Raw genomic sequence first — 41,310 nt, 5'->3', positions numbered from 1 at the left:
GGGCCGAAATGTCAAAGCCCACCGCCAGGGCACCGCTTTGCGCCAGCGCCGCAGTCGGCGTGCCTTCCCCGCAACCGACGTCGAGCACCGTCTCGCCAGCGCCAAGCCGGCTGCCAATGGCCTCGATGAATGGCGCAAAGAAGCCCGCCTGTAGGACGCGCCGCCGGGCCTCCAGCATTGGCGTATCGTACTCCGTCGGACTCGGCTTCGCCAGAAAATTGACCGTCCCTTTTTTGGCCAAATCGTACCGGTGCCCATTCGGACACAGCAAACTGGTCCCACTCACACTCAGCGGCTCGCCGCAAACTGGACAAGCAAACACTGCCAGTTGGGCCATCACCTTGGCTTTTTCCTCAATTTTTCGCATCGCGCATCCCTTTCCCGCGAACTCTCACAGTTTTATAGTACACTTAAGAAAAAGTCTGCGGAGGTCATCATGCTTTCTGTTTACAAATTCGATGATACAAAAGGCGGCGTGAAGCCACAAGCCAAAATCGAACCCGGGGTTTGGATCAACGTGACTGCGCCCAGCAAAGACGAGCTGTCCACGCTGGAAAAAAAGACCCGCGTGCCGGAAGACTTTCTGCTCTACGGCTTGGATCCCGACGAAGGCGCCCGCTACGAATACGATGCGGACGTGAACGTGCACCTGCTTATTTTTGATATGCCCGTGGCGACGCTGGACCCGAAAAAGCGTGTCACCTACAAAACAATCCCGCTGGCCATTATTATCACCGCAACCGCCCTGATCACGATCGATACGCAGACCCAGCCGCTACTTTCGCTGTTTGCCGAAAATCGGGTGCCTGACTTTGACCCCCGACGTCAAAATCACGCCGCGTTGCAAATGATGTACCGCGCAACGGCAGCCTACCTGACGTACTTGCGGGACATCAACAAGGCGCGCGAGAGCTTGGAAGCAAAACTGCAATCTAGTCTGCGCAACGAGGAGCTTTACGGGTTAATGGGAATTCAGCGCGGCTTGGTGTACTTCATGATGAGCTTGCGCACCGATCGCAACGTGCTGCAGCAGCTCGAACGCACGGATCCCTTGCAGCTGGACGAGGAAGGCACTGACCTGCTGGATGATATCCTGATCGAAAACCAGCAAGGAATTGAAATGGCACAGATCTCGAATTCGATCATCAGCGAAACCACAGACACCTACTCCAACATCATTAACAACAACATGAATGGAGTCATGAAGTTTCTCACCTCTTACTCCATCATCTTGACCATTCCCACGCTGGTGTTCTCGTTCTACGGCATGAATATGGACTTACCCTGGGCGGGGATGCATATCTCTTGGATCATCACCATCATCATCTCTTTGATCATCTCGGTCCTCATCGGCCTGCAGTTCTGGAAAAATCGGTACTTCTAACACATGACCCTCGCCGCGGCGAGGGTTTTCTTTTCCCCGTCCGAGGCATTGTTCGGAACGTATCGAACATTAAAATATTATTTTTGAGAATAAGTTGACATTTCCGAACGCTTACCGTATATTAGCGCGTGGTGTGGCAAAGGTCACACGAGTTCTCGATGTGGTGAAAGGACGATAAGCATGGAAATTTTTGATTACGAAGATATTCAGCTGATTCCAAATAAATGCGTGGTGCGCTCACGCAAGGAAGTGGATACCAGCGTTGAGTTCGGCGGCCGCAAATTTAAATTGCCAGTCGTCCCTGCGAATATGCAAACCATTATTGACGCACCGCTGGCCAAGTGGCTCGCCGCCAACGGTTACTTCTACGTGATGCACCGGTTTAATCCGGAAACGCGAGAACAGTTTGTCCGCGACATGCACGAGGCCGGCCTGTTTGCCTCGATATCCGTGGGGGTGAAGGACGAGGAGTTCGCCTTCATCAAATCGCTTGCCGGCGCTCAGCTGGTGCCTGAATACATCACGATCGACATCGCTCACGGGCATTCCGACATTGTGATGGACATGATCCGCCACATCAAAAAAATACCTGCCAGGCAGTTTTGTGATCGCAGGCAACGTCGGCACGCCCCAAGCGGTCCGCGATTTGGAAAACGCAGGGGCTGACGCCACCAAGGTCGGCATTGGCCCAGGCAAGGTTTGCATCACCAAGCTCAAGACGGGCTTTGGGACTGGCGGCTGGCAACTGGCTGCGCTGAGATGGTGCGCCAAGCCGCGCGCAAGCCGATAATCACCGACGGCGGCATCCGCAACAATGGCGACATCGCCAAAAGTATTCGCTTTGGGGCGACGATGTGCATGATCGGCTCACTATTTGCCGGGCACAAAGAAACGCCAGGCAAGCACATTGTCAAAGACGGCAAAGAATACCAGGAATATTACGGCTCCGCCTCTGAATACCAAAAAGGCACCCACCACAACGTTGAAGGCAAGAAAATCCTGCTGCCGGTCAAGGGCTCAATCAAAGACACGTTGGTCGAAATGCAAGAAGACCTCCAGTCAGCAGTTTCCTACGCGGGTGGTCGCGACATCGGCGCGCTTAAGGCCGTCGATTACGTGATCGTGAAAAACTCGATTTTTAACGGTGATCAGTACTAACTTCGCCCTCACAACCGCCTGCCGTCCTCGGCAGGCGGTTGTGTGTTTCGAAGCTGTATCCGGTTTCTGCTATAATGGTCGGGTACGTATCTAACCAAGGAGGCAATACATTGAAAGAAACTGTTTTACTTGGTGGTTACACCAAACACGAAGGCCAAGGCGTTTACCGCGCGACCTTCGATTCGGAAACGGGCACCATGAGTGAAGCCGAGCCGTACATCACCGGCATTGGCTCGCCCACTTACCTGGCCGTCTCCAAGGCGAATGCGGCGTATGTCGTTGACGCCGCGGATGGCAAAGGCGGTTTAGCAGCCTTTGACCTGAACCAGACCCCACCGCAGCTGCTCAACACCGTGCTGGAACCGGGTACGAGTCCCGCCCATGTGTCGATTGACGAAAAGCGGCAGCTCGTCTTTGCCGCGAATTACCACGAAGGCCGCGTCAATGTCTATAAAATCAACCCCGACCGCACCCTCACGCCGACCGATGTTGCCCGGCACCATGGCCATGGCCCACTGCCTGAACAGGATGCCAGCCACGTCCACTTTGCCGGTCTGACCCCTGACAGGCGCCTCGCGGTCATCGATTTGGGGACGGACGAGGTCTACACCTACCCGCTTGACGAAGCAGGCAAACTCGGCACGCCGGCGATCCTCAAGCTGGCCCCTGGGTTCGGGCCGCGCCACCTGGTGTTCCATCACGACAAACCGATTGCCTACCTACTGGGTGAGCTTTCCAGTCAGATCACCGTCTTGCAGTACGATCAGGCCACCGGCGGGTTCACCCAAGGTCAGACCCAGAAGACCATTCCGGCCGACTGGACTAAGCACAACGGCGCCGCAGCCATTCGCATCAGCGCGGACTCCCGGTTTATCTACGTGACCAACCGCGGCTACAACAGCGTCACCGTTTACGCGGTCTCAGAAGATGGCCTAGAGCTGACCGAAGTGCAGCAGATTTCAACGGAAGGCGACTTCCCGCGCGATGCCAATCTTGATCTCACCGAAAACTACCTGCTGGCGGTCAACCAGAATACCAGCAACGCAACGCTGTATCAGCGCGACAGCGGCTCCGGCAAGCTGACGATGGTCCAAAAGGATATTGTCGCCCCAGAATCTGTCAATGTGGTCTTCCTCAAAGCGTAACGCCTAAAGTCTCACAGCGTGCCCACACGGCGCGCTGTTTTACTGTGGGAAGTCAGGCTTTACCGAAATTTTTCCTTTTCCGCCTAGCCATAATTGGTGAGTCCGGTATACTTGACCCATTGGCAACTTTGAGGAGGATAATATGTTAGATATCATTAAAGCAGCAATCATCGGGATTGTTGAAGGCCTGACCGAGTTCCTGCCGATCAGCTCCACCGGCCACATTGACCTGGTCGATCAAATCGTCAAAATCAATCAAAGCCCGGCCTTCATGGCCATGTTCGAGTACGTGATCCAGTTTGGGGCGATCCTGGCGGTGGTGCTGCTGTACTTCAACAAGCTCAACCCTTGGGCACCCAGCAAATCAAAACCGGAGCGTGCCGCGACTTGGACGCTGTGGTTTAAGGTCATTGTGGCCGTCCTGCCTTCGGTCATCATCGGCCTGCCGCTGAACGACTTCATGGACGCGCACTTACACAAGCCGATCGTGGTCGCCTCGATGCTGATCCTGTACGGGATCTTGTTCATCATCATCGAGAACTACTTCAAGGACCGCTCACCTAAAATCACTACGCTGGCGGACATCAGCTTTCAAACCGCGCTGTTCATTGGGCTGTTCCAAGCCCTCTCAATCGTTCCGGGGACCAGCCGCTCTGGGGCAACGATCCTTGGGGCCATCATCCTTGGGGCCAGCCGCTACGTCGCGACAGAATTCTCATTTTTCCTGGCGATCCCGACCATGGTCGCGTCTCGATTTTGAAAATCGGCTCCTACCTGATGAAGGGCAACGTCTTCACCGGCTTACAGTGGGGCATTTTGCTGACTGGTATGCTTGTCTCGTTCCTGGTCGCCATTGTGGCCATCAAGTGGCTGCTTAAGTTTGTGCAGACGCACGATTTCAAGCCGTTTGGCTGGTACCGCATCGCCTTGGGCTTAGTGGTACTGCTAGTCTTATTCATCTAGGAGGTTCTCATGCTGTTAAAAGAAGCTTGTGTTGAAAACTTTACTGACATTCCGGCGGCCTTGCGCGCCGGTGCCAACCGCATTGAGTTGAACGACAACCTCACCGTTGGCGGCACGACCGTTTCGCGCGGGGTCATGGCTGAAGCCATTCGCTACGTCCACGAGCACGATGCCGGGATCGTCTGCATGATTCGGCCACGCAGCGGCAACTTTGTCTACACGGACACCGAGCTGAAAATCATGGAGGCTGACCTGTTTGTCGCCCAGGAACTCGGCGCGGACGGCGTGGCCTTTGGGGCCTTGACGAAAGACCACTGGTTGGACGAAGAGGCGATGGAAAACCTGATCGGCGCCGCTGGCGGAATGAACGTCGTTATGCACATGGCGTTCGACGAGATCCCGGCAGCGCGTCAACAGGCCGCCATTGACTGGCTGGCCGCCCATGACGTGAGCCGCATCCTGACTCACGGCGGCCCGCTGAGTGTGCCCATTGCCCAAACGGTGCCTCACCTGCAGGAGCTCGTGAAAATGGCTGCGGGCAAGCTTGAGATCCTGCCCGGCGGCGGCGTGACTGCGGCTAATGTCGATGAAATCACCGCAGCCATCGGCGTCAAGCAGGCCCATGGCACCAAGGTGGTCACTTTCAAGTAACAGTCAACGCCGCGAGGATGATCCTCACGGCGTTTTGCAGGAGGCGGCAAATGGATCCCCAATTTACGACCATTCAGCTGAGCGGCGGCGGCATGACCCGGGCGGCGCTGGTCAACGCGCTGCGCGAGCGGCACGTCCAAACCGACCAGGCTGCCGAGCGGCTCCTCCAGACCATGCCCGTTTACCCAGGTGAGCGGCCCTACCCGATCCGTCTGGGGCTGATCCGCGCGCGTGACCTAGGGTTGAGCCAAGGCAGCACCCTGCCGCACATTTTTCAAACGGCCCAGCACTACGGCCTGGGCTTGGTGCCCCTTGCCGCCGCGGCCTTCCTGAGACTACAATGGGGCGATCAACCGGCCGGCAACGTTTTTTGTTGCCAGCCCTGCCCTCAGCAACCAAGGCCCGCGTGGGTTCGCGCTGACCAAGGCAGCAAAGCAGCTGCAACTGCACGGCTTTTTTTGCCAGCGATGACAAGCCGTGGCCGGCGACGACCAGCTTTGCGTTTGAGCTGAGTGTCTGACCACACAAAAGGCGACTGCCAGCCAATCTTGACTCGATTGGCTGGCAGTCGCCTTTTTGATTTCTTACTGCCGTTTGTCCGTCCCCATGACGAACGCCGCCACGCAGCCGAAACCGGTGTGGCTGGCAATCGTGAGCCCGATATCGCCCACCGTCACGTTCGCGGCTGGCGCTTTAGCCAAAATGTAATCTCGGACCTGGTTGGCCGCCTCGTAGTCCCCGGAAGTGGCAATCAGGATGGGCTGCTGCGGATCGCTTGGCAGCGCCGCCAGCATCTTGTCTCCAAGCGTGGTCAGCGACCGCTTGCGAGCCCGCACCTTACCGTCTACACGCAGCCGGCCCAGAGTATCCACGTCCATGATCGGCTTGATGTTGAGCAGCGTCCCCAGCGCTGCCGATGTGCGTGACACACGGCCGCCGTGATACAAATAATCCAACGAATCGACAGTAAACCATTCCTGAAGGCGCAGCGATTCTCTTCGAACCAAGCCACCAGCTCCGCCAGGGTCTTGCCTTCTTTTTGCAGCCGGATGGCTTCAAGCACCATGCGCCCCTCCCCCTCAGAGGCTGCCAGGGTGTCCACCAGCGCGATTTGCGCCTCAGGATACTTCTCCAGCACCATGGCCTTGGCCTCGGTCGCCGCCTCAAAGGAACTGCTCAGACCGCTCGAAAACGCAATGTAGGCGACCGGCGTTCCCGCCTTGGCGTATGGCGTGAAAAAGTCGACATACTCGCCAACATTGATGGCCGAAGTGGACGGCATCACGCCATTTTTGATTTTCGCAAAAAAGTCTTTTAGCTCGTACGAGCCCCCCATGTCATCCGTCAGATCCTGGCCTTCAACATTGAAGTGAAAGGACACGAAGTTAACATTCGCATCTGCCAGGGTCTGACGCGGCAAATCGCACGCAGAATCGGTCAATAGTTGGTACATCTTTCCCACATCCTCATTATTTTTGGGCCAGGCCCAACTCGTTCTCCAAAGATAACATATCGTTCGGCAGCGGTGCCGTCAACTCCAGCGGCTTTTTCAGGATGGGGTGCCAGAAATGGAGATGGGAGCAGTGCAGCGCCTGGCGGTTCAGCAGCGGCCGGCCCGCCATAGAGATCGTCCCCGAACAACGGATGACCAATGGCGGCAAAATGCACGCGGATCTGGTGCGTCCGGCCGGTGTGCAGCTGCACGCGCACCAGACTGCCGCGCCTGTTTTGCGCCAGCGTCTCAAACTCCGTGACCGAACGCTTTCCCGATGGCACAACGGCGCGCTTCATGTAAAACTCAGGGCCATGGCCAATCGGCAGCACCAACCAGCCGTGCCGCGGCAGTTTCCTCGCGCCGGCGACCAGCGCCAAGTATTCCTTCTGCAGGTCGTCTGTGTGCAGCTCGGCGTCCAGCAGGCTGTGGATCAGCCACTTTTGGCAAATAGCATCAGCCCGCTGGTGTCACGGTCCAGCCGCGTCACCACGTGAATCGCCGTGCTTTCCGCATGCGTCTTTAGCAGGTAAGCTTTCACCCGGTTGGCCATCGTGTCCGGACTTTTGCCGACATCTGGAATAGAGGGGACCCCGGCGGGTTTGTTGACCACCATTAGGTATTCATCCTCGTAAACGATCGCAAGCGGCGCGGCGAATGGCACCACCGCGTCCGCGGCTACTTCCGGCGCGGTTTGTAAAAAGATCACATCACCCGGCCGCAAAGTAAAAGCGGTGTTGCGTTGTCTTTTGTTCACAAACACAAAACCGCCATGAAACTTCAACTGTTTGAGCTGAGCCTGTGAAAACCCTTGGTGCCGCAAGAACGTCTGCAGGCTGACTCGCGGCCCTTGATAAGTCCACTTAAAGCGCATCCGGTTTCTTCTCCCCGATGAAGGCGTCCTCAACGCGGTCCCAGAAGTGCATGTGCCGATAACTGGCAAAGCGGATTTTTTCACTTGCCACTTTGAACCGGATCGCGTTGATCATGGCCGGCTTGGCCGTGAACTGATCAATCGACATCACATACTCCTGAAACGGCTCCGGCCGCAAGGACACCCATTCGTCTGGCGCCAGGATCATCGGGGCCGCCAGCGTGCGGAACACGCGGTTGTTGATCGAGGCGATCTCCGTCATTTGCAGGGCAGCCAGCCGAGGGTGGATCACCGCGCCCCCATTGGACTTGGAATAAGCCGTCGACCCTGTCGGGGTGGCCACGCACAGCCCATCGCCGCGAAAGCTTTCAAAAAAATTCTCCTTGACGTAAACATCAGTGCGCATGGTGCCGCTCGTGCCCTTCAACGTGGCTTCATTCAGCGCTAAAAAGTGCGCAGTCGTCCCGTCTTCGTAGTCGACCAGCACATCCAGCAGTGGGTAACTGGTACTTTCCCCAGAATCCCGCTTAAGGGCCGCAATCAGCTCATCCGTCTCGTAGTCACGCCAGTCGGTGTAGAATCCCAGGTGGCCAGTGTGGACCCCGATGAATCGGACCTCATCCAGCACCGCGGCGTAGCGATGGAACGCCGAAAGCAGGGTGCCATCCCCGCCAATGGTGATGACGACTTCCGGATGCGGCACGTCCACCTCAAAATTAGCCTGTTTCAGCCCCTTGATCAGTTTTTGCCGGGCCGCCTGAGAACTCGCGTTATTATTTGCTTGGATCGCTATGCGCATCGTCATTCATCCTTTGCTTACCGTCAGCGTCGTTATCATGGGAAGAATCCGGTTCATCCAACCGCCGCGGCATATTCTGCCCTTTGCCGTAGGAAAACAGGCGCTGCGCCTCCTGAATTTCTTCACGGATCTCGGACATTTCGTTATCAAGCAGCGCCGAGGCCTGGGCCGCGCGTTTGAGCCGCTCTTTCAGCGCATCGGGGAACTCCCCTTGGTATTTGTAGTTCAGCGAGTGTTCAATGGTGGCCCAGAAGTTCATCGCCATGGTCCGGATCTGGATCTCGGCCAGCAGCTTTTTCTCGCCTTCCACCATTTGGACCGGATACTCAATGACCACGTGATAGCTCCGGTAACCCGATGGCTTCACGTTGGTCACGTAGTCCCGCTCCTCGACGACCTTCATGTCCGTGCGCTGGTGGATCAGATCCACGACGGCGTAAATATCCTCGACAAACTGGCACTGGATCCGCAGCCCGGCGATATCCTGCATGTCCTGTTCAAGCAAGGCATCCGAGATGTACCTTCGCGACTGTTTTTCGATGATCGAATCCACCGGTTTGACGCGGCCGGTGACAATTTCAATCGGGGAATGACGGCTTTCCTGAAGGAATTGGCTGCGCATACCGCGAAATTTAATTTTAAGTTCCTTCACTGCCTGCTCGTATGGCATCAAAAAAAGTATCCCAATCGCGCTGCATGCCAAAGCCTCCACTCTGATTCTGTTTCATTTTACCATAAATGCGCCGCCTGCCACCCACCGGCCAGAAGAGTAGCTGTATACTATTACCGAGGTGAATTGTATGAGTATCCAATCCGAGCAAGAGTTCAAAACCCTGATCACAGCTGACCAAGCTGCCGCCTTGCAGGCCGCACTGCCCTTTGCCCCGGCATTCGGTCAAGCCAATACCTACTATGACACGGCCGATTTTCGCTTGCACAAAGCTGGCCTGGGCCTGCGCATCCGGCTCTTTAACACGCGGCTGAGGAAACGCTAAAGCTCCCCAAAGGGCCCGACCGCCTGCTTGAGGAAATGACTGACCCTCTGACCGTCAGTGAAGCGCGCCAGCTGATCCGGGCCAACAGCGTCGCCACCCACGGCCAGATTCGCGAGTATTTAGCGAGCCAGCAGATCCTGCCAGACAACCTTCAGCAATTTGCCGCGGCCACCACCTGGCGGCGCTTACTCGATGTTTCTGCCGGAAAGCTGACCTTAGATGAAACGCTGTACCCAAACGGCAAGCGGGACTGGGAGCTGGAGCTGGAGTACACCGACCCAGCAGCCGCCCAGCGTTACTGGGATCAAACGACCAAGCAGTTTGCAATCGCCTTGCAGCCCGTGCAAAACAAAGTTCGGCGGGCGTATGCCAACGTGAATATTTCACAAGCTGATTAATTGTCTTTGATAAGATTTCTGGTAAGGTAAGGATAAACAATAGGCACCGACAGTCGGTGCAAAGGTTGGTCAAACCTTAACCCGTTGCTTATTAGCCCAAACTGGAGGATTCGCCGTGTTAGAACTTTTCTTGTTCATCAACCCCATTGGCAGCCGCTGCGTGAAGCAGAACTGATCGTCCAGCGTCTTTCCAGTGAGTTGACGCAAAAGATCAGCCTCCGCTTCGTTCCGCTGGTCAACTTTAAAGTCATCGACCAGTACATGGCCGATGCCCATTTGGATTCGCACAATCTGGCCCTTCGCAACCAGTTGTTTGACACGGCCTACCAATTGGCTGTGGACTACAAGGCAGCCCAGTTTCAGGGCAATCAAAAGGCACGCAAGCTGCTGATCATGGAACAGGCCCACATGACGATTCCAGTTGCCCCTTACGACCAGGAGACGGCCTATGAGTGCCTCGAGGCGGTCGGGTTCGACCTCGACGCGTTTCGTGATGATCGGCGCCGCGAAGAAATGCACCACTGTCTCGCCTCCGATCAAGCGATTGCCGTCGAGATGGGGATCACCAAGACGCCGGCGGTGGTGATCATGAACAGCGCAAGTGCCGGCGATGGGCTGCGCCTGGGCAACCTGAAATCCTACGAACGGTTTAAGAGCGTCGTGCAAAAAATTATCACTCAGCCAGAGATTCAACCCTCAAAAGACTTATTCCACGTTTTGCAGTGACCAAACGGCCAGGCAATTGCCTGGCCGTTTTTTTTGCTTGACAGCGTAACCGCTTTCTCGCTTTTGCTGCAGGCAGGCGCGTATCATTAACTCATATCAGCAAGGAGATGAACTCATGAAAATTGGAATCCCCAAAGAACTCAAGAACAATGAAAATCGTGTTGCCCTGACCCCCAGCGGCGTGCAGAGTTTTGTCGCCGCCGGTCACCCCGTCGCCGTGGAACACGATGCCGGTTTCGCCGCTGGCTATGCCGACGAAGCCTATGAGGCGGCCGGTGCCACGATGACCGATGCCAGTACCACCTGGGCAGCAGAAATGGTGATCAAGGTGAAAGAACCCCTGCCGGCCGAGTATCACTTCTTTCGGCAAGGGCTCATTCTTTACACCTACCTGCACTTGGCCGCAAACCGTGAGTTGACCTTGGCACTGCTCAAAGCCGGGGTGACCGGCATCGGTTACGAAACCATGGTGGGGCCGGCAGATGACCTCCCCGCGCTGGCCCCGATGAGCCAAGTGGCGGGACGGATGGCGGTGCTTGTTGGGGCGGAATGCCTGCAGAATCAAAACGGCGGCAAGGGAATCCTGCTAACCAGTGTCCCTGGTGTGCCGAAAGCCCATGTCGTGGTCATCGGCGGCGGCGTTGTCGGTGAAAATGCGGCGCGCACCGCGCTTGGCTTGGGCGCACGGGTCACCGTCATGGACATCAACGCCCATGTCCTTGCCAAACTCGACACCGACTTTGATGGTCAAATCGAAACGCTGTTCTCGACGCCGGCTAATCTCAGCGCCATTCTCCCCACTGCAGATCTGGCCATCGGGGCGGTGCTGATCCCAGGCGCCAAGGCGCCGAAAATCGTGACCGAAGAAATGGTGGCCAGCATGCAGCCCGGCTCGGTCGTCGTCGACATTCCGATCGATCAAGGCGGCATCTTTGCCACGTCAGATCACGCGACCGACTTCGACCACCCCACCTATGTTAAACACGGCGTCATTCATTACGCTGTGGCCAATATTCCAGGGGCCGTGCCGCGGACAGCCACCGAAGCTTTAACGGCGGTCACGACCCCGGCGGGGCTCAAGATCGCCAGCCTGGGGCTGGCCAAAGCCGCCAAAGCCGACAACATGGTGTTCACTGGGATCAATACTTACCAAGCGCCCTGGTTGAGCACGCCGTTGCCCAAAGCCTGGACTTAGCTGAGGCCGGCCTGGCCGAGCGCCTGTAACTTTTCATCGACTGTGTCGTACCACCGCGGCACGCGGCGCCACTGCCAGCCAGTGGCGCTTTCCTGTAAATACCCCCCAGTTGTCAACACGGCCAGCCATTGCCGCCGCACTGCCGCCTGCAGCAGGCCCTCAGGCAGCTGCGGGGCGCGCACGCTTGAATACTGCTGCCAGAAAGCCGCCTCGGCGGCTTTTTCAATGGGCTGATGCTGAAACCGAAGCAGCCACGCGGCGCGGATGGCCCACTCCGGGGCATCAAGACCTGGTAAATGCCGCAGCGCTTGATGCATGAGCCAAGGCGCGCCCGCCAAGTTTAGGCCTTGGCCGCTGGCGCGCGCCTGCAACTGCATCACGGCCGGTGCACGGTGAACAAGCGCGGCCTGAATCGCCTTGGCGCGACTGGCGAGCGGCTCAACGTACACTCGCGTCTGTCTCCTGGTCGGCAGGCCCTGGCGATACTCGGTTTCAACGATGGCTTGGCTTGTCAGCTGCAAGAGTGTCATCGCTTGCTTGGCCGGGTCCAGCTGCCAAAGATGAAATCCCATGTCCTTGCCCCACCGCAGAAACCTTGCCTGCTTGCTGCCGGGCCAACGGGTCAGATACTGCGGCCCCGCGATCCAAATCACCTCTAAGTTTAGTGACTGATAGCCATCCGTCCGCGCTTTAATCCGCTCCGGGCTGATCCCACTGCACTGAAACTCCAAAATGCGCTGCCTGCCCTGGTGCTCCCAGACGACATCGGCGCGCTGCTGAATCTCAGGATAATAAGTCTCCAGCGTCACCGTCTCGCCGATCTGCGCCCCAAACTTGGCCAGCCACCATTTGCCGGCCAGGTGGGTCTCACTTTCCGGCTCACTTGACGTTTTGCAGGCGTTGTCCTTGTGCGCAAAGTGCGCGATCAGTTGGGCCCCGTTTTTGATTCGCAGCTCGCCTCGACACGCCGGACAGCGAAAGCGCTGACCGCTAAGCCCTTTCGCCTGCTCGTGGCTGCGCAGCGTCACCAGCTCATCTGCCTCATTCAACGCAACTAGCATGCCCCTCACCTCCAGTCAAAGATTACGCCGTCTCACACCGGAAACGCATCGGCAATACACGACTAACTGCGGTACAATCAATTTAACGAATATATCTAAGGTGGGGTCGCGGATGAAGTGGTTTGGCAAAATCTTGAGTGCATTGCTCGCAATGAGCCTGCTGGCGTGGGGGCTGACCCTGGCGACCCCGCAGCGCACTGCGGCCAAGGTGCTCACCCAAAGTCGCACACCAAGCTTCTGGGTGCTGTCAGACTCGCATTTCATCGCGCCGGCCCTGCATGATCACCAGGCGGCCTACCGCGAGATTGCCCGCAGCGCCGCGGGCAAAGACGTTGACTACCAGCCGGTGGCCATTCGCGCACTGGTGCACGAGGCGCTGACCGCCCGGCCGCGTCCCACTGCCGTGATCATTACCGGTGACGTCACCTTCAACGGGGCCAAGGCCAGTGCGCAAAGCCTCGCAAAGCGGCTGGCCCCCTTGCAAAAAGCGGGCATCCACGTTCTGGTCACGCCTGGTAACCATGACATCTACGACGGCTGGGCGCGCAAGTATCAGGCAACCGGCAACTCAGAGTGGCCCACATCAGCCCCACGGACTGGCGCAATATTTTTAGCGATGGCTACCGCAATGAAACCAGCGAGGATGCGGATTCGCTGAGTTACACCGTGACGCTGAATCGCGATTATCAGCTGATCATGCTTGACTCCAACATTTACACCGTTCAGCCGAGCAATCGCAATCCCAACACCGGAGGCGAGTTGAAGCCAGCGACCATGAGCTGGCTGCGCAGTCAGCTGGCGGCCGCCAAGAAGGCCGGCCGCACCAGCCTGGTCTTCATGCACCACAATCTGTACACGCACAACGCCATGGTCAACCGCGGCTACGTGTTGAATAACGCCCCGCAGCTTCGCAAGTTGTTGACCCAGTACCATGTGCCCGTTGTCTTTTCTGGTCACATTCACGCCCAGGATATTAAAAGCGGCAGCACGGCTGCCGAACCAGTGGAAATCGTTGATGGGGCCTTTTCGATCTCACCGGCCGGATATGGTGTCGTGCAGCTGACGCCGAACCAGTTGACGTATGATCGCCAAGCCGTCAACGTCCGGCCCGTGCTGACGGCCAAACAAAAACACAATCCTGACCTGATGCACTACCAGGCCTACCTGAAGAAGCTCTTCCTGCAAAATGGTGAGGCGCTGGCGGTAAACAGCCTCTTTGACCATCAGATGAGCGAACGCAAACGCGAGGCCGGCGTTAAATTCTTGGGTGAGCTCAACTGGCGCTTCTTCACCGGCCAAGACGACATTTCCAATGCGGCGGCGGCCAAGCTGCGCGCCACAACCGGTTACCAGGTGGATGACCAAGTGCCGAGTATTCATCGCTATATGAAATCAATTATGCAGGATAAAGATCGCAACGACCTGCATCAAGTCATCCCCACCAAGTGAAGTGCGCGACATAAATGCCCCAATCGCGTTCCATCACGCAACAGTCGAGTAAACAAACACCTCTGCACCGCGATTTTAAACCGCATCGTGGCGCAGAGGTGTTTGTCTTGTAGGCTAAAACGACTTAATGTCTCAGTCGCCTGCTAATGCTGATCGAACTGACTGTTGTACAAGGCAGCATACGCCCCGTTGCGCTTCAGCAGTTCCTCGTGCGTGCCGCGCTCCACGACGCGCCCATCATCAATGACCAGAATTTGATCAGCGTGACGAATCGTAGACAGCCGGTGGGCAATCACAAAGCTGGTCTTGCCTTTCATCAGCCCGGTCATGGCCCGCTGAACATCCGCCTCGGTGTTGGAATCGATTGATGCCGTTGCCTCATCCAAGACCAGCACCGGCGCCTCAGCAATGAAGGCACGGGCAATGCTGAGCAGCTGCCGCTGGCCCTGCGAGATGTTGTGCGCATTCTCGGCTAGCACGGTATCATAGCTGTCCTTCAGCTGGCGGATAAACCCGTCTGCATGGGCGCGCTGCGCCGCCAGCACCACGTCATCGTCGGTCGCATCGGCTCGGCCCAGCCGAATGTTTTCTCGAATCGACAGCTGGAACATGTAGGGCTCCTGTTGAACCACGGTGATCAAGTGCCGCAGGTCCTCACGCCGAATCAAAGTCACGTCGCGACCGTCCAGCAGCACCCGGCCGGACTGCAGCGGGTAAAGATTGGTCAGCAAGTTCATGATGGTGGTCTTGCCCGCGCCGGTTGCCCCTACCAGCGCGATGGTCTGGCCAGGTTCAGCAACGAGGTTAATGTCATGCAAAATCTGGCGGCCCGGTTCATAGGCAAAATCAACGTGCTCGAACTCAACGTGCCCGGTGGTGGTTTTAACTGAGACCGCCTCTGGGACATCTTTCTCCGGCTGCTCATCGATCACCTCAAAGACACGCTCAGCCGAAGCCAGCGAAAGCTGCAGGGTGTTGATCAAATTCAGGACATTGTTGATCGGCCCGGTGAAATTGCGCAGATAGATCAGAAACGTGAAGATGATCCCAACCGTGATCGTACTGCTGCCGGTGAGGATCGAAAATGCCCCTGCGGCGGTGATGGCAAGGTACGCCAGGTTGTTGGTCCCGTTGTTCACCGGCCCGATAAAGCTGGACACAGACTGGGCGATGAACGCGGCATGCGTGTATCGCGCATTGGTCTGATTAAATGTCGCCATCGTGTCCGCCTCGTGGTCAAAAAGCTGGACCACCTGCTTACCCGAAACCGATTCCTCAATCTGCGTGTTCAAAGCGCCCAGTGCCTCCTGCTGCGTCATGAAGGCCTTCTGCGTGACCTTAGCCGCAGCGCGGGTGAACAGGTACGTCAACCCCGAGGCGGCCAGCGCGATCAGCGTCAGGAGCGGCGACAGCACCAGCATCGCTGCCCCCATGCCCACGACAGAAACAATGCCCGTAAAAAGTTGGACAAAGGTCTGCATCATGGCGGTGTTGATGTTGTCCACGTCGTTGGTCAGCCGCGACATCACATCCCCGTTGTCATGAGTGTCAAAGTAGCGCATCGGCAGGCGCTGGAGATTGCTGAAGATATCACGGCGAATGTCCGCCGACGCCTTCTGGGCGACTTTTACCGTCACCGCATTCTGAAAATAGGTGAACACCGCCGAGAGCAGGTACATCACGCCAAGGACCAAGCAGATGACATAAAGCAAATGCAACTTGCTGGCCTTGAGAAACTGATCGACGACAATGCCGTTGACCCGGTTGCCAATAATGGTCGCCGCGGTGGTGAAGATGGTCAGCACAAACACAATAATCAGCTTGCCGCGCGCAAACCCAATGTACCCTAAAATCCGCCGCGCCGTCGCCTGCCAGTCCGTGACTTGGGCCTTTTCCTGGTGCAGGTTGTGTCTAGGCCCGCGATTCATCACTTGCATCAAAACGCCCTCCTCCCAGCTGAGTCTCAACCAACTGCGCGTAAAACGGCGAGCTGGCCAGCAGCTCCTGATGGGTCCCCCGGGCCGCCAGTCGCCCTTCCTGCATCACCAGGATCTGATCGCATTGCAGCAGGTTGGCCACCCGCTGCGAGATGATCAGCGTCGTGCGGCCGCGCCGGTGCTCGACCAGCCGCTGCTGAATCCTGGCGTTCGTGGTTTGGTCGACCGCGCTCGTCGCGTCGTCAAACACGAGAATATCCGGGTCAGGCACGGCCGCACGCGCAATGTTCAGCCGCTGCCGCTGGCCGCCTGAGAAGTTCTTCCCGCCTTGCTCAACCGGGGCATCATACCGCTTGGGCAGCGGCTCGATGAACTCATCTGCGTCCGCCAAGTGCGCGCCGGCCGCCAGCTCGGCCTCGGTGGCTGCTTTTTCACCAAAGGTCAGATTGTGCCGCACCGTCCCAGAAAACAGCATGGCGTCCTGAGTGGCCACGGTCACCTTGTGTGCACAGCCGCCAAGTCGAGCTGCTGGGTGTCCACACCGCCGATCCTAATAGTGCCGGTGTAATCATCAAACCCGCGCGTCAGCAAGTTGATCAAGGTCGACTTGCCGGAACCAGTGGTGCCGATAATGCCGAGCCACTGCCCGCTTGGCACGGAGAAACTGATGTCATCCAGAATGGGCTTGCTTTGATCGTAGCCGAACGACACGTGATCAAACGTCACACTCGAATCCTGTGGCGCGTCAGCAGCAGAACCCACCTGCACCTCACCGACTTGCTCGCTGAGGACCGCTTGAACGCGCGTCGCCGATGTGATCGCCCGCGAAAAGGCGGTGATAATGTTCACCGTCATGACCATCGCGTTGGTGATCTGAATCATGTAATTGATGAAGGCAATGATTTGCCCATCCAGGATCACCCCACCGACGTCCAGGGTGCCACCATACGCCAACGCGATCACGACCCCAAGATTGAGCAAAAATTGAATCACCGGCGCGAGCGGCACCGTCGCCATGGAAGCCCGCACGGAGCTGTCAAGCAAGGCGTTATTGGTCTCAGTAAACTGCGCCTGCTGGTGATTTTCAAGCACAAACGCTTTGATGGTCTTAGCGCCTTGCAAATTTTCCCGCATCACTCGGTTCATGTCATCGGTTTTGCCTTGCATGTCCGTGTAAAACGGCAGGCTGCGCCGCATCACGACCAGCGTGTAAACCAGCAGAATTGGCAGGATCACGAATAAAATCGGCGCCAGGCGCGGCGACACCAGCGTCGACATCACGACGCCGCCGAGCATCAGCATCGGCGCCCGCACCATCCCACGGGTCATCATCATCACCAAATTTTGCATCTGGGTCACGTCGTTGGTGATACGGGTGATCAAAGTTGCCGGCGGCAGGCCGCCAGCCGCGCGAGAATTTAAGGCAATGGTCAGCATTTTCGTGCGCAGGCTCTGCCCCATGTGCAGTGAGGCATAATTGCCCAAGACGCCGGACCCGCCTCCGGCACAGATGCCGATCAACGCAAACATCAGCATCAAGGCCGCCGTTTTGATCACGAACTGCATGTCCCCCTTGGCCAGCCCTGAGTCCACAATGTCCGCCATCATCGTCGGCTGCTGCAAGTCGCAGAAGACCTCGATCAGCATGACCAGCGGCGCAAGAAAAAAATGTCAGGCGCACCTTGCCATGCATATTTTGCATCAGGATTTTAAACACCTTGCCACCTCCACGAAAAAAAAGCGCCACTGAACCCAGGCCTAGTAAGGACTAAGGATCCGTGGCGCTGCTTGAAATGTTCATAAGGTCAGTTTACTGCACATCGCCCGGCTGTCAAATATTTTAGACGACAAAAAAACCGGCCATCTGGGGATGACCGGTTCAAGAACTTTGATGCCGCAAACAGGAGTCGAACCTGCACAGGGAAAACCCTACAGCGACCTGAACACTGCGCGTCTGCCAATTCCGCCATTGCGGCAGCAACAACTAGTATTATAGCAAGCGCGGCACGCTTTGCCAACCGTTTTCGGATTCAAAAAGTCCCCACTCGTGATGAGTGGGGACTTACGGGAAGCCGTCCAGAGGGGGCCGAACGACCTACCAGAGGAGCAGACTAGATCTGACCCTGTTCTTTCAATTCCTTGGTGTAACGGGCCTGTTCTTCTTCGTTGCAGTAAACGAAGTGACCAGGCTTGATCTCGACAAACTTTGGCTTATCGGTTTCGTAGTGGTGCATGCTCGGGTCGTAAACATACGACTTGCGCGTGCGGGCAATTTGCGGATCCGGCACTGGCACAGCCGAAAGCAGTGCTTCGGTGTACGGATGAATCGGGTTCGTGAACAGCTCTTCAGTCGGCGCCAGCTCCAAAATGCGACCGGCGCGAATGACCGCAATGCGATCCGAGATGAACCGGACAACAGACAGGTCATGGGCAATGAACAGGTAGGTGACACCCTGTTCACGCTGGAACTTCTTCAGCAGGTTCAGCACCTGCGCCCGAATGGAAACATCCAGCGCGGAAATCGGTTCATCGGCCACCACGAGGTCCGGCTGCATGATCAGCGCGCGGGCGATCCCGATACGCTGACGCTGGCCGCCTGAGAATTCATGGGGATAACGGTACAACTGCTCTGGCAGCAACCCAACTTCCTCAAGCATCGTCCGAACTTTCTTGACGCGGTCCTCTTCGGAATCGAACAGCCCATAGTTGTACAAACCCTCCGAAATGATGTAGTCGACAGTGGCCCGGTCATTCAGGGAGGCCGACGGATCCTGGAAGATCATCTGAATCTTGCGTTCGATTGAGTGCTTCTTCTTTTCAGAGATCTTGCCGTTGATCTGTTCCCCTTCAAAGGTAATGGTCCCTTTCTCCGTTGGGTTAATGCCCAGAATGGCGCGGCCAATGGTGGTCTTGCCAGACCCGGACTCGCCAACCAGCGAGAAGGTCTCACCCTTGAAAATGTCGAAGTTGACATCCTGAACAGCAACAAACTTATCTTTCCCTGAGCCAAAGGAGATCTGCAGATCCTTCAGACTAACAATTGTTTCTTTATCATTCGCCATCTGCATCATCCTCCTTATTGGCATTGAGCGCCAGATCCAAGTTCTCCAAGTGGGATTCCGCCACAGTTGCGGCCATCCGTTCGTGCAGGTTTTGAATCAGCTTCGGCTTTTCAGTCTTCGGCGCCCGCGGATCCAAGAGCCATGTCTTGGCGTAATGCGTATCGGAAACCTTGAAGAATGGCGGGTCGGCCTTGAAGTCAACCTTCATCGCCCACGGATCGCGCGGCGCGAAGGCGTCGCCGACAATGTCCTTGTACAGACTTGGCGGCGTGCCTGGAATCGAGTACAGCTGACCACCCTTTTGGGCCAATTGCGGCAGCGAGGACAGCAAGCTCCAAGTGTACGGGTGACGCGGATCGTAGAAGATCTCGTCGCAGGTGCCGTACTCAATGATGCGGCCGGAATACATGACTGCGATGCGGTCGGCAATGGACGCCACAACCCCCAGGTCATGCGTAATGAAAATGGTGGTAAAACCGTCTTCCTTTTGGAGGGACTTGATCAAGTCGAGGATTTGGGCCTGAATCGTGACATCCAGCGCGGTTGTCGGTTCATCGCAAATCAAAATGTCTGGCCGGCAAGCCAGCGCCACGGCGATGACGATCCGTTGCCGCATGCCGCCAGAATACTCAAACGGGTACTCATTGTAGCGGGCCGCCGCATTAGGAATGCCTGTGCGGTTCATCAGCTCAATCGCAATTTGCTTTGCTTCGGCCTTCGACTTGCCCTGGTGCTTGACCACGACTTCGGCAATCTGAGACCCAATCGTCCGGATCGGGTCCAGCGATGTCATCGGGTCCTGGAAAATCGTGGCGATTTCATTGCCACGAATCCCTTCCCACTGCTTATCTTTCGTTAGCTTTTCAAGGTGCTTGCCTTTGTACACAATCGTACCACCGGCAATCTCACCGTTTTCTTCCAGCATTCCGGTAAAGCTTTTGGTCAGAACAGACTTGCCGGAACCGGACTCCCCGACAATGGCCAGTACTTCACCCTTGTAGAGATCCATCGAGACATGGTGGATTGCCTTGAGCGTCTTGCCGCGGACATGGAAGTGAACAGAGAGGTCGTCAATTTTCAGAATCGGTTCTTTTTCGTCACTCATTGTCACTCCCCCTTTTATAAGTGTGTGCGCGGATCCGAAGCATCAGCCAGCCGTTGGCCGACCAAGTACAGGGAAACCGCGATCAGCGCCAGCACAAGCACCGGCAGCCAGAACAAGTACGGATAACTCGTCATGTATGGTGAGTACTTGGAAATTAACCGGCCCAGTGACGGGGTGCTGGCCGACAGCCCAACGCCCAAGAAGGAGAGAAACACTTCATATGAAATGTAGGACGGCAAGGACAGCGAGACTTGGGTGACAATAACGGATGTCAGGTACGGCATGATGTTGCGTAAAACCATCCGTCCCAGCCCAGTGCCAGTGTCTTGGACGCAATGTTGTACTCACGATCGCGCATGATCATGACCTGGACCCGGATGAAGTACGCTGTGCCTAACCACCCGGTGACGGTCATCGCGAAAATCAGGTTCCAGAAGCCCGCCCCGAAGGAGTAGGACAGAACCATGATGATCAAAAGCTGAGGCACGTTAGAAATAACGTTGTAAACTTCCAGCATGATGCGATCAAGGCCCTTAGAAGTGCCCCAGACCGCACCAACGGCAACACCGATAACCGTCGTGATCAACGTCGCAATGACGGAAATCGAGATGGAAATTTTCGCACCAGCCCAAATCGCATCAAACAGTGATTGCCCATTGTCATCGGTCCCGAACCAGTACTTGGCACTCGGCCAGTTGTATCGGGCCCCAAAATCGTTAATTTTAGACACGTTGTTCAGCGAATAGCCAGAAAATGACGGCTGAATGAACGACATCAACAGGATTGCCAGCATCAGCAGTAATAGGAAAATGGTCATCTTGCTGGAGAAAAACGCACGGCCGACAGAACCCCAATACGAGTACTTTTCGGTATCGAGTTTTTCAGTTTCAAGCTTATCAATCTCCACCGGGGTAAAGTCGGAATCCTGAATTTCTGGTTGAGCAGTTTCTTTTTCAGCCATTGACTATTCCTCCCCCTTTGATGTGTCGGACGACGACAGCTTAATTCGCGGATCAACTAGGACCATGGCAATGTCGCCAAGCAGAACGGAGAGAACAGCAATGGTGGTGAAGATGAAGACCAGTGCGATAACGACCGCGTTATTGTGCGCAGAAATTGAATCTGGCAGCATCTTCCCCATCCCAGGGGCAGCGAAAATCTCTTCGGTCATCGTGGCCCCACCGATCAATCCGATGATAGATCCAGGAATCCCCTGAACGATTGGAATCGAGGCGTTCTTAAAGATATGCTTGGTGTAAATTTCGCTTTCGTTCAGGCCCTTGGCCTTGGCAAATTTCACGTAATCAGACTTCTGCTGGTCGATCATGAAACGCCGGAACCAGATCACCAGCCCGGAAACGCTCAGCAGCCCTAAGACCACCGCAGGCAGAACCCAAGAACGCCAGTTCTCGGCCCCCAAAGTTGGAAATGAATCCGGCAGGCCGAACAGCGTGGCCCCTAAGTAACGGAAGACGTAGATGAAGGCCAGACTCGGGACGGCAATCAGCACGGTGACCACGAAGGTCCCGGCGCGGTCGAACCACTTGCCTTTTTTTCCGCGCCATGTAAATGGCCATCGGAATCGCAATGGCGTACGAGATGATCAGCCCGATGAACCCGGCCCGGACAGAAGTCCCAACCATTGAAGGATCGCGGTTGAGTTGCTCGGTACTGGTGTAATCGTCCTTGTACTGTTCATAGGCTTCGGGATCGCGGTGCTTCCGCGGCTGGTAGGCCCGTGTGTACACGTCATCAGACGTGATGAGCTTACGACCGTTCGGGAACGTCTTAGTGATGCTGTCGGCAGGGCCTTGGCCGCCGCCAATCACTTCACTGACAGGTTCGCCAGCATAAGTTGGATAGGAAGTCCCAAGGTTGAACTTCAAGAAGTTCTCGTGAATGTACGGAAACTTCGAGTTGAAGTAAAGCTGGTAACGGTACTTTGTCCCCGAACCAACGACAGCCCAGCCAACCAAAGGATCATGCTTGATCTTCAGGTAGCGCGGCAGATTCGGGTTTTTCGGGTCATGAATGGCCCACGGGGTATCGATTTTGATCATATTGCCATAGAAGCGGCCGAGCCGTTCCCAAATTGGCAGATCACGCGTAGCATAGTAATCCTTGCTGATCTTAAAGCGGTGCAAGGTATAACCATTAGCCTTCGTCCACTTTTCGAACGCAGCTTGGTTGGAGGCGGTATGGGCAGCTGTCACTGTGACCTTAGGATCGGCTTTCTCGACCGTCTTGATCAGTGACCTAGTGTCCTTGTAATCCATGTAGTTCATTTTTTTCGTACGCGTTATTCTTGTAATCAGTCAGCGAGTCGGGCTTCGAGGACAACTTGTTGATCATCGGATCCTGCTTGAACACGTCCCGTCGTGGGATCATCGTGTAGATCAGGATGAATGTCAGGGTCGTGACCAGAAAGATACTCACGATTGAACGAAGTACGCGAAAGAACAGATACTTCTTCATGTGCGGTTCCCCCTCTTATCTTCATTAAAGAAAAAGGGCTAGTCACATTATCAGTGTGCTAGCCCTTTAACACGCCTAAGTTCAAAGAGCTTATCGAGTCAGCTCAAAGCTTAGTTTACTTGTCCTGTTCCTTAGCAATTTCAGCGCGCTTTGCGGTCCACGCCTTGAGTGCCTTGTTGAACTGCGAAGTCGTAACAGGCTTAGACTGCATCTTCATCCCATCGAAACGAGATGAACTTGCACCAGTCCATGACTTCAAACCAGTAAATGGAACAACTTTCGTTACAGAAGGAGTACCGCCCAGAGAATTGATTGGAATTTGAACGCCAGTGCTCAACAGGTAAGCTTCAGCCTTAGCAAAAGCCTTGTTACGAGCATTCGTGTCAGTTGTGATGGCCTCGGCTTGGTTAGTCAATTCCTCAAATTTATCAAGACCTGCAGCCTTGGCAGCCTTGGCGTAATCAGCCTTGTCGGCTGCGGAAGTCAAAGCAGAAGCAGGCGTCAGACCCAAGGTGTTCAGCAGCGCACCACTAGATGGCTTGTAGATATCCAGGTAAGTGGAAGGATCCTGATAGTCAGGACTCCAGCCGGAAGCGTTACTGATATCAAAGTCGGACTGTGCACCAGTTGCAGCTTGGTAAGTCCCTGCCAAGTACTTGTCTTCAGCAGCTTGGATGATGTCGATTTCAACATTGTCTTTGCCCAGCACGGACTCAACAGATTTCTTGAAGGACTTAGCTTGGTTCAGCTGCAGCGCCTGTTTTTCCTCTTCAGGAAGATCAAGCTTGATTGGGAATGAAACCCCTTCAGCAGACAGTGCCTTCTTCGCCTTGGCAAATTCAGCTTGGCAGCAGCCTTGTTGTAAGTGCCATCCTGCGCATCCGTCAGATCCATGAACTTGTATTCAGAGCCCAGTGCGTGCAGATCTGTCTGGGTGAAGGTCCCGATGTTCTTACCGTCAGCCTGAACAAAAGTAGGCGGGATGAATGAATTACGCAGAGACTTCGTCGCACCAGCGGCACCAGTTGACTGCGCGTTGTACGCGGTCTTGTTAAACGCAAACTGAATCGCCAGACGGAAGTCCTTGTTCAAAACAGCCTTCTTCGTGTCAGCCTTTTGCTTGTCCGTCTTCTTATCGGTCATGTTGTATGACTTACGGTCCAAGTTGAAGGTCATGTTGTACGTCGAAGCGTCCTGAGGACCCCAAACAACGTTCTTCTTGTTAACTGACTTGTAACCTGGCAGGTTCGGGTATACCCGCGCCTGAGAGAAATCACCCTTCTGGAAGGACTTGTACAAAGCGTCTGGGTTTGACCCGTCGTTGTATGTTTCCTTGACGTCCGTAACGTGAACGTTCTTCTTGTTCCAGTACTTCGGGTTAGCCGTGTACTCGATGACAGACTTCGAAGTGAAGTTCTTCAGCAGGTATGGGCCATCGTACAAAATCGCGTTAGCCTTTGGCTGGCCGTAGCTCTTGCCCTTTTCAGCCAAGAACTTCGCGTTGACTGGCTCCAAGATCCCATATTGCAACTTGGAGTTCCAGAATGGTTCTGCTTCATTCAAGTTGTACTGAATCTTGTTCTTGCCAACAACCTTGATGCCGACCTTGTTGAAGTCTTTGGTCTTACCATTGACGTAATCATCCAAGCCCTTGATGGAGCCTTGAACGATGTACAAGGTTTCGGACTTTGCTTCAACGGCGTGCTTCATACCAGTGATAAAGTCTTGCGGCTTAACGTTGGCATACGTGTTGCCTTGGGCATCGACCCACTTCACACCCTTACGCAGCGTGTAAGTGTAAGTCTTGCCGCCATTGGTCACCTTGTAAGAACTTGCCAGACCTGGGACGATTTCACCATACTTGTTAGTGCTCATCAAAGGCTCTTCGAAGTTGGCCAAGTGATTACTGTTGGTCGCACGACTGGTAACGGAGTAATCAAAGTTATCCGGATCAGTCGAATACACATAATTATAAGTGCTGTTCTTTGAGGAACTGTTGCTACTTGAGCTATTACCGCAAGCAGCGAGCAGTGTGGCCAGCGTCAATGCGACGACCACCGCGCCTCGTTTCTTATTCATCTTCATACACATAAGCCTCCAACCTATGAGATAGTTCCCAATTCCGCCTCTAACGTACTTGAGAATATCTAAGATTATAAATTGATTAGAGGGGGGTGTCAAGCATGTGTGGAGGTTTTTCGCGAACAAATGCGATTTTTTTCTTGAACAATTCTGGCTGACACCGGGGCTCAGTCACCACTGACGAACAGAAGCAGGCGCAAAATTGCCCACTGCAACGGAGTTTTCTGAGGCATCCAGTCCCTGGTCTCTCGCGTTTGCCAAGTATTAAAGGATTCTAAGTTGGCCAGCCGGCTTCTTAGAATGAGTCATGGTTTGCAATATTTAACCTTTGAAATATCTTTTTTGCGATTGCCATGATTTCCCCCTGCAAACCCCGGTGACCCATAAAAACGCAAAAGAAAAAGTCGATCACCTTTCGATGACCGACTTCGATGTCGCCTGATGCCGCAAACAGGAGTCGAACCTGCACAGGGAAAACCCTACAGCGACCTGAACACTGCGCGTCTGCCAATTCCGCCATTGCGGCAACAACAGGAATAAGTATATCAATCAAACGGCGTCTTGCCAACCCCTTTTGGGAAAAAAAGCCACCTAGTGGTGCGGTATAATGCTGATGAGGTGATTGCTGTGAAGAAGATTTCCGCATCGTTGATCAATCGGGTCATCCAGCCGCGGCCCCAAGAAAGCCACAAAGGGACTTTTGGGCGCGTGCTGGTCATCGGCGGGAACGCTCAGTTCGGTGGGGCCGCAATCATGGCCGCCAGCGCTGCCGTCTATTGTGGTGCCGGCCTGGTCAGCGTCGCCACCGCGCCAGTCAACCGTAGCGCCTTACACGCCCGCCTGCCTGAGGCTATGATCATCCCCTACGATGATCCGCAGCTGATGGCCTTGATCCGCACGGTGGACGTCGTCGCGATTGGCCCCGGCCTAGGCACCGATGAGCTGGCCGCATCGATCCTGAGCCACACCTTGAAAACCGTCAAGGATTCGCAGGCGCTGATCATCGACGGCTCGGCGATCACGCTGATTGCCGAGCACCAACTCACTGTCAGCCACGCCCGCACCGTTTGGACCCCACACCAGATGGAATGGCAGCGTCTTTCCGGCATTGCCGTGCGGGATCAAACCCCACTGGCCAACCAAACCGCCGCAACTAAACTGCCCGGAACGGTGATCGTGAAATCACACCGCACCGAACTATTTACGCCAACAGCCAGCTATGAGAACCCCGTGGGCACCCCTGCAATGGCCACCGGCGGCATGGGCGACACCCTCGTTGGCATGCTGGCCGGCTTCATTGCCCAGTTCGGCCTGAGCGACGATGTCGTCTCAGCAGCGGTCTACGCCCACAGCGCAATCGCCGAGGAACTGGCGAAAACCAATTACGTGGTCCTCCCGTCGATGCTGATTCAGCAGCTGCCAAACTACATGCAGCGCGCTGCCGCAGCGCAGGTGTAAGGCCGAAAAAAATAATCGAATCGCCAGGTGGCGGTTCGATTATTTTTTTGCCTTGAGCAGCTGGCCCAACTCCTCAGCCGTCAGGCTCCGGTAATGCCCAGGCGCTAAGTCTGGGGGCAGCTGCAACGGGCCCATTTGAACCCGTGCCAAGGCAGTGACCTGATTACCCACTGCCTTGAGCATCCGCTTCACCTGATGAAACTTGCCTTCGTGAATCGTTAACTCAATTAGACGCTGGCCGCTTGCGGGGCGCACCACCACGGTCGCAGGTGCGCTGGTGAACTCCTGAAAGGTGATCCCATGTGCCAATTGTTGCGCCATCGCAGGCGTTAGCGGCGAAGCCAGCGTCACCAGGTAGGTCTTTGGCACATGCGCTTAGGGGCCAAAAGCGCATGTCCGAGTGCGCCATCATTGGTAAGTAACAGCAAGCCGGTCGTGTCCTTATCCAGCCGACCAACCGGGTACAGGCCCGGCCGCTTATCGGCCGGGCGAATCAAATCAAGGACCGTTTTCTGGGCCGCGTCGGAATTAGCCGTTAAGACCCCGCTGGGCTTATTCATCAAGTAGTAAACCTGCAGACTGCCGCCAACCACTTCACCGTCGACGGTCACCTGCGCACCGGGCGCGACAGCCACACTGCCATTGCGAACTTTTTGGCCATCAATGCGACCCGATTGGCCTTGATCATTTTTTTGACGTCGCTGCGCGTCCCGTACTGAAGATTAGCCAAATAGCGATCTAATCTCATTGGCCTACCTCATGTGCAGGCGCGTGCGCAGCCGGCCAACGCGTTCGCCCAGCACCATGTCAGCCAGGCGCGTCTTCAGCAGCGCATAGCCGTAAATGACGACCCCAACCGGCACTGCAATCACCAGGGCAACCACCGCACCGACTGCGCGTTCAGGCGCAATCACCAGACCCACCAGCCAGACGATCAGCCGCACAACGACTGCCATCAATACCGAAAACAGCGTGATCCCGACCAGGCGCCGACCGGTTTGCCGCAGCCGGACCGGATAACGCTGACGCAGCGCGTGAATCATGAGCAGGCTGGACACCAGCATCCCGGCCAAGGTCGCGACTAATGGCCCCCAGACATTCAGGAAGTAAATCAGCGGCCACTGCAGGACGACCTTCACGACCATCCCCACGAGCATGTCGTAAATGGCGATGCGGTTGTGAAACAGTCCTTGCAGTGCCGCGGCCAGCACCGTGAACAAGCCCATGCCCACCGCCACAAACGCAGAAAGCACCAGCAGCCGAATGCCAAGCTGATCGTAAGAATAGAAAACCACGTAAAGCGGCTTGGCCACCGCCGCCATCCCCAGTGCACTGGGCACCATGACAATGAAGAACAGCTGAAGCAGATTGGTCACCTGTTCGCCGATGGCGTGCTTATCCCCACGCGTCTTCGCCCCTGAAAGCAGCGGCAGCACCGTCGACGACATGGCGACCGCCAAGCTGATCACGATCATGATCAGCTTATTGGCGTTCCCGGCAAACAGCGTGAACAAACTATTCAGTTCGACCGTGCTGGCGCGCCAATGGCTGGCCATCATGGGATTAAAGGTGTACTGATCGAACAAGTAGTAAAGGTTGATACCGGACCCAATAATGATGAACGGCACCGCCTGCGCCACAATTTCCTTCAGGATGTGTGGCGTGGAGATCTTCACGGCATCTGTCGACCCCTCCACCAAGGTCTGATACTTCTGGCGCCGGGAAAGCAGGACTAAAACCAGCAACAACAGGCCAAAAACGGCCCCGACGAACGCGGCAAACGTCGACTGCGACGCCGCATCCACGTAATTGTGACTGCCCAGCACCATGATGGCGTAAGTCATGACCAGCATGTAAATGACGCGTGCCACCTGCTCAACCAGCTGCGACAGCGCAGACGGCGCCATGTCGTTATAGCCCTGGAAGAACCCCCGCATGATACTCATGACAGGAATGATCAGCAGCGGCCAGGCCAGCGACCGGTAGACCTGCGTCAGCGCAGGGTCGTTGAGCGCCAGCCACGGCGCCAGCACCCACATCAAGCCAAAGGACAGCAGCCCCATGGCCCCCATCAAAATGGTGCCTTGCTTGAAGAGCCGAATGCCGGTGCGGTACTCATTCATCGCGTTGTAATGGGCCACCTGCTTAGAAATCGCCCCTGGCACCCCGGCCGTCGCAATCGTCAGGAAAATGCTGTAAATGTTGTACCCTTTGGTAAACAGATTATTGGCCGCCAAAAAAAGCCGCACCTAACCAGATGCGCCACGGAATAATATAAATTGCCCCGAGGACTCGGGACAAAAATACTTCCGGCTGTCATCCAAGCGACCCGCGCAGCATTTGTTCCTGCGCACTCGGTGTTTTGACTTGCGGTTTTTTTGCCATGCCTTTACCCCAATTTTCTCACTTGATATGACCTCTACTGAAACGGTGAGGCCCTTTAGATTATTCTCTATTTTAAGTGAAGCACGGGCTCCTTTCAATCAGAACCCGGAGACGTTAGCAATCCGTAATTTTTCGCACAAAAATGGTCCGACCTGCGCCGGACCACTTTAGCACTACTTAACCACGATATTGACGATCTTATTTGGCACCACGATCTGTTTAACGATTGTCTTGCCAGCCGTGAACTTCTTGACGTTATCGATCGCCATCGCATCCGTAATGGCCTGATCTTTATCAACATCCACGGCTTCCATAACATGACCGCGGAGCTTGCCGTTGACCTGGACCATCAGCTGGACCTGCTTGGTGACCAAGGCCTTCTCGTCGTAAGTTGGCCATGGGGCGTAAGTCAGGCTGTGTTCATTGCCCAACTTCTGCCAGATTTCCTCCATCAGGTGTGGGGCGATCGGCGCCAGCAGCTTGACGAACCCTTCGACATACGCGTACGGCAGGTCATCGACCTTCCGCGCCTCGTTGATGAAGACCATCATCTGTGAAATGGCCGTGTTAAAGTGCAGCGCATCGTAGTCTTCGGTGACCTTCTTGACCGTTTCGTTGTAAACCTTGTCGAGCTTGCCATCGTTGATGGTCGTGATGTGATCACGCATTTTGCCATTGTCGTCGATGAAGGTCGTGTAGACACGGTCCAGGAACTTCCGCGCCCCGGCCAGGCCAGTTGTGCTCCAGGCGATGCCGGCATCCAGCGGCCCATGAACATCTCGTACAGCCGCAGCGTATCAGCACCGTATTCTTCGACCACGTCGTCCGGATTGACCACGTTGCCCTTGCTCTTGCTCATCTTCTCATGGTTGTCGCCCAGGATCATCCCCTGGTTGAACAGCCGCTGGAAGGGTTCCTTGTTCGGGATCACGCCAATATCATACAGGAAGAGATTCCAGAACCGCGCGTACAGCAAGTGGAGGACCGCGTGCTCCGCGCCACCGATGTACAGATCAACGGGCATCCACTGTTTCAGCTTATCGTAATCGGCCAGTTTTTCCTTGTTGTGGGGATCGACAAAGCGCAGGAAGTACCAGGACGACCCTGCCCACTGCGGCATGGTGTTCGTCTCGCGCTTACCTTTGCGGCCGTTTTTATCGACCACGTTGACCCAGTCGTCCAGGTTGGCCAGTGGCGATTCGCCGGTACCGCTCGGCTTGATGTCCGCCTCTTCAGGCAGCACAAGGGGCAGCTCATCTTCGGGCACCAGGGTGGTTTCGCCGTCTTCCCAGTGAATCACCGGAATCGGTTCGCCCCAGTAGCGCTGCCGGGAGAAGACCCAGTCGCGCAGCTTGTAGTTGACCTTCTTCTCGCCGATCTTCTTGTCTTCCAGCCACTGCAGCATCGTGTCAATGGCGTCTTGCTTGTTCTTGCCGTTCAGAAAATCGGAATTGATGTGCACACCGTCGCCGGTGTAGGCAGCATCATCGATGTCGCCGCCTTCGATGACTGCGCGGATCGGCAGATTGAACTTTTTGGCAAACGCGTAGTCGCGATCGTCGTGAGCTGGCACCGCCATGATGGCGCCGGTGCCGTATGTCGCCAGCACGTAATCGGAGATCCAAATCGGCAACTTATCCCCGTTCACCGGGTTGGTGGCATAGGCCCCGGTCCACACGCCGGTCTTTTCCTTATTCAAATCGGTCCGCTCAAGGTCAGACTTGTGCTCGATGCCTGCCTTGTAAGCAGCCACCGCGGCCTTCTGCTCAGGGGTCGTGATGGCGTCGACAAGCGCGTGCTCCGGCGCCATGACCACATAGGTTGCGCCAAACAGGGTGTCTGGCCGGGTGGTAAAGACATCGAACTGCTTGTCAGTGCCTTGTACCTCAAAAGTGATCTGCGCGCCCACCGAGCGGCCGATCCAGTTCCGCTGCATCTGCTTGATGTTTTCCGGCCAATCGAGGTCATCGAGGTCGGCCAAAAGCTTGTCGGCGTAAGCGGTGATTTTCAGCATCCACTGACGCATCGGCTTTCGAATCACAGGGAAGCCGCCGCGCTCGGTTTTGCCATCGATGACTTCCTCGTTGGCGACCACGGTGCCCAGGTCCGGGCTCCAGTTGACCGGCACTTCCGCCTCGTAAGCCAGGCCATGCTTGTACAGCTGCTCGAAGATCCACTGGGTCCACTTGTAGTAATTAGGATCCGTAGTGGCAATTTCCCGGTTCCAGTCGTAGGAAAAGCCGAGACTGTTGATTTGGCGCTTGAAGGTCTCGATGTTTTTGTGGGTAAAGCCCTTGGGATTATGGCCGGTATTCAGCGCGTATTGCTCGGCAGGCAACCCGAAAGCGTCCCAGCCCATTGGGTGGAGCACGTTGTAGCCTTGGGCCCGTTTCATCCGCGCGATAATGTCCGTGGCGGTGTAGCCTCAGGGTGGCCAACGTGCAGGCCTTGCCCTGACGGATACGGAAACATGTCCAGCGCGTAATAATTCTTCTTGTTCGGGTCCGTCGTCGTGTTGAACTCGTTGTGCTCAGCCCAGTGCTTTTGCCACTTTTTCTCGATCGCCTTGTGATCGTACATGCTTAATGCCTCCTTGAATTTATCGAGCGTGGTAGGAAAAACGACAAAAACCGTCCTAACATTGTTAGGACGGCTTTTTGCCGCGGTACCACCTAAGTTCTGCCTAACAGCAGCCCTTGTTTCTGGATAACGGCCAGTGCCGGCGTGCATGACTTGGGTCAGTTCGCCGAAGCTTCGCACAGGCTTGCAGCAGCCGCCTGCTTTCTTAAGCGAAACACTTTGCCTACTCGTCCCAAACACGTTCGATGTTGCGTCAATCATAGCAAAATCCTAAGGTTGAAACAAGCGGCATCCCCACGGAAGTATGCTAAAATTCATTATTATGAAAAAACGTCCTGTGTATCCGCTGATTATAGCCGCGGTCAGTTTAGCGGTTTTCATCCCACTTTTAAGCGGCGTCATCACGCACGCCGCATGGATCTCGACCGTTGATCATGCCGTCGTCCAAGTGGTCACCGCGTACCGCCCGACCTGGCTGACCGCCATTGTGCTGGTGATCACCAACCTGGGCGACCCGCCGGTGGTCGTGATCGTGGGCCTGATTGTCGCCGCCGTCCTCTTTTACTTCAGGCGGCGCCGCTATGCCTGGTTCGCCTTTGCTTCGATTTGCCTGATGAGCTTAGTCAACCACATCATCAAAAACTGGATTCGCCGGCCACGCCCGTTTGTTCAAGACCCAAGGATCACCCCGCTGACTACTGCCGGGGGCTGGAGTTTTCCCTCCGGGCACGCCAGCGGCTCAATGCTGCTTTACGGGACTGTCATCCTGATCGCGCTCAGCCTGGTGTCGCTGCCGCGCGCTCGCCACTTTCTGGTCGGCTTCTCAACGGTGATGATCATCCTCATTGGCGTTTCGCGCATTTATGTGCAAGTCCATTTTCCCACTGATGTGTTCGCCGGCTGGAGCTCTGCCTTGGCCGGCCTGATGCTGCTGTGGTGGCTGATGTACCCGTGGCTGACCGCCGTGGGGCCCACCGGCTGGGCCGGTCCTCAGCACAAGGCCAACTCACGAAAATAACGGCCTTCGATGCCGGACAAAAAAAGGATCCAGACCTCCTCCCCAGGAAGTCTGGATCCTTTTGCGTTACCGGGTCAGCGGATAAACCGCCCCGATCAGGCCTGCGTTGTTGCGCAGCCCAGCCGGCATGATCTTGTACGGAAAACTCTTGCGGGCCTCATTCAGTCCGCGGTGGCGGGCAATGTACTCGTCAAACCGCGCCTGCAGGTCCTGCATGAACGTGTCGTTTTGGCTGATCCCGCCGCCGATCAAAATCCGCTCAGGATCGAGTGTGCCAATCAGGTTCATCAGCATCACGACCACATCGCTCAAGAACTGGCTGTACACCGGCAGGGCGATCATATCGTCCTCGTGCGCCAGCGCAATGATCTGAGCGGCGTCTTTTTCCGGCTTGGCTTTGGGGTCATAGTGCTGAAGGGACAGATTGTAGCGCCGGACCAGCCCGGTGACCACCGAAGCCGCATAATTCAGCGAAACCCCTTCCAGGTCGTCGCGAAAATCCAAGTCATGCGTGATGCTCCAGCCAATTTCACCGGCCATCCCATGCGCACCGCGATAGACGTCCCCATTAAGGACAAGGCCGCCGCCGATGCCTGTGCCCAAAACCAGGCAGACGTAATCGTCGACATCCTTGGCGTTGCCCAGCCAGCGTTCGGCAATGGCGGCCGCGTTGGCATCGTTTTCGACCTTGACAGGCAGCTTCAGCTTGTCGCGAAGGGTCTTCCCCAGTGGGTACCGGTAAAAGCTGTCAATGGCCCCACCGGTGATCATGTAACCATCTTTGTCGACAATTCCTGGGGCATCGACCCCCACGCCATCAATGACCTGCTGCTTTTGATAAGCGGTGACCACACCGACCATTTTGTTGACGTTGCTCGACGCGCGCTTGAGCGTTTTAAACGACCCGTGATCTAAAATTTTGCCTGCCGCCGAGACTAAACCGTATTTGATGGTCGTCCCGCCGACGTCAAATCCGACGAATGTTTTCATACGCCCGCCTCCTACTTGGCGTCCAGATCCTCACCGTTGCTCTTAATGACTTGCTGGTACCAATAGAAGGAATCCTTCTTGTAGCGCGCCAGTGTGCCTTTGCCCTCATCGTTCTTGTCCACATAGATAAACCCGTAGCGTTTATCCATTTGGCCGGTGCCGGCAGACACCAGGTCGATGAATCCCCATGGCGTGTACCCGATGAGGTCCACCCCATCGACTTCAACCGCGAGCTTCATCTGCTCGATGTGTGCCTTCAGGTAAGCGATCCGGTAATCGTCGTGGACATGGTGCTGGGCGTCGATTTTGTCGACCGCGCCGAACCCATTTTCAACAATGAACTGCGGCAGGTGATACCGGTCGTTGAACCAGTTCATTGCGTAACGCAGCCCCACCGGATCGATTTGCCAGCCCCATTCAGAGCGCTTCACCGTGGGATTTTCGACCTTGTCGACGCTTTCCTGGTAGTCAAAGGCTGAAGGTTCGCTTGCTTTGGCCTTCACGGCAAACGACATGTAATAAGAAAAACCAATGTAATCAACGGTCCCGGCCTTAAGCACATCCAAATCAGCCAGGGTGATATCGAGGTTCATCTTCTTCGCCTTTTGGTACTCGGTCAGCCAGCTTGGGTAGCGCCCGTTGGCCTGCACGTCAGCGAACCAGTAACGGGACTGCATGGCCCGCTCGGCCTTGAAGACGTCGCGGGGATCAGGACTGGCTGGATAAATCGGCACCATGGCAATCATCGCCCCAATTTGAAAGTGGGGATTGATCTTGTGGCCGATTTGCACGGCCAACGCTGAGGCAACCGTCTCGTAGTGGGCCGCCTGATACATCACCGCCTCGGCGTTCTCGCCTGGTTTGATCAGCAGCCCCGAGTTGGTGAACAGCGCAAACTTGGCCTTGTAGTCGGCCTGGTTGTTGATCTCGTTAAAGGTCATCCAGTACTTGACCTTGTCCTTGTACCGCTTAAAGACCGTGGTGGCAAACCGAACGAAGAAGTCGATCACTTTGCGATTCCGCCAGCCACCGTATTCAGTGACAAGGTGGTAGGGCATCTCAAAATGGGACAGCGTAATGACCGGCTGAATGCCATTTTTCAACAGCTCATCAAAGAGGTCATCGTAGAACTTCAGTCCGGCTTCATTTGGCTCGGTCTCGTCCCCATTGGGATAGATCCGGGTCCACGCGATCGAGGTCCGAAAAGCCTTGAGTCCCATCTCGGCAAACAGTTTCACGTCATCTTTGTAGTGGTGGTAAAAATCGATGGCGTCGTGGTTGGGGTAGTTCTCGCCGGGCTTCACCCCGTCGGTGATACGCCGTTCAACCCCGTTGGCCCCAACCGTCATCACGTCGGCCACGGAAACGCCTTTACCGCCTTCCTGCCAGCCGCCTTCCAGTTGGTGCGCAGCAACAGCCCCACCCCAGAGAAAATCTTTGCGTAATTTTGCCATGTGGCACTCCTTTCAACAAACAAAGCGCCCGAAGCCCGGTGTTTAATCCACGGGATCCGGACGCTTAAGAACTAATTAGACTAGTTCAGCATTAAGCCTGAGCCGTTGCAGTATCAGATTTTTCCTTGTTTTCCTCAGCCAACTTCTCCTGCTCCTGCTTCAACAACGTGTTGTCGTAGGTGCGGATGAATGGGAAGTAAACCGCGAAGGACATGGCCAGCATGAGAGCCTGCCACAGGGCAGTGCGCCAGCCGCCGACCAAGAACCCAGAGAAGATTGCCGGTGTGGTCCACGGCACATATATCCCGTTAAATAGTGGAATTATCCCAAGCTTAATCGCAAAGTAAGTGAGCGACATGGAAAGTGCAGGGACAACCATGAACGGAATAGCCAGAACAGGTTCATAACCAGCGGAATCCCGAACAGGAATGGCTCGTTGATGTTGAAGATCGCTGGGGCAATTTCCAAAGTACCCAACGCCTTCAACTGATCGGACTTCGCAAAGAACAGGATGTAGAACAGCAGCCCAACGGTGATACCAGCACCGGTAACAGTCCCGAACTGGTCCAGCAGCGCCTGCGTGAAGATATGGCCGCCGTTAGCAACCGTCAGCGCCTTGCCTGAGTGGAACAGCGCAGCGTTATCAGTTGAGTTGGACATCAGGATCCCAGTCATAACACCAGAGATAATCGCGGACCCGTGAACCCCGAAGAACCACAGGAACGTGATCAGCAGGGAAACAACCAGGACCCCGCCGAAGGAATCAGTCAGCCCTTGCAGTGGTGTCTGAATAACTTGGTACAGCCACTGCAGCATGCCTTCGTGGGCAAAGTGATCGAAGAACATGTAAACCAGGCCCCAGCCGGTCAGCAGAACGGCGGCTGGAATCAGCGCGATGAACGAGTTAGCGACGTTCGCTGGCACTGAATCAGGAAGCTTGATGGTGATGTTGTTCTTAACGAACCAGGAATAGATCCAGCCGGTCAAAAGGCCGATGATGATCGCGGCGATCATCCCTTTACCGCCTAAGAAGCCGGTATCGATCCAGCCCGTGATCCCACGGGAGTTGGTGACGATGGTCTTGCCAGCCTGGTTAACGATTGGGTTAGAAGGCTGCAGCACGATCAGGAATGACAGCAGCGCGGTGATCCCTGAAGCCAGCGGATCGATTTTTTCAGCACGTGCCCATTCATACGCGATCCCGGTAACGGCAATCAGCGCCATGATGTTAAAACTAAAGTTATAAATCTGGTTGAAGTACGGAACCAAGCCGGTACTGTTCATCCAGTTTGCCCATGATTCAACAGGCAACGAACCCAAAATCAGGAAGAAGGACCCCACGATGATGAAAGGAATGGTGTACATCATGCCATTCTTCAAGGCCGTGATCGGACGGGTGCTCGTGAACTTCATGATCTTAGGCAAAACTTTTTGGTTGATATAATCCCCCATTATGTTCACCTATCTTTCTGCCGCCGATTTCACTCGGCAGCCAAGTCAATGTATCATTGCTAAACGCTTGTGCAGGTCACCCTGCGATATGAATGATTTCGGCCGAAATCAATGTGATGCGCTCATCACAGTTATTAGTGTAGCCGCTTCCACCACGTAAGCGCTACCCCTGAGGCCTGTAAAGAAACCGGTTTCACTTAAAAACACCCGTTACAGGATTGTAACGGGTGTCAGACTATCGTTATGTTTACTGGTGGTTGAGCTCATCCAGTCGGTGACCGATCAGCTCAATCAGGTAGACCACCGGCACCTGAGTCGTCAAATTAAGCGAGGCGTGCTTAATTTCGGGCATGAAGTACGCAATCGTCAAGTCGGCCAGTTTGGCCATGGTCGAGTTGCCTGAATTTGTCACCGCAATTATCTTGACGTCTTCGGGCCGGACCTTATTCACAAAATCAATGGTTTCAGTCGTTTCACCGGAAACCGAGAGCACGACCAAGACCGTCCCTGCCGGCAGCGGACTGCTTTGCGGGAAGGGCTGAAATGGATCGTACACAGGCAATGCAATTTTCCCCGCGTTCGACCAGAAGCGTGCGCCGTACTGCGCAAGCGAGTTCCCTGACCCTAACCCAAAAAAAACATCACCAAAGGCGCCTTTAGAACCATGGCTAGCGCTTCGTCAATTAACTTACTGAAATCGGCGGAATTCACCTTGTTGAAAAAAATCAGCCAGTTGGACCGAAGTATCGTAAGTGGTGGCCTGAAACTCTGCCGCTTTTGCTTTACGATCCTGCTTCAGCGCAAAGCGCAGTTCGGCATAGCCGTCGTAACCCATTTTTTTCGGCAAAACGCAGGACAGAAGCGGTACTAACATGGGCGTGTTTGGCCAGTTCCCGGATGGGCATGGTTTCCACTGCCGCCTCGTGCTTGATGACGTAATTGTAAATTGCCGTCTCAATATCGTTCAGCGTCTGTAATTTTTCGTAAGAGAACAATGAAGCGCCCCCAAAAGCCTTTTCTTCTATTATGACGGCTTCAAACTAAAATTACAACTCTCAATAATTCTGCCTGCCAAATTCTACTGCTTGCCCGAGCGATCCAAGGCGTTGAACACCAAACCCAACACGACAATGACCACGGAAAAGAAGTAAATGTTATGCAACCCAGAGTACAGAATTTCGTGGAGCACGGGCAACAGGTGACGCGGCAGGCTAACGGCGGTTTGCGGATTGATCAACCGATTCAGCATCCCCATGTTCACTGCTGGGTGGGCCGCAACGCCCTGCGCCATGCGGAGGTTGAGGACCACGCCGTACAAAGACACCATCAGCGTCTGGCCTAGCGTCCGCGACAGCGTGTTAAAGCTGGTCGCCACGCCAACCTCGTCCGGTTTCACGACCGCCTGCGCGCGAACTGTCGTCGTCGTGATGACAATTCCAAACCCAAAGCCCATCACCCCAGCAATCACCAAGAAGGCCACGTACGGTGTGCTTTCGGGCACTAGCGCCAGGATCAGGATGCCCACCAGAATATCCAGCAGGGCAAAGGTCAGGATCCGTTTTGGCGCGGTTTTAGTCAGCCAACGTCCCGCAACGAAGGAGCCGATGACCCACATCAGACTGCTGGGGGTGATGGCAAAGCCGCCAAACGACGCCGCCATGCCTAAGACCCCTTGCACCCACATCGGCATATAAGTCTCATAGCCGATCACGACTCCGGACACCAAGGCGGCCAGCACGTTGGCAACGACAAACGGGCGATTGCTGAACAGCTTCAAGTCGATAATGGGATCGGCGGCGCGCCGTTCACGGCGAACAAACAACCACAGGGTGATGCCCGCCCCAATGAGCAGGCCCAGAAAACTAGACAGTCCATGGGTCCCGGCTAACGCCTGAAAGCCCAGCATCAACAGCAGCAGCGTCAGTACCAGCCAGCACGTCCCCAGGTAATCCACAGGTGCCGGTACCGTTTCGTGTTGCTCGTGGAAAAAGACCGCGATCAGCGCCATCGTGATCAAGCCAATGGGCACATTAATGAAAAAGATCCAGTGCCAGGACAGAGAATCGACAATGAAGCCACCAAGCAGTGGTGCGACCACCGACGCGATGCCCCACGCCGAGCCATTGAATCCCAGCACTTTGGCCCGCTTTTCGTACGGATAGATGTCCGCAATAATGGTGAAGGTCACGGGCATAATGCGCCGGCACCAATACCCTGAAAAGCGCGGCAGATGATCAGGACCGGCATAGACTGGGAAAGCCCCGAGGCTGCAGACCCGATGATAAAAATCAGCAAGCCAAGCAGAAACACCGGCTTGCGGCCAATTTTATCCGCAAATTTACCGTAGATTGGCGTTGCCATCGCGTTGGTCAGCAAATATATCGACACGATCCAGTTCATCAGGCGAACGCCGTGAAGGTCACCGACAATCGTGGGCATGGCAGTCGCCACAATTGTGCCTTCAATCGCGGTCATGAACGTCGCCACGAAAATTGCGATTGTTGTGATTGCCACGTTGGTTTGCTTGGTTTTACTCACTATAATTTCTCCATTCCATAAAAAACAGCCGCCCAGCATCCTGGAACGGCCGCCTCTTTTCTCGTTAATCTAAGTACTTCGCCAAATCGGCCACCTTATCAAGGTGTTCCCATGGCAGATCAACATCTGTACGTCCAAAATGACCATAGGCGGCGGTTTGCTCGTAAATCGGCCGCTTCAAGTCTAACATTTTAATGATTCCCGCCGGCCGCAGATCAAAGTTATCGCGAATGGCCTCGGCAATTTTTGCCTCAGGAATTTTGTTTGTTCCGAAGCAATCCACCGAAACCGACACGGGCTGAGCCACCCCAATCGCATAGGCGAGCTGGACCTCCAGCTTGTCAGCCAGCTTGGCCGCCACCACGTTCTTGGCGATGTAGCGCGCCGCGTACGAGGCAGACCGGTCAACTTTCGTCGCATCCTTGCCAGAGAAGGCCCCACCACCGTGACGCGCAAAGCCGCCATAAGTATCGACGATGATCTTGCGCCCGGTCAAACCGGAGTCCGCTTCGGGCCCGCCCAGCACAAACCGGCCTGTTGGGTTCACATAAATTTTCGTGTTGTCATCCAGTAGGTTGGCCGGAATCACCGCGCGAATGACCTGCTCCTCGACATCCTTGCGAATCTGGGCCAAGGTGGCATCCGGATCATGCTGAGTGGACACCACAACGGTGTCCACGCGCATCGGCTTTTCGTGATCATCGTATTCAACGGTGACCTGCGCCTTCGCGTCCGGGCGCAAGTAAGTAATGGTCCCATCCTTGCGCAGCTTAGCGATCCGCTGCATCAGTTTGTGTGCCAGCTCAATTGGCAGCGGCATGTACTCAGGCGTCTCGTTGATCGCGTACCCGAACATCATACCTTGATCGCCGGCGCCGATGCGATCAAGTGGATCATCTTCGCCTTCACGCGCCTCGTAGGAATCATCGACCCCCTGCGCGATGTCCGGCGACTGCTCATCTAGCGCCGTTAGCACACCGACGGAGTCCGGATCAAACCCGGATTCCTTGTCATAACCAATGCGGCGAATCGTGTCACGCACTGTTTTTTGAATATCAACATAGGCAGTGGTCGAAATCTCACCAACCACCAGGACTAGCCCTGTGGTCACGGTCGTTTCACACGCCACACGAGCATCCGGATCCTGCGCCAGCATCGCATCCAAAATTGCATCGGAAATCTGATCTGCAATTTTGTCTGGGTGACCCTCAGAGACTGACTCTGAGGTAAATAGATGACGTTCTTGCATCTTAATTGTTTCCCCCTTTAATTTCGGTTACAAGGCATCTCCAAGACGCGCCGCCTTGGATCCCATCGGGAATTCTTTGCAACTGTCTAATCTTATCACAGGGTTAGGGTTAAATCTAACGTCCTTTGCAGGCCATCACAAATTACTTTTGCACCGCATCGCCCTGTTCGGTATCATAGGACACATGATGAAAGGAATTTGCTTATGACGATTCAAAAATGTGTGCTCAGCGTCAGCCGTTTTCTTCAGGCAGCGACTCTGCCACTAATGCTCAGCCTGTCAAACTTCAACTGGCATGACTGGCCGTTTTTGGCCCTGCTTGGCCTGACCCTCGTCTTGGCCGCTTTGAGCACCACCAGCCGCACAACGCCGTGGACGATTGCGGCCCTCGCGCTTGCCATCATCGGCAGCAGCAGTCAGTGGGCGCTCTTGCCGCTGGCACTGGCCCAAGTTGGACTCGGCTGGCTGTTGGCCACTCAGAAGATGAGTGCCAAGATGGCCATCACCGGTTGGCTGGTTGAACTGACCTTCATTCAAATCATGTTAAGCGCAAACCTAACCCAAGGTCTCACCACGCTTGCGCCAATCGTTTTCGCCTTGATCAACGGCTTACTGCTGCTCTGCGTATGGGCCGGAAATCTGCCGCTATGGCTATTGGCGGTACTTGGGCTCGCAGGGCTTGGCATGGGTTACTGGATGCAACAGTTCACTTTGTCTTTCTGCGCAGCGTTTCTGGTCGTGGCAAGTGTACTCAATACACGCCGCATCAAACCAAATCCGCTACCGTTTAGTTGGGCAGGCATCATCTTGAACCTGACGTTTATCTTTATTCGGATTCACGGCTAGACATCAAAAAAAGCGTTCATCCTAGGATGAACGCTTTTTCATGTGGAACGGTTCCAACGAGACTCGAACTCGTGATCTCCTGCGTGACAGGCAGGCGTCCTAACCAACTAGACCATGGAACCAAAAGCAAAAAAATGGAGGATACAGGGCTCGAACCTGTGACCCTCTGCTTGTAGGGCAGACGCTCTCCCAGCTGAGCTAATCCTCCATAAGTGACCCGTACGGGATTTGAACCCATGTTACCGCCGTGAAAGGGCGGTGTCTTAACCACTTGACCAACGGGCCATACTCAACGGAGAGTAAGGGATTCGAACCCTTGATACGGGTAAACTCGTATACATGGTTTCCAACCATGCTCCTTCGGCCTCTCGGACAACTCTCCATAAAAA

The 41,310-nt window shown here is 55.4% G+C and carries 23 protein-coding genes, 6 tRNA genes, 15 pseudogenes and 1 riboswitch; of the genes and pseudogenes, 14 read left to right on the top strand and 30 right to left on the bottom strand.

Features of this window, described 5'->3' with window-relative positions; translation table 11 throughout:
* The coding region (locus tag JCM13995_RS04695) for a putative RNA methyltransferase (protein WP_369385609.1) at positions 1-367 on the bottom strand (367 nt) is incomplete at its 3' end.
* Between the two features lie 69 nt (positions 368-436).
* Between JCM13995_RS04695 and JCM13995_RS04690 the strand changes: the two genes are divergently transcribed.
* From JCM13995_RS04690 to JCM13995_RS04665, 6 genes and pseudogenes are all read left to right on the top strand, one after another.
* Positions 437-1,384 carry a magnesium transporter CorA family protein gene (locus JCM13995_RS04690; RefSeq protein WP_054663000.1) on the top strand — a complete coding sequence of 316 codons (948 nt, stop codon included), beginning with the start codon at positions 437-439 and terminating at the stop codon, positions 1,382-1,384.
* 180 nt (positions 1,385-1,564) lie between these two features.
* Positions 1,565-2,542 (top strand): annotated as a pseudogene (locus JCM13995_RS17535) (GMP reductase).
* 110 nt (positions 2,543-2,652) lie between these two features.
* Positions 2,653-3,687, top strand: a complete 1,035-nt coding sequence (locus tag JCM13995_RS04680; protein WP_054662997.1) for a lactonase family protein — start codon at positions 2,653-2,655, stop codon at positions 3,685-3,687.
* 142 nt (positions 3,688-3,829) lie between these two features.
* Positions 3,830-4,650, top strand: a pseudogene (locus tag JCM13995_RS04675) (undecaprenyl-diphosphate phosphatase).
* 12 nt (positions 4,651-4,662) lie between these two features.
* A complete protein-coding gene (locus JCM13995_RS04670; RefSeq protein ID WP_173581556.1) occupies positions 4,663-5,301 on the top strand; it encodes a copper homeostasis protein CutC in 639 nt (212 codons plus the stop codon).
* 50 nt (positions 5,302-5,351) lie between these two features.
* Positions 5,352-5,813, top strand: a complete 462-nt coding sequence (locus JCM13995_RS04665; RefSeq protein WP_054662992.1) for a hypothetical protein — start codon at positions 5,352-5,354, stop codon at positions 5,811-5,813.
* A 72-nt stretch (positions 5,814-5,885) separates the two neighbouring features.
* On the opposite strand, the pseudogene JCM13995_RS04660 reads toward JCM13995_RS04665, so the two are convergent.
* The 4 genes and pseudogenes from JCM13995_RS04660 to yjbM form a co-directional block, all read right to left on the bottom strand.
* Positions 5,886-6,754, bottom strand: a pseudogene (locus JCM13995_RS04660) (DegV family protein).
* Positions 6,755-6,770: 16 nt separating this feature from the next.
* Positions 6,771-7,667, bottom strand: a pseudogene (locus JCM13995_RS04655) (RluA family pseudouridine synthase).
* A complete protein-coding gene (locus JCM13995_RS04650; protein WP_054662989.1) occupies positions 7,657-8,466 on the bottom strand; it encodes an NAD kinase in 810 nt (269 codons plus the stop codon). Before JCM13995_RS04650 ends, JCM13995_RS04655 begins: the two are co-directional and overlap by 11 nt.
* A complete protein-coding gene (yjbM, locus tag JCM13995_RS04645) occupies positions 8,441-9,136 on the bottom strand; it encodes a GTP diphosphokinase (RefSeq protein WP_054663003.1) in 696 nt (231 codons plus the stop codon). The genes JCM13995_RS04650 and yjbM overlap by 26 nt, the downstream gene beginning before the upstream one ends.
* A 130-nt stretch (positions 9,137-9,266) precedes the next feature.
* Here yjbM and JCM13995_RS04640 point away from each other — a divergent pair, with 130 nt between their 5' ends.
* The 4 genes from JCM13995_RS04640 (at position 9,267) to ald (ending at position 11,780) form a co-directional block, all read left to right on the top strand.
* Positions 9,267-9,461, top strand: coding sequence for a CYTH domain-containing protein (locus JCM13995_RS04640; RefSeq protein WP_054662986.1), 195 nt, complete (start codon positions 9,267-9,269; stop codon positions 9,459-9,461).
* 35 nt (positions 9,462-9,496) lie between these two features.
* The gene (locus JCM13995_RS04635) at positions 9,497-9,859 is read left to right on the top strand and encodes a CYTH domain-containing protein (protein ID WP_054662983.1); all 363 of its coding nucleotides are present in this window, start codon (positions 9,497-9,499) and stop codon (positions 9,857-9,859) included.
* 84 nt (positions 9,860-9,943) lie between these two features.
* Entirely contained in the window at positions 9,944-10,585 is a 642-nt protein-coding gene (locus tag JCM13995_RS04630; RefSeq protein ID WP_225350717.1) for a DsbA family protein, read from the top strand.
* Between the two features lie 115 nt (positions 10,586-10,700).
* A complete protein-coding gene (gene ald, locus JCM13995_RS04625) occupies positions 10,701-11,780 on the top strand; it encodes an alanine dehydrogenase (protein ID WP_054662977.1) in 1,080 nt (359 codons plus the stop codon).
* Here the strand turns inward: ald and JCM13995_RS04620 are convergent.
* Positions 11,777-12,841, bottom strand: a complete 1,065-nt coding sequence (locus tag JCM13995_RS04620) for a competence protein CoiA (protein WP_054662974.1) — start codon at positions 12,839-12,841, stop codon at positions 11,777-11,779. The two genes, ald and JCM13995_RS04620, sit on opposite strands and share 4 nt — an antisense overlap.
* Positions 12,842-12,953: 112 nt before the next feature.
* Here JCM13995_RS04620 and JCM13995_RS04615 point away from each other — a divergent pair.
* A pseudogene (locus JCM13995_RS04615) lies at positions 12,954-14,290 on the top strand (metallophosphoesterase).
* 143 nt (positions 14,291-14,433) lie between these two features.
* Here the strand turns inward: JCM13995_RS04615 and JCM13995_RS04610 are convergent.
* The 9 genes and pseudogenes from JCM13995_RS04610 to JCM13995_RS04570 all read right to left on the bottom strand — a co-directional run bounded on the left by JCM13995_RS04610 (position 14,434) and on the right by JCM13995_RS04570 (position 25,477).
* Positions 14,434-16,227: an ABC transporter ATP-binding protein gene (locus JCM13995_RS04610; RefSeq protein ID WP_054662971.1), complete on the bottom strand. Its 1,794-nt coding sequence runs from the start codon at positions 16,225-16,227 to the stop codon at positions 14,434-14,436.
* Positions 16,202-17,944 (bottom strand): annotated as a pseudogene (locus JCM13995_RS04605) (ABC transporter ATP-binding protein). The gene JCM13995_RS04610 and the pseudogene JCM13995_RS04605 overlap by 26 nt, the downstream one beginning before the upstream one ends.
* A 175-nt stretch (positions 17,945-18,119) precedes the next feature.
* A tRNA-Leu gene (locus tag JCM13995_RS04600) sits at positions 18,120-18,203 on the bottom strand.
* Positions 18,204-18,338: 135 nt separating this feature from the next.
* Complete coding sequence (locus tag JCM13995_RS04595) at positions 18,339-19,289, bottom strand: ATP-binding cassette domain-containing protein (RefSeq protein WP_054662968.1); 951 nt, start codon at positions 19,287-19,289, stop codon at positions 18,339-18,341.
* Positions 19,279-20,394 (bottom strand): ABC transporter ATP-binding protein, encoded by a 1,116-nt coding sequence (locus JCM13995_RS04590; protein ID WP_054662959.1) that lies wholly within the window; start codon positions 20,392-20,394, stop codon positions 19,279-19,281. Before JCM13995_RS04590 ends, JCM13995_RS04595 begins: the two co-directional genes overlap by 11 nt.
* A gap of 14 nt (positions 20,395-20,408) precedes the next feature.
* Positions 20,409-21,355 (bottom strand): annotated as a pseudogene (oppC, locus tag JCM13995_RS04585) (oligopeptide ABC transporter permease OppC).
* Between the two features lie 3 nt (positions 21,356-21,358).
* A pseudogene (locus JCM13995_RS04580) lies at positions 21,359-22,869 on the bottom strand (ABC transporter permease).
* Positions 22,870-22,984: 115 nt separating this feature from the next.
* Positions 22,985-24,954, bottom strand: a pseudogene (locus tag JCM13995_RS04575) (ABC transporter substrate-binding protein).
* 439 nt (positions 24,955-25,393) lie between these two features.
* Positions 25,394-25,477, bottom strand: a tRNA-Leu gene (locus JCM13995_RS04570).
* Between the two features lie 101 nt (positions 25,478-25,578).
* Here JCM13995_RS04570 and JCM13995_RS04565 point away from each other — a divergent pair.
* Positions 25,579-26,409: an NAD(P)H-hydrate dehydratase gene (locus JCM13995_RS04565; RefSeq protein WP_054662957.1), complete on the top strand. Its 831-nt coding sequence runs from the start codon at positions 25,579-25,581 to the stop codon at positions 26,407-26,409.
* 39 nt (positions 26,410-26,448) lie between these two features.
* On the opposite strand, the pseudogene JCM13995_RS17525 reads toward JCM13995_RS04565, so the two are convergent.
* From JCM13995_RS17525 to leuS, 3 pseudogenes are all read right to left on the bottom strand, one after another.
* Positions 26,449-27,157: pseudogene (locus JCM13995_RS17525) on the bottom strand (pseudouridine synthase).
* A gap of 4 nt (positions 27,158-27,161) precedes the next feature.
* Positions 27,162-28,794: pseudogene (locus JCM13995_RS04555) on the bottom strand (putative polysaccharide biosynthesis protein).
* Positions 28,795-28,967: 173 nt separating this feature from the next.
* A pseudogene (gene leuS, locus JCM13995_RS04550) lies at positions 28,968-31,374 on the bottom strand (leucine--tRNA ligase).
* Between the two features lie 322 nt (positions 31,375-31,696).
* On the opposite strand from leuS, the gene JCM13995_RS04545 reads away from it, so the two are divergent.
* Complete coding sequence (locus JCM13995_RS04545) at positions 31,697-32,392, top strand: phosphatase PAP2 family protein (protein WP_054662955.1); 696 nt, start codon at positions 31,697-31,699, stop codon at positions 32,390-32,392.
* A 66-nt stretch (positions 32,393-32,458) separates the two neighbouring features.
* Here JCM13995_RS04545 and JCM13995_RS04540 read toward each other — a convergent pair whose 3' ends face one another.
* From JCM13995_RS04540 to metK, 8 genes and pseudogenes are all read right to left on the bottom strand, one after another.
* Positions 32,459-33,382, bottom strand: coding sequence for an ROK family protein (locus tag JCM13995_RS04540; RefSeq protein WP_054662953.1), 924 nt, complete (start codon positions 33,380-33,382; stop codon positions 32,459-32,461).
* Positions 33,383-33,393: 11 nt separating this feature from the next.
* Positions 33,394-34,836 (bottom strand): 6-phospho-beta-glucosidase, encoded by a 1,443-nt coding sequence (locus JCM13995_RS04535; RefSeq protein ID WP_054662950.1) that lies wholly within the window; start codon positions 34,834-34,836, stop codon positions 33,394-33,396.
* 91 nt (positions 34,837-34,927) lie between these two features.
* Positions 34,928-36,288: pseudogene (locus JCM13995_RS04530) on the bottom strand (PTS sugar transporter subunit IIC).
* A gap of 247 nt (positions 36,289-36,535) precedes the next feature.
* Positions 36,536-36,916, bottom strand: a pseudogene (locus JCM13995_RS13685) (SIS domain-containing protein); the annotation flags it as partial.
* A gap of 60 nt (positions 36,917-36,976) precedes the next feature.
* Positions 36,977-37,123: a hypothetical protein gene (locus JCM13995_RS14310; protein WP_156314318.1), complete on the bottom strand. Its 147-nt coding sequence runs from the start codon at positions 37,121-37,123 to the stop codon at positions 36,977-36,979.
* Positions 37,071-37,283 carry a hypothetical protein gene (locus JCM13995_RS17520; protein WP_162230907.1) on the bottom strand — a complete coding sequence of 71 codons (213 nt, stop codon included), beginning with the start codon at positions 37,281-37,283 and terminating at the stop codon, positions 37,071-37,073. Before JCM13995_RS17520 ends, JCM13995_RS14310 begins: the two co-directional genes overlap by 53 nt.
* Before the next feature lie 83 nt (positions 37,284-37,366).
* A pseudogene (locus JCM13995_RS04520) lies at positions 37,367-38,865 on the bottom strand (MDR family MFS transporter).
* A gap of 25 nt (positions 38,866-38,890) precedes the next feature.
* Positions 38,891-40,075, bottom strand: a complete 1,185-nt coding sequence (metK, locus tag JCM13995_RS04515) for a methionine adenosyltransferase (RefSeq protein WP_054662947.1) — start codon at positions 40,073-40,075, stop codon at positions 38,891-38,893.
* Positions 40,076-40,162: riboswitch (SMK box riboswitch) on the bottom strand. It abuts the gene before it with no gap.
* Between the two features lie 117 nt (positions 40,163-40,279).
* Between metK and JCM13995_RS04510 the strand changes: the two genes are divergently transcribed.
* A complete protein-coding gene (locus tag JCM13995_RS04510) occupies positions 40,280-40,921 on the top strand; it encodes a hypothetical protein (RefSeq protein WP_054662945.1) in 642 nt (213 codons plus the stop codon).
* 48 nt (positions 40,922-40,969) lie between these two features.
* On the opposite strand, the gene JCM13995_RS04505 is transcribed toward JCM13995_RS04510, so the two are convergent.
* The 4 genes from JCM13995_RS04505 to JCM13995_RS04490 all read right to left on the bottom strand — a co-directional run bounded on the left by JCM13995_RS04505 (position 40,970) and on the right by JCM13995_RS04490 (position 41,303).
* Positions 40,970-41,043 (bottom strand) — tRNA-Asp (locus JCM13995_RS04505).
* A 13-nt stretch (positions 41,044-41,056) separates the two neighbouring features.
* Positions 41,057-41,129: transfer RNA gene (locus tag JCM13995_RS04500), tRNA-Val, on the bottom strand.
* A 5-nt stretch (positions 41,130-41,134) separates the two neighbouring features.
* Positions 41,135-41,206, bottom strand: a tRNA-Glu gene (locus JCM13995_RS04495).
* Positions 41,207-41,214: 8 nt separating this feature from the next.
* Positions 41,215-41,303: transfer RNA gene (locus tag JCM13995_RS04490), tRNA-Ser, on the bottom strand.
* Positions 41,304-41,310 lie beyond the last annotated feature (7 nt).

Source organism: Lacticaseibacillus camelliae DSM 22697 = JCM 13995 (genome assembly GCF_001311195.1).
Classification (GTDB): Bacteria; Bacillota; Bacilli; order Lactobacillales; family Lactobacillaceae; genus Lacticaseibacillus; species Lacticaseibacillus camelliae.
Note: the sequence above shows the minus strand (reverse complement) of the source record. Positions and strands in the feature narration are given on the sequence as shown.

What these genes read in the sequence shown, in the direction of transcription:
- JCM13995_RS04510 (WP_054662945.1), top strand. Translation starts at nt 40,280, where the DNA reads ATGACGATTCAAAAATGTGTGCTCAGCGTCAGCCGTTTTCTTCAGGCA.
- JCM13995_RS04610 (WP_054662971.1), bottom strand. Translation starts at nt 16,227, where the DNA reads ATGCAAGTGATGAATCGCGGGCCTAGACACAACCTGCACCAGGAAAAG.
- JCM13995_RS04590 (WP_054662959.1), bottom strand. Translation starts at nt 20,394, where the DNA reads ATGAGTGACGAAAAAGAACCGATTCTGAAAATTGACGACCTCTCTGTT.
- JCM13995_RS04650 (WP_054662989.1), bottom strand. Translation starts at nt 8,466, where the DNA reads ATGCGCATAGCGATCCAAGCAAATAATAACGCGAGTTCTCAGGCGGCC.
- JCM13995_RS04540 (WP_054662953.1), bottom strand. Translation starts at nt 33,382, where the DNA reads ATGAAAACATTCGTCGGATTTGACGTCGGCGGGACGACCATCAAATAC.
- JCM13995_RS04690 (WP_054663000.1), top strand. Translation starts at nt 437, where the DNA reads ATGCTTTCTGTTTACAAATTCGATGATACAAAAGGCGGCGTGAAGCCA.
- JCM13995_RS04665 (WP_054662992.1), top strand. Translation starts at nt 5,352, where the DNA reads ATGGATCCCCAATTTACGACCATTCAGCTGAGCGGCGGCGGCATGACC.
- JCM13995_RS04620 (WP_054662974.1), bottom strand. Translation starts at nt 12,841, where the DNA reads ATGCTAGTTGCGTTGAATGAGGCAGATGAGCTGGTGACGCTGCGCAGC.
- JCM13995_RS04635 (WP_054662983.1), top strand. Translation starts at nt 9,497, where the DNA reads ATGACTGACCCTCTGACCGTCAGTGAAGCGCGCCAGCTGATCCGGGCC.
- ald (WP_054662977.1), top strand. Translation starts at nt 10,701, where the DNA reads ATGAAAATTGGAATCCCCAAAGAACTCAAGAACAATGAAAATCGTGTT.
- JCM13995_RS04545 (WP_054662955.1), top strand. Translation starts at nt 31,697, where the DNA reads ATGAAAAAACGTCCTGTGTATCCGCTGATTATAGCCGCGGTCAGTTTA.
- JCM13995_RS04535 (WP_054662950.1), bottom strand. Translation starts at nt 34,836, where the DNA reads ATGGCAAAATTACGCAAAGATTTTCTCTGGGGTGGGGCTGTTGCTGCG.
- yjbM (WP_054663003.1), bottom strand. Translation starts at nt 9,136, where the DNA reads ATGCCATACGAGCAGGCAGTGAAGGAACTTAAAATTAAATTTCGCGGT.
- JCM13995_RS04640 (WP_054662986.1), top strand. Translation starts at nt 9,267, where the DNA reads ATGAGTATCCAATCCGAGCAAGAGTTCAAAACCCTGATCACAGCTGAC.
- metK (WP_054662947.1), bottom strand. Translation starts at nt 40,075, where the DNA reads ATGCAAGAACGTCATCTATTTACCTCAGAGTCAGTCTCTGAGGGTCAC.
- JCM13995_RS04595 (WP_054662968.1), bottom strand. Translation starts at nt 19,289, where the DNA reads ATGGCGAATGATAAAGAAACAATTGTTAGTCTGAAGGATCTGCAGATC.
- JCM13995_RS14310 (WP_156314318.1), bottom strand. Translation starts at nt 37,123, where the DNA reads ATGGGTTACGACGGCTATGCCGAACTGCGCTTTGCGCTGAAGCAGGAT.